This is a genomic window from Pseudomonas sp. Bc-h (assembly GCF_002080045.1).
In the GTDB taxonomy this organism is placed as follows: domain Bacteria; phylum Pseudomonadota; class Gammaproteobacteria; order Pseudomonadales; family Pseudomonadaceae; genus Aquipseudomonas.
The window spans coordinates 1-57,671 of the sequence record NZ_MUIN01000015.1 but is presented as its reverse complement, the minus strand read 5'-3'; the positions used below and the strand labels follow the sequence as shown (position 1 = coordinate 57,671).

Sequence of the window (57,671 nt, the reverse complement as noted above, 5' to 3'; positions counted from 1 at the left end):
CGCCGTCATGGTCGTTTGCCCTCGATGGATGCAGGCATGTCGGGGATCCGTCTATTGAGCATCGGTCAGCAAGCGTCGCAGCTGATCGACCACAAAGTCCTGTTGTTCATCGGTCATGGCCGGGAACAGCGGCAGGCTGATGGCCTGTGCGTAATAGGCTTCGGCCTGGGGGAAGTCACCCGCCGCAAAGCCAAGGTCACGATAGTACGGCTGCAGATGCACCGGAATGTAATGCACGTTGACCCCGATACCGGCCGCGCGCAAGCCCTCGAAAATCTGGCGATGACTGTGCTGCAAACGTTCGGTCTGCAAGCGCACGACATACAGATGCCAGGCCGACTCGGCCTCGGGCTGCGGGGTCGGCAAAGTCAGCGGTAGATCAGCGAGCAACGCCTGATAACGCGCCACCAGTTGCCGACGTCGCGCCAGGAAACCGTCGAGCTTGTTCAGCTGTGACAAGCCCAGCGCAGCCTGCATGTCGGTGATGCGGTAATTGAAGCCCAGTTCGACCTGCTGGTAGTACCAGGGGCCGTGGCTCGGCGCGTCCATCTGCACCGGGTCGCGGGTCATGCCGTGGCTGCGCAGACGACGCAGATGCTCGGCCCGCTCAGGGGAGTTGGTCAACACCAGGCCGCCCTCCCCGGTGGTGACGATTTTCACCGGATGAAAGCTGAACACGGTCATGTCGGCATACTCGCCGCAACCCACCGGGCGACCGGCATAGCTCGCGCCGACCGCGTGAGAAGCGTCTTCGATCACCACAAAGCCATAGCGCCGCGACAGTTCGGCAATGGCGCGCATGTCGCAGCTCTGCCCGGAGAACGCAACCGCCACCAACACCTTCGGCAGCCTGCCCTCACGCTCGGCGCTTTCCAGCTTGTGTTTGAGGGCGTTGACGTCGAGGTTCCAGGTCAGTGGATCGATGTCGACGAAGTCCACATCGGCGCCGCAATAACGCCCGCAGTTGGCCGACGCGAGAAAGGTATTGGGGCTGGTCCACAGCCAGTCGCCCTCGCCCAGCCCTGCTGCCAGACAGGCAATGTGCAGCGCCGCCGTGGCGTTGCACACCGCGACGCCAAAGCCCGCCTCGCAGCGCTCGGCCATCGCCGCTTCGAAGCGCTCGATGGTCGGGCCCTGTGTCAGCCAATCGGACTCGAGCACCTCGACCACAGCGTCGATATCGGCCTGATCGAGGCTCTGCCGGCCGTAGGGAATCATGGCGTGATATCGGCGTGCAGTTCGCCGATCTGCGGGATCGTCAAAAAGTCCGGGTTGGTGTCCGAGCGATATTCGAAGTCATCGCTCACAGCCTTGCCCTTCTCGCCCGTCGCGTCGATGGCGAAATCGGTGTCGACGTTGTTGAAACGAATCGACGGCACGATGGTGTAGTGATCTTCGAACTCCAGGGTCATGCGCGCATCGTCCTGCGGCACCATCAACTCGTGAAGCTTCTCGCCCGGCCGAATCCCGACCAGCTTGTGCGGCAGATCGGCGGCCATGGCCTGGGCCAGATCGACTATGCGCACTGAAGAGATCTTGGGCACGAACACTTCGCCGCCGTGCATGCGCTCGAAACTCTGCATCACGAAATCGACACCGTGGTCCAGCGTGATCCAGAAACGGGTCATGCGCGGATCGGTGATCGGCAGCTCCTTCGCGCCGCCCGCGATCAGCTTGTTGAAGAACGGCACGATGGAGCCACGCGAGCCCGCCACGTTGCCGTAGCGCACCACGGCAAAACGGGTCTGCTCTTCGCCGCCGATGTTGTTGGCGGCCACGAACAATTTGTCCGACAGCAGCTTGGTGGCGCCGTACAGATTGATCGGGCTGGCGGCCTTGTCGGTGGACAGCGCGATGACCTTCTTCACACCGTTGGCGATGGCCGCGGCGATGATGTTTTCCGCACCATTGACGTTGGTGCGGATGAATTCGGTCGGGTTGTACTCGGCCGCCGGCACGTGCTTCAGCGCAGCCGCATGCACCACATAATCAATGCCGCGCATGGCCTGCTGCAGACGCTCGGCATCACGCACATCGCCGAGAAAATAGCGCATGCAGGGCGCATTGAATTCCTGCTGCATTTCGTACTGCTTGAGCTCATCGCGGGAGAACACCACCACGCGCCGGGGCTGGTAGCGCGCAAGCAGCGTGCGGATGAACATGCGACCGAACGAGCCGGTCGCCCCAGAGATGAATACCGATTTACCGTTGAACATGACAGGGTCCCTTGACTAAGCGATCAGCTGTGCCCAGCTTTCGCTGGACGCCACACCGAGGCTGAAACCCTTGCCGGTCAGGGCCAGGTTCTTGTTGTAAGCCAGATCGTGGGAGAACGCATCGGCCCATTTGTGCATCAGCGCGGCCAAGGCCGCCGGTGCCTGTGGTAGAGCACCCGGATGAACGATCTGAGCCTGAGGCGTCCAGACCACCAGATAACCGGCCTGGCCGATTTTCAGGCACAGGTCGACATCGCTGAAAGCATCGGTAAAGTCTTGTTCGTCCAGCCCACCGACCGCATCGAACAGCTCGCTGCGCACCATCAGGCAGGCGTCGGACACCGCCGAATAATTCTGTTCGAGCACCAGCCGCTGCAGATAACCCTCGGCCTCGCGCGCTTCGCCGACGAATGCCGAGCCAACGCCTTCGTTGAGCCCGAGAATCAAACCGGCCTGGCTCACCTTGCCGTTGCGGTCCAGCAGCTTGGCGCCGACGACCCCTACTTCCGGACGCATGGCCTGATTGAGCAGCGAGTCGACCCAGTTCGGATTGACGACTTCACCTTGGGCGGACAGCAAAATCAGGTATTCGCCCTTGGCCTGTTGGCGCATGGCGTTGTGTACGGCGGCCTTGCTCAGACGCTCGGGCATGCGAACCACGCGCACCCGACCTTTCTCTTGACGGGCCAGCCACTCAGCCAGCTCCGGTGCCGGGCTGTGGTTGTCGGCAATCAGCACTTCGTAGTGGGTGTAGCGGGTGCGCAGCACGACACTGGCCAGGCAACGCTGGACCTCGCCGAGGTTGTCTTCTGCGTCGATGATGATCGACACCAGAGGCCGTGGCCCATGGCGGTAATCGATTCGCCACGCCTGACCGGCCACCGGACTGATGCTGGCCTTGTAGCCGCGGTTGGTCAGGTGCCGGATCAGCGCAAGACGCTGCTGCGCGTTTTCTTCCACCGGTACGGCGTCGCAGACCAACAGCGGCTCATCCAGATGGGCAAGCCACCCCATGCCGCCCTGTTCGATAACCCGCAGCAGCAGTTCGAATTCCAGTGCCTGTGCATAGTCGGCCGAGTAGCCGCCAGCCCCGATGAGCACGTCACGACGGATGAGCCAGTGACGGGACATCATGGTCGGGTGGCTTTGCAACAGGTCGAGATTGAACCCAGGCCGCATCACATGCGTGAGTGCGCCACCGGGCAGGCGCTGGATCTCGTCGGCAAACACTGCACGGCACTCAGGCGCGGCCTGAAGCTCGAGCGATGCACGCAACAGCCCGCCTGGGGTGAACTCATCGCCGGCATTGGCGAGCATCAGCCAGTCGCAGCTGGACTGCTGCACCGCTTGATTGAGCTTCTCGATCCAGTTGTTCCTGCTGACCTTGACGAAGTGCAACGTATTTTGCGCAGAGGTTTTAGCCAGAGGCTCGCCCGTGGTGAGCACCACGATCCTGAAGGTTTTGCAGTGGCCCGCAACCAGGCTGTCGAGCGTGGTCTGGAGTTTGTCCAGATCGTCATCCAGATCCAGCAGCAGAATACCGAACTGCGGCACGCCGCCTTGCTCGGTGATATACCGGGTAATGGCGTTGACATCATCGGGGGTCGGTTGGCGCGCATCCAGCCATTGCAACACCTGCCCGGACGGCATACGGGCAAAACGCTCCCGTGGATTTTCGCTGACCACCCCCTGCAGGCGCTCCAGCCATGAAGCGAGATGTCCGGACTCATCGATCTCGGTTTTGTTGACCCACAATCTGGCCAACCGCTCGACCACGGCGGGGTTGAAAATGTTCAGTTCCATCGCCTGCCAGAGGCGATTGGTGATGGTTTCGGTGGTGTCGTTGTCGTAGGTGCGCAACAACCGCTCATGCTGTGCCCATACACCTTCCAGATGCTGCATTTGCAGCTGTCCTGCGGGCATGGCGTGAATCAGGAATTCGATGTCACTCAGAACGTCGAAAAATGCCTGATTGTAGAATGGCATTTCCACGAATTGCCGAGGCCCGAAGCATCGGTCTGCGGGGTGCAGAACATCGGTCCACTGCGAGACCACGATGCTGCTGAGCCCCAGCGAGCGACGCTCGTTCAGGCAGTCGCGCAATTGCTCATAAGCGGCCAGCACGCCTTGGGTGCGCTGCTCAGCTGTCGTCGAGTCGGCCGATATCTGTAAAGACGCCAGAAAGCTGGCGAACTGTTGACGCTCGATGACCGATCTGGCGTCGCTAGCGCCGAGTTTTTTGAGCAGGTCGGTATCGTCTTCCGAGACTCTGTGACTGATTTCACGAACGACATATGCAATCGGCAGGATGCGTGCCTTGGCGCGGGACAGCAGATACCAGGCATGACCGAACTCCTGCAGCTCGCCAGCCGTACCCTGAGGCAGGACCGCGTACCAGTCCTTCAGCAACCGGGTGCGGATCACGGCGTAGAACGGCGGAATGTACTGATCGAGAAAGCTCATGACGCGTTCAGCCGGATCGTCGCTGGCGTAATCCTCGAGGACTTTCTTGTCGCGGCGGAAGTATTCGACCTTGTCGCCCTGAGCCTGGTACATCAGGCAATAACCGTGGCACAAGCCGTAATCGGCGTGCGCGCCGAGAAAATCCACCGACTCGCGAAGCGCGTCATGAACGACGAAGTCTTCATCGGTGACGAACGCCATGAATGGCGTCGCGACCTGATTGACACCGAACGCGGCCTTTTGCTGCGCGCCTTCGCCGGCCAACTGCGGCAGGTGCCGATAGTCGACATCCGGAAACAACTCGCTGATCTGCGTCGCCGACTGGACGGATGAGTCGAGCACCATCAGGCGGACAGGCAAGGTGCTGTAGTACTGCAAGGTACGACGCAGAAACGCGGGCCGATTATGGGTGAGAACCACGAGGGTCAATTGCTCGTCGAGCGGCATGTTGTTTCCCGTTAGATGTTGACTGTGCATGACGTTTTTTCCTGCAGTGCGGCCAATCGTCAAAAAATGTCATGGAGTTGGCCCTGTCCGGGTCAACTAGCAGGAAGCACGCCAACTGTGGCGCCTGGGCAATTCAAGCGGGAAATGAAGCGGCAGGCCGCCCCGGCACAGCCGTCGGGGCGGGAGTTATTGCGTGTCAGTCGGCAAGCCAGCCGTTGACCCAGTGTTGAAGGTTGTCACCGCGCAACATGTAATCGCGCATGACCACCTCAAACAAGTCATCGCCCATGGCGTAGCTGGCCTTGGGGTCCGCCAGGTGCATGCGGATCGCATCCAGCCACTCGGCGGTGCTGTTGCTGACGACCCGCGTGCACGGCAGGTAGCCTTGATAGGCCCGCGTGTCGCTGCAGATGACCGGGTAACCACAGGCGCCATATTCCAGCAGACGCAGATTGCTTTTGCAGTCGTTGAAGATGTGATGCTCCAGCGGCGCCAGAGCAAGGTCCAGGTTCAGGCTGGCAAGCTTTGCAGGGTACGCCGCAAGGCCGACGGCCGGATGAAACTCATGCACGTAGGGCCTTAACGCCTCAGGGTACATGCCGAAGAATACCCACTCGACCTCATTGGCCAGCTCGCGCACCACCTCGGCGATGATCTCCAGATCCCCTGCATGGCTTGTCCCTCCCCCCCATCCGACCCTGGGTTTGGTGGATGTGCCGCGCTCGCTGCGCAAGCCGTTCCACATGTGCGGCGCGAGCATGTTGGGGACCACCCGGATATCGTGGTGCATACCCGAAAGGGCATCGGCCAGAGCGGGCGTGGACACCACAACACGATCACACAGACTCGTGCCTAATCGCACCATGCCGGCCATATCGGACGGCATATTGCGCATGTGACCATTTTTTGTCGGCACACTGATGACGTAGTCATCCAGCTCATAGATGCGCCGGGCGTTGGAGTAGGTTTTGAGGGTGGACACCTGGGCAATGGAGGCTTCGCTGTAGCGACATTGCACCACGATCACGTCAGGCGACTGGCGCTCAAGCTCGATGAGCGACGGCAAATCGTAGCTCAGACATCCCTGGATCCGGCCATCAGCCTGCAGCTCCGTGAACGGCTGCGCCACCCGATAATGCCCGACCGCCGTGCTATTGACGGGGATCGCCAGCACGCTGGGTAGAAAACGTGAGGAATACGGGCTCCAGCCTTTTTTCAGCCCAGGTTCCAGGCCGTGGAACGAGCCGCTCAGCCGCAGATTCGGGTTGTACGCCGGATCATGGGCGAGCGTAGGCAGCCAGCGCTGGAGAAACTCCGGCGACTCTTCGGTCTGCAGCTGCACTTGCCGCTGCTGCTCGGCCGCTGGCTGAGACCCGAGCGCCAACTGCGCCCACGGTGTCCACACCACCAGATACCCTGCCTGACGCACACGCAGACACAGATCGGTTTCGTTCAGTGTGCTGCGCATTCCGGAACTCTGCAGGCCGCCGAGCTGATCGACCACGTGACGACGAATCAGCAGACAGTCTGTACCCATGGCGCTCAGGTCCTGGGCGGTCTGCAGACGCAGCAGTTGACCGGGCGCATTCACCCGCTCCCCCAGAAACGCACGCCCCACAGGCCCCTGGTAACCCAGGATCATGCCAGCGTGCAGCACGTAACCATCCGGGCTGAACAGCTTGCCGCCGACAACGCCGACTTCTTCACGGCGCCCATGATTGAGCAACTCGTCCAGCCACGCGCCATCGGTGATGACCGCATAGGTGCTGAGCAGCAGCAGGTATTCACCACGGGCACAGGAGCCGGCAAGCTCGCGGGCACTGGCGGCATCGCCCTGATCGCCGCATCGCAGCACGCGCAGTTTGTCGCCGCCGATCTGCTGCATGCTGGCGAGCCACTCATGCGCGTCGGCGCCGACGCTGCCGTGATCGGTGATCAAAACCTCGTAGTGGCCATAGGCAGTGTGCGTGAGTAATGTCTCAGTACAACGTTGCAACGCCGCCAACTGATCCTTGTGCGTAATGATGATCGAGACCATCGGCTGTTCAGCGCTCAAGTAGTCGATCCGGTTGATCAGCGGCCGATCGCCAATACGTACCTGGTGCGCGATACCCAGACGCTGCAAATGAGCGCTCAGCACGTGGGTGTTCTGCTCGATCACTTCGGGCAATTCCAGCCAGGCGGAGAACGTCAGTTGCGACTCGACCAAGACCTCGGCAATGTGTTCGACACAGTCCCCCCCGGCCTCGACCAGTTGCCACAGCGCATCCACGGGTGCCAACTCGCCATAGGCCGGATTGAACCCACCCAGCTGCACCACGGCTTCACGCTCGAACGCCAGCACCCGCCCGACATAGGGGTAACTGCGCAGCAGGTCGAGGTTGAAGTCAGGCTTGAACACGGGCTCCGCCGATTCACCTTTGAGCAATCCACCTTCATCGCTGTACAGGCACAGCACGCCGGCGCGCGTAACGATGCGCTCGGCCAGGATCAGCAATGCGCAGTCGGTCAGACGGTCTGCGGCACGCAAGAGGTAAATCCAGTCACTGCCATCGAGCTGGGGCAGCAGCTCATTGAGTTGCGCAATCCACCGTGATTGCAGCGGCAAGGTGAACACGCGCCCTTGCAATATCGGCTCGTCGCAGGCACTGGACAACACCAGCGTCAGGTCCGCCGAATAGAGCTGCGCTTCCAGGCTGTCCAGCGTCAGACTCAGCCCTGCCCTGCTCGCGAACTCATCCACCACCACGGCAACAATTTTCGGCTTCCAGGCCCAAGTGGCGACTCTGTCATCCACACGCGCGCGCTCGGCGCCGAACAGCGTGCGGCAGCTCAGCCACTGCTGGTACAGCTCGGCAAAGCTCTCACTGGTATGACCCACTCGCCACGGTAACGCCGACTGTCGGTTGCCGAGCATCCGGCTCATCGGCAACTCGACCCAGGCATGGGGCAGGCCTGCGACATCGGCCAGCGGCAGATGCCGGACCCAGCCAAGCTCAGGAGCATTTTCGGTATTGCGCGCCTTGAGCATCTGCCCCAACCAGTCGCGTTCGCTGTGCAGCAGATCCTGCACCGCCTGACGGCGACTGAAGCGCTCCGGGTGCAAGCGCTCGGCGCTCAGCACATCGTTGAGCATGACCATGTTGCCGCGCTTGAGCAGGCAGATGTACAGCGCCAGATCCACCAGTGCCACGAACCCTTGACCGACCTGCCCAAGCGCCGGCAATAGCGCCTGCACGTCCGCGCGACGCATCAACGACGCGGTCAGGCCGCCAAGAAAATTGGTCAGCGACAGATCGAAAACCGCCAGGACATCGGTACCGTGAAACAGGGCGCTGGTTTCGGCCAGCGGACAGTTCTCTATGCGCGCGGGCAATTGCACTTCGTCGGCATCGCAGAAGTAACGCTGCGACAACACAAGACTCACGTCCTGATGGGCGCTCAACACTGCCGCCTGACGCTCGATACAGGCGGGGAACATGCGATCGTCGTCGCACAGGAACTTGACGAACTCACCCTTGGCCTCGGCCAGACAGGCGAGCAAGTTGCCGACAAACCCCAGGCGCTGCGGATTGCGGATGTAGCGCACGGGCAACGGACTGAGCGCTGACAGCTCGTGCACCACGCGCTCGATCTCGTCGGTCTGGCTGTCATCGCAGATCACAATTTCCAGCGCGGCATGAGTCTGCGTCAGCGCATCGCGCAGGGCTTGCGGGAAAAACCGCGGGTTGTAGGCAGGAATGAGGATGCTGACAAGCGGGGGTACATTCACGGGCGGGCTCACGAGCGGCAAGCACACCTTCACTGGAAGGGCTGGCTTAACCGCTGAAAAAACGGTTGGCGCCTTTCGGCGGCGCTCCCCCGTCAGACGTGGGAACTGCCGCCATTGTGGCGATTACAACTTGCTGAACAGGTTCAGCGAAGACAGTTGGGTGAATACCATCTGCGAGGCCTGCAGCATGGTTTTCTGCAAGGTCAGACGCGCGATGGCATCGACCGGATCGGAAGCGGTGATGGTACTGGCTTCAGTGGTTCCGCTGTCGAGCATGCTCTGGTTGGTCACGCCCTGATCGGTCGCTGTTCGGGAGCGCGCGCCGCCGTCACTGACCGCGTCGGAGATCTGATTCGACGCGCTTTGCAGGTTGCCGATGGTCGAGGTCAGCGTGGCCCGCAGTTTCTGCGCGGCGACAGGATCGCCATCGACCTTGCCATTGAGTGCGGTGATCACGTTCGACAGGGTGTTGAGGATGTTCTGGGTTTGCTGGGTCGACGACTGCGCGGTGAACTGGTCCCCCGCTACTGGCGCCGGCGGCGTGCCGCTGACGGTGAAGGTCACGCCTGCCGCGACTGCCTGGTTGGCCACCGGTGTGCCGCTCAGCGTGCCGGTGGAAACCGGTTTGCTGGTCGCCGCATCGTATGGCGACGCATACAGGGCAAAGTCGGTCGCACTGGTGAAACGCAGGACCGCGCCGCCGTTGGGGAACGTTTTGTCGAATGCCGCCTGATCGGTCACCGTGGAGCTGGTAATGACCGTGGTCGACGGATTGTTCGGCAGGCGCGCAGTGCTCACGCTGCTTGGCGTCACGCCCAGAGTGAAGGTGTGATCCTTCACCGCCGCGTCGGCGGTTGTGGTGGTGGCTTTCTGAGCATCGGTCAGGTTGATGTTCAGGTTCAGTTCCAGGCCACGGAACGTCACCGCCTGGCCGGCCGCAGAAGACGACGAGAACTGGCCCGTCGAGCTCGCTTCGCCGGTCACGTCAGCCCCGTTCTTGTCGAGAATCTGGTACTGAGTGCTGCTCAGGAACGAGATCTTGTACGGCTCGCCAGTGGTGAACTTGCTGTCGTAAGTGGCGGTGTTGCTGACGCTGCCACCCGACAGGGAAATCACGCCGTCATCAGCGCCCGAGGTCAGGGTGCTCGTAGTGCGGGTGGTGTTCACCGCTTGCTCGAAGGCATCCCAGCCAGTGGTGTTGCTGGCCATGGAAATGCCGCCGCCGACGTCCAGCATGTTGCGGGTCTGGTCGCCCTGATAGCTGTAGGTGCCGTCGGCATTCAGGACGTACGGCGGAGTCGACGCCTTGGAACCGGAAAACAGGTAAGAGCCGTTTGCATCCTGGCTGTTCATCAGGCCCAGAATCTGACCCTGCAACTGCTTGAGTTCGGCAGCGTTGGCCTGGCGGTCCTTGTCGGTGAACGTGGCATTGCCAGCGGCCAGGGTCAGCTCTTGCGCCCGCTGAATCGCATCGGTGATTGCCGTCATCGCGGTTTCGGTGTTCACCACACCGGTATTGATGGTGCTGATGTTGGCGTTGTACTGGTTGAGCATCGTGCCCATCTGCTGCAACTGCAGCACGCGGGCCGCGCCGACCGGGTCGTCGCCTGCGGTGTTGAGCTTGACCTGGCTCGCCACTTCGTCGCCGGTCTTGACGACGTTGGAGTAGGTACGCGAATAGTTCGTGGCGCTGGTTTCGTAAAACTGGCTCGTTGAGATACGCATGGATTACGACTCCTTAAAGACTGTTGAGCAGCGTGCTGAAAATGGCCTGGGCGGCCTTGATGATCTGCGACGATGCGGTGTAGTACTGCTGATACTTCACCAGGTTGGCGGCTTCTTCGTCGAGCGATACGCCCGAAACGCTGTCGCGTGAGCTTTTTGCCTGGGTCAGTACGGCGGTGGTCGCAGTGGCATCGTCCTTCGCCTGGGCGGCCTTGCTGCCCACCGTGGTGATCATGCTGGTGTTGGCGCCGCTGATGCTCATGCCCGTGCCGTTGCCGGTGGTGTCCACGGTCTGCCTGGTCTGCAGATCCAGCGTACTCTGGGCATTGCGGTTGTCCGCAGAGCCCGCGCCGGTCATGTCGATGCTGTAGGTGTCGCCGGACGTCGGACTGCCGGAAATCGACAGACCGATGCTGAACGACTGCTTGACGCCAGCAGAGTCGGTGTAGCCAACGTCCATGGCGATGTCGTTGTTCTGGCCTTGAACGATGTTGCCGGTAATCGGGTTGCCGTTCTTGTCCTTGACTGCCGCGCCATTGGCGTCGACCAGCGAATACGCCTGAGAGCCGTTGGTGACGTCACCCATCAGCAAACGCATCGGCGTCGCACCCTTGATGGCGTTGCGCAGATCGGCCGTGCCGGTGGCGTCGTAGATGTTGGCCTGGGTATTGAGCGTCGGCTGAGTGAACGTACCAGTGCCCTTGTTGCTGGCGCCGTTGGTGCCGGTCAGTGGCGCGGCGACAGCGATGGTCTTCGCATCGGTCATCACCGTCTTGATACCGCTGGCGGCATTGCCGGTAGGGCTGACCTTGAAGCTGTCACCCACTGCAACCGACCCACTCAGCTTCAGGGTGAAACCATCGATGACCGGCGGTGGTGTGGTGTTCAGATCGTAAGCGCCCACGCTCTCACCGTTCGGCAGACGAGTCACGCTATACCCGGTGGCGCTGGTGAACGTCACCTGATAGTCGCTGGTGGTCAGCGCGCCGGTGTTGGAAATGGTCACGTCCAGGTTGCCGGAGCCGGTGCTGTTGCCCTTGTTGGCCGTACTGCGCTGACTGACCAGACTCGGGTCGTTGATGCTGTTGAACAGGTTCGAGCCGAAGTCGCCATTGGCGTCGACGCCCTGATTCATCTGCTGGTTGACCTGATCGGAAACCACCAGCGCCAGGCGGCCCAGTTCGTTGGCCGCAGGTTGCAACACGTCGCTGCGATAACGCAACAGACCGCCGATGGTACCGCCCGTCACGACCGAGGACACGTCGACGCTGCTGTTCTGATAATTCAGTTTGAGCGAATAGACATTCGGATCGGTGTCGCTGGGGCCGGCACTCAAGGTATTGGCCTTGTTGCCGGTGACCAGCGGCTGACCGGTACCGATGTAAATGTCATAGCTGCCATTGTTGTCGACGACCTTGGCGCTTACCAGATCGTTGAGCTGGCGCACTGCTTCGTCACGTGAGTCGAGCAACGAGTTGGGCTCGGCACCGGTGGCCTTGGCCTGAGTGATCTGCGAGTTCAGGTTGGCGATCGAGGACGCCAGCGAGTTGACCTGGCCCGAGAGCGAGGTCAGCTGAGTGTTGACGCCTGCGTTCTGATCCTTCATCTGCGCGGAGATGGTGTTGAACTGGCCCGCCAGGGTACTGGCGCTGGTCAGGAAGTTCTTGCGCGCGGAAGAGTCGGTCGGCGAGGTGGACAGCGTCTGCAGGTTGGTGAAGAACTTGCCCAGCACCGTGCTGATGCCGGTCGAGCTGTCGGACAGAATCGCGTCCAGCTTGCTCGCCTGGCCCAAATACGCCTGAGCGTCGGAGTCGAGCGATGTACTGGTTTGCACTTGGGTGTTCAGGAAACCGTTGTAGATCCGACGCACGTCGGACAGCGTAGTACCGGTGCCGAGGAAACCGACGCCGATATTCTGCTGCGCACCCGAGGTGGTCATCACTTGCTGACGCGAGTAACCCAGGGTGTCAACGTTGGCAGTGTTGTTGCCGATGGTGGTCATCGCTGCACTGCTGGCGTTCAGTCCCGAAAGCCCAATTGAAATCAGTGACATGGTTCAAACCTTATAAAGTCGTGGAAGAGCCCGATGCGGCTGCGTAGTTCTGGTAACTCTTCATCTGTTTCGCTATTTGAGAAATCTTGCTGGCATAGCCCGGGTCTGTTGCGTAACCGGCCTTCTGCAGCTCTTTCACAAACTGTTCCGGGTTATCGGCCGACTTGAGCGTGGCTTGATAGCGATTGTTGTTCTGCAGGAAGCTCACCAGGTCATGGAAGCTGCTGGCGTACGAGTCGTAGGAACGGAAGTCCGCCGTCTCCTTGACCATCTTGCCGTCACGGAACTCGCTGGTGATCGCGCGGGCCTCCGGCCCCTGCCAGTTACCCTGTGCCTTGATGCCGAACAGGTTGTGGCTGCTGCTGCCATCGGACTGACGCATGATCGATTTGCCCCAGCCGGTTTCCAGCGCAGCCTGCGCCACCAGCACGGTGGGATCGACGCCGATTCGGGCGGCGGCATCCTTGGCCAGCGGCAGCATGGTCGCCACGAATTCGTCGGCGTTGGCGAACGCGGCCTTGCCCGGTGCCAGCGGGGTCTGGACCCGGCTGCGTACGTAGCTGTTGGCCTGGGCGCTGTATTCCGGGCCGATGGTCCAGTCGCCATTGCCTTGGCTGCCTGCCCTCTTTGCGGCGTCGACGGCATTGGAAACCGCAATGCGGTTCTTGAGCGTGGTCGCGCTGGCGGCGGCATCCTGGGTGCCGGATGTGTTCGGCACGATGCCCGCCAGGATCCGGTCGCTGAGTTTGCTTGGCAGCGACAGCCGACGGGAGTTGAGCGCGGCCACGTCGTTGTGCTGCGTGCCATCGGCCGAGGCGGCAGGCGCGGCAACCGAACGCGTGGCCCACAACGGACGCTGCGCAATACGGGTGGCAAGGCCTGTCTGGGCCGTGGTGGCATCTGGTTTTGCAGCGGCATTGAGCTGATTGGTAGCGGGCGCGACGTCAGCGGTCTTGTTTTTCGACAGTTGACGCATCAACACGTCCTGCAGACCGATACCGCCGCCCTCGCGGGACATGCTCACCGAGAGCTGCTGGTCGTACATGTCCTGATACTGCCGCGTGGCCGCGGTGTTCATCGGGTTGTCCTTGGCCAGCACTTCGTTGGCCGAACGCATGGCCTTGAGCATCTGGCTGACGAACAGCGACTCGAATTCCTGCGCTACCTTTTTCAGGTTCGCATCGCTGTCGCGGTCGCCGGTCTTCAGGGCGGTCAGGCGATTGAGGTCGGTATACGCCCCCGAATCGCTGACAGTGCTTGAAGGGCCGCCACTTGGAATACTCATGCCTTAAACCCTTAAATCACGATCAGGTCGGCTTGCAATGCGCCGGCCTGCTTCAGTGCTTCGAGAATCGCCATCAGGTCGCCCGGTGCGGCGCCCACCTGGTTAACTGCACGTACAATTTCGTCCAGCGTGGTGCCCGGACCGAACTTGAACATCGGGTGCAGCTCTTGTTGTGCGTTGATCTTGGAGCGCGGCACCACGGCGGTCTGGCCGTTGGAGAACGCACCCGGCTGGCTGACCACAGGGTCTTCGGTAATGGTCACGGTCAGGCTGCCGTGGGTCACGGCCGCAGGCGACACCTTGACGTTCTGGCCGATGACGATGGTGCCGGTACGCGAGTTGATGATGACTTTGGCGGAGGTCTGGCCCGGATCGATCTCCAGGTTTTCCAGCACCGACAGATAGTCGACGCGCTGGTTGGGGTCCAGCGGCGCAGTCACGCGCACGGAGCCGCCGTCCAGCGCTTGAGCGACGCCAGGGCCGAGCATGTCGTTGATCTTGTCGACGATGCGCTTGGCGGTGGTGAAGTCATTGCGGTTCAGGTTCAGGGTCAGCGAGTTGCCCTGATTGAAACCACTCGGCACGGCACGTTCTACCGACGCACCGCCCGGGATACGACCCGAAGACGGAACGTTGACGGTGATCTTCGAACCGTCACGGCCTTCAGCGTCAAAACCGCCCACCACCAGGTTGCCCTGTGCAACGGCATAAACGTTGCCGTCGATACCTTTCATGGGGGTCATCAACAGGCTGCCGCCGCGCAGGCTTTTCGAGTTACCGATAGACGAGACAGTGATGTCGATCTGCTGACCGGGTTTGGCGAACGGCGGCAGATCGGCGTACACGGCAACCGCCGCAACGTTTTTCAGCTGCACGGTGCCCGAACCCGCCGGCACCTTGATGCCGAACTGCGAGAGCATGTTGTTGAAGGTCTGCAGGGTGAACGGGGTCTGGGTGGTCTGGTCACCCGTACCGTTGAGGCCCACCACCAGACCGTAACCGATCAACTGGTTGGTCCGCACGCCAGAAATGCTGGCGATGTCCTTCAGGCGCTCGGCGTGAGCGCCGAGGGCCGTGGTGAACAACAGCGCTGCCGCTATCAGTTGCTTGAACGTGATCATGGCTATCCCGGTATCAGAAAGGGAACAACGGGCTCAGGAAGAATCGGTCGAACCAGCCTGGCTGACTGGAATCGGCAAACGCCCCTGTACCGGAATATGTGATGCGCGCGTCGGCCACGCGAGTGGACGAAACGGTGTTGTCGGTAGCGATGTCATCGGCACGGATGAGGCCCGCGATACGCACCAGCTCGTCACCGGTGTTGAGGGTCATCCACTTCTCGCCGCGAACCGACAGAATGCCGTTAGGCAACACATCGGCCACGGTCACCGTGATCGAGCCGGTCAGGCTGTTGCTCTGCGCGGCCTTGCCGTCGCCCTTGGTTGCGCGGTCGCCGCTGTACCCGGCGTCCAGGCTCAGGTCGCCACTGCCGACCGGGTTGTTGGTGTTGACGCCAACACCGAACAGCGACGTCAGGCCGACGCTGGTCTTGCTGGTCTTGCTGATCCCGGAACTGGCCGCCTTGCTGGCCGCCATTTTCTCGGACAGGGTGATGGTGATGATGTCACCGACCCGGTAAGCCTTGCGGTCGCCGTACAGGTTCTGCTCGAACCCGGCCTGATAAATAGAGCCGTTGTTGGCTGCAGCCGGCAGCGGCGTTCGTGGCAACACCGGCGCGTAATAAGGGTCATTGGGTTTGGCCGAAGGCGCAACGCAACCTGTCAGCAGCGCGATACCGCACAGCGGTGCTGCAAACAGGGAAAGCCGCAATACAGAAAGCCGTTTCATGACACTTAAAACCTCGCGGTGTAGCAGGCGTTTTTCAGGCGCCCCATCGGATTGATCAGGTGTTTCGTTGAAGGACATCAGGTGTTTCAGATTCCGTTTGCAGATGGACTTACAAGTTCTGAGTCACGTACTGCAGCATCGAGTCGGCGGTCGAGATCACTTTGGAGTTCATCTCGTAGGCGCGCTGAGTGGTGATCATGTTCACCAGCTCTTCAACGGTGCTGACGTTGGAGTTTTCCAGGGTGTTCTGCTTGACCACGCCCAGACCGTTCAGACCCGGAGTACCCACTTGCGGAGCGCCGCTGGACGCGGTTTCCAGGTACAGGTTGCCGCCTTGCGATTGCAGGCCGGCCGGGTTGATGAAGTCGGCGGTCTGGATGTTGCCGATCACCTGTGGCGTTGCGGTATTGGTCGATGTGGTGATCGACACGGTGCCGTCTTCGCCCACGGTGAAGGTCTGCGAGTCTTGTGGAACGACAATCGCAGGCTCCAGCGCATAACCATTGGAGGTCACGATCTGGCCGTTGCTGTCCAGGTGGAACGTACCGTCACGGGTGTACGCCAGGGTGCCGTCCGGTTGACGGATCTGGAAGAAACCGCGGCCGTTCACCGCCATGTCCAGCGGCTGGTTGGTGGTTTGCAGGCTACCGGCGGTGAAGTTCTTCTGGGTGCCGACGATGCGCACACCGGTACCCAGCTGCAGGCCCGATGGCAGCTCGCTGTCCTGAGTGGACTGAGCACCTGGCTGACGCTTGATCTGATAGAGCAGGTCCTGGAATTCGGCGCGATCACTCTTGAAACCAGTGGTCGAGACGTTGGCCAGGTTGTTCGAAATGGTGGTCAGGTTGGTGTCCTGAGCCGCCAGGCCGGTTTTAGCCACATAAAGTGCCGGAAGCATTCTTCAATCTCCTCGAGCGCCTGATTATCGGCGCAAGCTGTCAGTCATTAGCCCATTTGCAAGACGCGAGCCATCGACTCGTCATCCTGCTCGGCGGTCTTCATCATCTTGATGTGCAGTTCGAATTGGCGGGACAGCGCCAGCACCGACGTCATTTCATCGACGGCGTTAACGTTGCTCGACTGCAGAAACCCGGACTCCACTTGCACGTCGGCATCGGCCTGCGCCGGTTTGCCGTCTTTGGTGTGCATCAGACCGTCGGGGCCTTTTTCCATATTGGCCAGGTCCGGCTTGACCAGCTTGATGCGGTCGATCTCGGCCATCACCTGCGGGCTCTCACCGAGCGAGCGAACGCTGATCGTGCCGTCGGCGCCGATCTCGATCTGCTGCTGAGGCGGCACGGCAATCGGCCCACTGTTGCCCATGACCGGCAAACCATTGCCATCACGCAGCACGCCGAGGGCGTCAATGTTCATGCTGGAGGTGCGGGTGTAGGCTTCGCCACCGTCGGGGGTCTGGACCGCCATCCAGCCGTTGCCCTTGACGGCGACGTCCAGATCGCGACCGGTATCGATCATCGAACCCTGGCTGAAGTCAGTGCCCGGGCGCTCGCTCATGGCATAGGCGCGCGACGGGTTGACCTCGCCAAACACCGGCATCGAGCGGGCCTGTTCCAGGTCACGCTGAAACCCGTTGGTCGAGACGTTCGCCAGGTTGTTGGCATGGGCCTTTTGCGCAATGGCGTTTTCCGACGCACCACTCATGGCGACGTAAAGCAACTTGTCCACAGTCTTCCTCCTCCGACAGACGCTTGCCGCCTGTAGCTGTACTGATCAGGTCATAGCAATAATCGAACCAGTTTTTCAGACGTGATACAAAGTGCTGATTTTCCAGTGGTTACGGGGGCAAATCGGTGCTGGCGGCAGCTCGAATTCTCAGCCGCGACGGCGGACCGCCGCTTTCACCGAAAATCGCCGTCACTGCCGCCAAAAAAATTTCGCGCGAGGAGCGATAATTGCAGCGATTCGCTTACCGGCCTTTTGCCAACAGGAAATTGTCATGCGCTTGCCGCTCGCCCTCGCCCTCCTCCTCCTCGCCTGCTCGACCGTTGCGGTCGCCGCGCAAGCGCCTTATTACCTCTGGCAAGGGAAACACAAGACCGTCTGCGCGCAGACTAGCCCGGGCAAGAGCTGGATCAAGGTGAGTCGCGGGTTCGTGAAGTCGGATTGTTCGATTTAGCGGATGCTTTTTTTTGCCGACCTTCTGCGCTCCGGAGCAGCACGGCTTGCCGGCGGTGGCGATATTCAATTACGCCACCGCCGGCAAACCGGACTGCTACCGGATCAAAAGCAGCAGCCGTTCATTACGTCGCGCGTATGAGCGTCTGCATCATTTCCGCTTCGGTCGACAGGGTTTTCGAGTTGGCCTGATACGCCGTCTGCGCCTGGATCAGATCCACCAGCTCCTGCGACATGTCGACGTTGGAACCTTCCAACGAGCGCCCGACGATACTGCCCAGACTCCCCACCGCTGCGCCGTCATAATTGGCGATCCCGGACTCATGGGTTTCTTTCCAGCGAGTACCGCTGATGGGCTGCAGGCCTTGTTCGTTGGTAAAACCGGCGAGCATCACCTGGCCAATCTTGCGATGCACGCCGTTGCTGAAACCCGCGCTGATGATGCCGTTGCGATCAATCGACAGATCGCGCATTTCGCCCGCAGCGTGCCCGTCGGTGACAGGCGAGATCAGTGCCGTATCCGCTCGGTACTGACTCAACTTGCTCATGTCCAGCACGATGCCGTCGGCATTTGCCGAGGCGCCGTTGCTTCCCCATCGTTTGCCTGCGCCAACGCCATCCAGATCCTTGGCGGGCACCCAGTTGTCGAGCGTCAATTTCTGATTGGCGCCCACCAGCCCTTTCCCGCCCACCAGCGACTGCAAATTGCCCCGCGCGTCGAACAGCATGCTGGCGGTGACCGGATCGGTTCGCTCGGGGTTTTGCGGGTTGCGACCGTCGACCAGCACGTGCATTTTCCAGCTGTTGCTGCCGTCCTTGACGAAGTACTGGGTCATTTGGTGCTGGTTGCCAAGACTGTCGAATACACCGGTGGTGAACATCTTGTTGAAGGTAGTGATGTCACTGGGATCGAACGCTGGAACAGGGCGCAACATCACAGCATCGGCGGGGTCGAGCAGCGCCCCGCTGACATCGTCGAGCGGCAGTTTGATCGGGCCGGCACTGGCTGCGTCGCTGGGCGTCCAGCCACCGTTGACCTTGACGGCTGGCTGCCAGCCATTGAGCGCCAGTTCGACATCGGATGTCTTGCTGACTGCACCTGAGTTGCCGCTCAAGGACAGCTTGCCATTGGCGTCGGTATGCAACCCGACCTCCAGTGGCGACATGCTGGAGGGGTCCAGCGGATTGATGCCATCGATGAGGATGTACGAAGTCCAGGTGGTGTCGTCGGTCTTGACGAAATACTGTTTGAGTTCGTGATCCTGCGGTGGAATTGCTGCTTTGGCGGGCGTGAGGACAATCTCATCACCTTCGGGATTCTTGCCCTTGGTTTCCCTCACCTCGGGTACGCCAGCATCCTGGATGGTATGAGTGACTACCCGGGTGTAAGTGCGCGGATCGTCGGGATTGAAATGCGGCAACGCGGCCAGCGACGCAGAAGCGGAATCCAGATTCAACGTTTGCTCAAGCTTGCTGGTGGGCTTGGGGGCAATGTTGGCGGTGTCGATTTTCAGGTCGCTGCGCAGGCCGTTGATCAACTTGCCCTCGGCGTTTACCCCATAACCCTGCAGGCGCCCACCTTGCGGGTCCACCACGAAGTTTTCCGCGTCGACGTGAAACGCCCCGGACCGGGTATAGCTCAGCGCCCCGCCATCGCTCATGACGAAAAACCCTTTGCCCTCGATGCGCATATCGAGCGGCCGTCCCTGACTGGACATCGCGCCGCCCGCCTTGAAGTTCTGCGAGACATCGGCCAGGCGCACGCCATCGCCTGACGACGAGCCGCTGCCGCCCAGCGCCGAAGATGAATACACCGCGGAGAATTCCGCCCGCGATGATTTGAAACCCGAGGTGCCGACGTTGGCGATGTTGTTGCCCGCCACTTCCATGCGTTTGTGTGCCGCATGCAAACCGGCCACTGCGATGTTGAATGACATGAACCCTCCATGAGTCGTTTTGAACGACACGTGCGTCAATGCATTGGTTTTCGCGGGCAAAGGAATGCAGTCGAAGGTAGGGACTCAAGGGCATTCATTTGTCAGCGAATTCGAGTCTCGCATCAACGGAAGTAGGAAGTTTCTAGTTATCGGGTGGGACGGCTCTTGATGTTTTTTGCGGCGATATTTGAGGGATTGAGCGCATCGTGGCGCCGGGGCATGACGCCTGGATCAGCGTGCAGATCGGTTATCGGTGGTGGCGCTGATCATGGTTCTGCCTGACGGCACAACAAAAACCCGGCATCACCACAACATCCAAACCCGGCACAAAAAAAAAGCCCCTCCGAAGAGGGGCCCAAAATCAAAAACAATCAACCGTTATCAGGCCATCTGAATCGTGGTCTGCATGATGGTGCTTTCAGTCGAAATAGTCTTCGCGTTCGCCTGATAGTTACTCTGTGCCTTGATCAGCTCGACCAGCTCGGTGGTCAGGTCGACGTTGGATTCCTCCAGTGCCGAACCGGTAATGTTACCCAGCGTACCGGACTCCGGCGCACCCGTGACCGGAATACCGGAAGCGTAGGTTTCACGCCACATCGTGCCGCCCGCAGGAGACAGACCCTGAACGTTAGCGAAAGAGGTCAACGCGACCTGGCCGATAGTGCGCGACTCGCCGTTGGTGTAAGTAGCGAACAGGTTGCCGGTAGCGTCGACGTTCATGGCGCTGATCTGGCCGGTGTAGTTACCGTCCTGATTCTTCGCGATGGCACCGCCCGCAGCGTTGGTCTGAGTGGTCGCCAACATGTCCAGCTTCATGCCGCCCGTTGCCGCCGCTGCGCCGTTGGCTGCCCAAGTGGTGGTCGAACCGACAGTCTTGCTCTGGCCTGGAATCCAGTTGGCCACGGTGAAGGTACCGTCAGTGTTTACCACCATGTTCGCGGTGGAAGTCGGCGCTGGCGAAGTCACCATGTTGCCTGCCGAATCGAACGTCAGGTTGGTCACGTCTGGCGTGGTCTTGGTCGGATCGTTGATGCTGCGACCGTCCACCAGGCTGTACATGTCCCAAGTATTGAGTCCCGTCTTCCGGAAATACTGATCCAGTGTGTGCTCGTTGCCCTGGCTGTCGTAGATCTTGGTGCTGTAGGTCAGGTCGTAGGTCTCGACCTTTTCCGGATCGAACGCCGCAGCGGTGTTGATCTCTTTGGTCGAGTCCAGGTTAGAGCTGATGGTAATGCTGCTCGTCGCCTTCGGCGGCATGTTCGAGGTGTCGACCTTGAGATTGGTCAGCACGCCGGTCTTCACGTTACCGTTGGCGTCAACGCCATAACCCTGCAGGTTATTGCCGTTGGTGTCGATGATGTTGCCGGCGCTGTCGGTATGGAAGTTACCGGCGCGGGTATACAGCTTCTCGCCATTGTTGCTGACCATGAAGAAGCCGTTGCCGTTGATCGCCAGGTCCAGGTCACGACCGGTACCGGTGGTCAGGGCACCCTGGGTGAAGCTCTGGGTCACTGCTGCAGTGGTCACGCCGCTGCCGACATTGGTACCGCCAGACGTGCCACGAATGGATTGCGCGTACTGGTCGGCAAATTCCGCACGGGACGACTTGAAGCCTACAGTCGCGACGTTGGCAATGTTGTTGCCGGTGACGTCCAGACTTTTATTTGCTGCGTAGAGCCCACTCAGACCGATATTGAAAGACATGTATCACTCCTGCGCCGTCGAGTCGGCTCTAGATTCCGATTTGTTGAACTTTGGACAAGGCGATGTTTTCGCCGTTGGCCAGGTTGAGAGTCATGGAGGTGCCTGCCGAGCCCATGGTGACGCTCGTTACTGTCGCAGGCAGGTAGGTCGTAAGACCGGTATTCGTACCATCCAGGCTGCCCGTAGCCTTGAAGCTGTAGTTGCCGGTCGCGAGCGTCTGGCCTGCGTCGTCCTTGCCGTCCCAGGTAAAGCTGGCGTTGCCGGCCTTCTGTTCACCCAGATCGATGGTGCGCACGATGGTGCCGGTGCTGTCGTAGACATTGACGCTGGTCGTGGTGCTGGTGGACGGCAAGACCACTTGGCCGGTCATGCCTTTGGTGGTGTCGACGCTGGTCGAACCGCTGTCGACAATGACCGAGCGACCGACCAGCGAAGAGGCCTGCAGCGCTTGCGAAGACTGGTACATGCCCCCGATCGCATCGACCGAAGTACTCAGGTTCTGCATGGTTTCCAGGCTGCTGAACTGCGCCAGCTGAGCCACGAATTCGCTGTTGTCCTGGGGATCGAGGGGGTTCTGGTTCTGCATCTGGGTGACCAACAATTGCAGGAACGAATCCTTGCCCAGGGTGCTGGCGCCAGTGGTGGTATCGCCAGTCTTGCCGGAGGTCACCGTCTGCAACGATTTGAGGTAATCGCTGCTGGTTGTGTCGTTAGTAACGGTCATTGCACACGCCCCTTATCACTGACCCAGGGTCAGGACCTTTTGCATCATTGTTTTCGCGGTGTTCATGATTTCCGCGTTGGTCTGGAACGAGCGACTCGCCGAGATCATGTCCGCCATCTCGTTGACGACGTTGACGTTCGGGTAGTAGACGTAACCGTTCTTGTCGGCTGCCGGATGGTTTGGCTCGTAACGTGCTTCCAGGTTGGAAGCATCTTCAACGATGCCGGAAACCTGCACGCCGGTGCCGGCCTGGCCTTGGTCTTCGAACAGCGAAGCGCTACCGCCGGACTCCTGACCCTGAAACACGGTGGCGAACACCGGGTGACGGGCGCGGTAGGTCTTGTCCAGGCTGGACGACACGGTTTCGGCGTTGGCGATGTTACTGGCGACGGTGTTCAGGCGAGTGTTCTGGGCACTCATGCCACTACCGGCAATATTGAAAACACTGGATAGAGACATGAATTACTCTCCGCGCAGGGCTGCTACCAGCCCTTTGAACTTACTGTTGAGCAAGGTGAAACTGGCCTGAAAGCCAATGGCGTTCTCGGCGTAGTTGGCGTTTTCGACCTGAGAGTCGACGGTGTTCTGGTCCAGCGAAGGCTGCGACGGTGTGCGGTACAGCAGGCTCGCATCGCCACTGCTCATGCCTTCAGCTTCGATGTGTCGGCTGTTGGTCATGTTCAGGGCGAAGGTGCCGTTGTTGGCCTTGTCACTTTCGGCGGCCAGCACCTTGGAGAAGTCCAGGTCGCGCGCCTTGTAATTAGGCGTGTCGGCGTTGGTGATGTTGTTGGCCAGCACTTCGGCACGTTGGGCGCGGAAGTTCAGCGCCTTTTCGTGAATGCCCAGTGCCTTGTCGAAGCTGATGCTCATGTCGGGAAACCTTTACCGGTTGACCAGATGTTCGTGAGCAAGAAATAGCAATCAGCGTGCCAGTTCTTGAAACGCCTGTATTTCGGGGGTTTCAGAGGGATGCGGCAGAGATGATGCCAGAAAAGCGGCAAGTGATTTCCGCTGGTGGGGAGGAAAGCGGCAAGGAGGGTGTCGTTTTTTTGCCGCTATGGCGGGGATTGCTGTTATGGCGTTGAGACCGGGCACCCATCCGATATCTGGGGTGGCGCTGATTTTTGGGTTCGGCCTAACGGCCGAACTGTTTCGCCTCCGGCGAGTTACTTGAAAGCCGGAATGCCGTACCAACCCCAAGTAACCAAGTATCCTTGCTCCTGGTTCGGTTCCTCCTGCGTCGGAATACCCTCACTTAGGCGACGCTCCGTGGGCACGCCGCCATCCGCCATCCATGGCGGGGGGCGGCGTGCCCACGGAGCGTCGCCTGCGCTCGGCCTGCCAAAGTCGCATTTGGTGTCGTTCTCACTATCTCGGCGTGATCGCCACCGCTGGACTGCTACAGGGTTGTGTGTCGAGCCGAAATCTCAAAGCTGGACACCAATCCCTGTGGGAGACGCCGGAGCTGTGCGACGGCAGCGAGGCGGTGGGTCTGGTGGCTCATCTGCTCACTGATCCACCGCCTCGCTGCCGTCGCACAGCTCCGGCGTCTCCCACAGGGATCGCGGAAAACTTCCAGAGCTACGTTCGCTTTTGATTTTGCTTCTAAGTACGCGACAGTCCAGCGCCACCACCGAGACAGGCGATATACGCAGACACCAGCGCCACCAAAAATCTAAAACCCGAAAAAACAAAAACCCCGCCAAAGCGGGGCTCTCAAAAAACAGGACGACCCGACTCACTTGGCCTGATAAATGATCCCCGGGCTGCACTGCACCATCTGATAATGATCCGGCAGCCCGTTCAACGCCTCCGAAGCACCGAGGAACAAATACCCTCCCGGCTTCAACGTCGAATGAATGCGCAGAAGAATGTCCTTCTTCACCTCCGCCGAAAAATAGATCAGCACGTTGCGACAGAACACAATGTCAAATTTGCCCAGCGCCGCGTAACTGTCCAGCAGATTGAACGAACGAAACTCAACACGGCTCTTGATCGGCGCCTTGACCGTCCAGCGTCCCGGCGTCTTCTGATCGAAGTAACGCTGCAGGCGTTCCGGCGATAGACCGCGACCAATCGCCAGACTGTCGTACTCACCGGTCTTGCAGTTATTCAGCATGCTGCCGGACAGATCCGTCGCCACGATCTGCGCGCCCGCCTTCAACTGGCCCGGGTTGCTGCGCTCGAACTCATCGATCGACATCGACAGCGAATAGGGCTCCTGCCCCGACGAACAGGCCGCCGACCAGATACGCGGACGCAAGCCGGGGCTGGCCTTGATCTGCTCCGGCAAGACCTTGTTCTTGAGCACTTCGAACGGATAGGTATCGCGAAACCACAATGTTTCGTTGGTGGTCATGGCGTCCACCACCTGCTCACGCAAACCGCTGCGTGGCTGGGTCTGGATGCGCTGGATCAACTCGCCCAACGACTTGATGCCCTGTTGCTCCATCAGCTTGTTCAAACGGCTGGAGACCAGGTACTGCTTGTTTTCACCCAGCAAAATGCCACAGGCTTTTTCCAGGAAGACCCGGAACTGCTCAAAATCCAAATTACCTGTAGACATGCCGCCTCTCAAATCATGTGAACAGCAAGGAGGGATCACCCCTCCTCAGCTGATATCTGCCGCCTTGATACGATCTACTACTCTAGCTGCCAGATCGTCCGGCCGAAACTTGGCCAGGAAATCATCGGCACCGACCTTCTTCACCATTGCCTGGTTGAACACGCCGGACAGCGACGTGTGCAGGACGATGTGCAACTTCTGCATGCGCGGATCATTGCGGATCTCGGCAGTCAAGGTGTAGCCGTCCATCTCCGGCATTTCAATGTCGGAGATCATCATCAAGAACTCTTCTTCCGGCTTTTTGCCCTCGTCCACCAGTTTGCGCAGGAATTCGAGTGCCTGACGACCGTCATTCAACGCCGTCACTTCCACGCCCACGGTCTGCAGGCAGCGCGTCACCTGCTTGCGTGCCACCGACGAGTCATCGACCGTCAGCACGCGCAGCGACAACGCCATGTGCGCCACTTCTTCAGTCACGACGCCTGCGGAAATGTTTTCCGAGACCGGCGCCACTTCGGCGAGGATTTTCTCCACGTCGATGATTTCCACCAACTGGTTGTCGATGCGCGTCACTGCCGTCAGGTAGTGGTCGCGACCGGTGCCCTTGGGTGGCGGATGAATGTCTTCCCAGTTCATGTTCACGATGCGTTCGACCGAATGCACCAGAAAACCCTGAATCTTGGTGTTGTACTCGGTGATGATCACAAACGCATTGGCAATGTTGCCCAATTGCGCCGAACCCGTCGCCATCGCCAGATCGAGGATGGGAATGGTCCCACCGCGAATATTTGCCACTCCGCGCACAATCGGACTGGATTTGGGCATGTGGGTAAGTTTTGGGCACTGAAGCACCTCTTTTACCTTGAACACGTTAATCCCATACAACTGCTTGCCGTCCAGACGGAACAACAACAGTTCAAGGCGGTTCTGCCCTACCAGTTGAGTGCGCTGGTTCACTGAATCCAAAACACCAGCCATGCCCCACTCCTTCCCAAAACGACCAATTGCGCGCTACCGGATCGGCATGCGGCACGGGCCTTGCTATTTACCTTGCATGAACACACAAACGACAGTATCTCGACGCCTCTACACTGCAACCCGCCACTTTTTTTGCGCGGTGGCCGCAGTGTGTCTGCTTGGCGCCGCCGGGCTGAGCCGGGCGGAGAATGTAACCCTGCCTGAACAACTTATCGGCGTCACCCAGGGCTTTCTTGAATTCACCGTGGAAGACTATCTGGCGACCAGCCAAACCCAGGGGCGCTACCAGATCGAGGTCAAACAGCTCGATCCTCGCCTGCGCATGCCACATTGCGACAAGGATTTGACAGCCTCGCTGGAAAGCCCGGCCCAGCCGATTGGCCGCGTCACCGTGAAGCTGCGCTGCGAAGGCGGCTCCCCATGGACGGTGTTCGTGCCCGCCCAGGTACATCTGTTTCGCAACGTGGTGACCGTGGTGCGCCCGATGAAACGCGATGCCATCGTCTCGGAGGGCGATGTGGCGATGCGCGAGCGTGACGTAGGCTCGCTCGGGCAGGGTTTCCTCGACTCGCTGGATCAGGCGGTCGGGCAGAAAGTTGTCCGACCAACGGTCATCGATCAGGTTCTGACGCCGGTTCATCTGGAACAGCCGCAGATGGTCCACAAGGGCGATCAAGTGGTGATCAGTGCGCGCAGCGGTTCCATGAGCGTGCGCATGCCTGGCGAAGCATTGTCCGACGGCGGTTTCAATGAGCAGATACGGGTAAAAAACCTGAATTCAAAACGCGTGATCAAGGCCAACATCGTGGCGCCCGGCCAGGTGGAGGTAGCCATGTGACGTGAATTGACCTCTGGCGCTGCGCTTGCGCTTTTTCTACACTCGGAACCCATCAGCCCCGTGCGAAGTCAATTCCAGACTGTTTTCGCACTGGCCCTAAAGTTATTCCGGGTTTGGCCGAAACCAAGGCAAGCGTCCAAGAACCCAGAGGTTTTCTATCATGGTCATCGACTTCAGTCGTTTGAATAGCTCCACTACCGTTGGCGGTACGTCGCGTACCGCCAGCACCAAAGAATCCGGCAAAACCGAAGCCCCGGCGACGGTCAGCACTTCCGAAAAGGTGAGCGGTAGCGGTGAGACAGTAAGTTTGAGCAGTGAAGCTCAACAGTTGCAGAAGATCACTGATTCGTTGCGGGATCAGCCAGTCGTCAACAGCAGCCGCGTGGCTGAGTTGAAACAGGCTATCGCCGACGGCAGTTACAAGGTCGACAGCAACCGTGTTGCGAACAAACTGCTTAATTTCGAAGCCCAGCGCTAGCCCCCGGTCCGCGCAGGGGCTTCTGGACGCTTGAATCCCAGGGCATGCGATGCAAGACACTACTTTGCTTCAACTGATCACCGACGATATTGCGCCGGCCCAGCATCTGCTGGAGATCCTGAAGGCCGAGTCATTGGCGCTTCATGGCCGCAATATGGTCGAAATGGAACACATCCTGGCGCAGAAACAGGCGTTGGTGATCGTGCTCGAACAGCACGGACGCAGACGTAGCCAACTGATGACGAGTCTGGGCCTGCCCGCCAACCGCGCGGGTCTTGAAGAAGTGGCCAGACATTCATCGGTCGGTGAACCGTTGTTGAAAGCGGGCGACGAACTGAGTGCGCTGATGGCCGAATGTCAGGCCGCCAATGAACAGAATGGCAGCCTGATCCAGCTTCATCAGCTGACCACGGCACAGCAACTCCGGATTCTCAATGGTGGCGACACCCCCACGCTGTATGACAGCCGGGGTTCGACTGCCGGGAAGATGAGACCACGTCCGCTTAGCCAGGCGTAAGTTCTTGTATCAAGGCGTGCAACATGGTGGCAAAATGCCGCAAGCCGCACGCTGTCGTTTTTTGCCTGGAGATGGATAAACCGTGAATGCCTCAAGCGCGGAAGATGTTCCGCAGCCCCCGAAGGTACTGAACACGCCTTTGGAAATTGCCGCCAACCTGCGGTTGCTGATGGAAAGCCATGATCCGCTGATCATTACCTTTCATGAGCGCAGCCAGCGCTTCCAGAGCTATGTCATTGACGTCGACCGTGACCGCAACGAAGTCGTGCTCGACGAAATGATTCCCCGCGACGGTGAACGCTTCCTGGCCAACGGCGAAGCTTTCCGTGTTGAAGGCTTCCACGATGGCGTTCGTATCGCCTGGGAAGTCAAGGCTCAGATGACCGTCATCGAGGATCCGCGCAGTTACAGCGGCCCTCTGCCTGAAGAAGTCGTCTATCACCAGCGCCGCAATGCGTTCCGCGCAGCCTTGAAGCTGGCCTCTCTGGTCAACATCGAAATCGGTGGCGACAAGCTCGCTTCGCCGCTCAAGGGCAAGTTGCTGGACATTTCCGCGACGGGTTGCAAGCTGCGCTTCGAGGGTGATGTTTCCGAGCGCATGCAATTGGGCCAGGTGTATGAACGCTTTATCGCCCACCTGCCCTTCGGCGCCATGAACACCTCGGTCGAGCTGCGCTACCTGCACTTCGAAGAGCGCATCAACACCACCTTCGCTGGCGTGCGCTTCCACAACATCAGTGGACTGGTGCAGCGTCAGGTCGAGCGTTTCGTCTACCAGCTGCAACGCGAAGCCCGCCGCTTCGACAAAGACGACGATTTCTGATTGGTCGAGATCCTGTTGCAGCACGGCTTGCCGGCGGTCGCGATCCTGAGGGCGCCACCGCCGGCAAACGGAACCCCGCCCGGCCGGACGGCTACAGGTTATACAACGCGCTAAACTCCCACGCTAAAACGCATCCACCACCGGCCCGAAGCTGCGTCGCAACGACTGCGGCGACTGCCCGTAGACCCGCAGAAACGCCCGTCGCATCCTCTCCCGATCACCAAATCCGGTTTCGCTGGCCACAGCTTCCAGTGAATGACGCCCCTGCTCCATCATCAGCCGTGCCGCTTCCAGCCGCAGGTTTTCCACGGCCTTGGCGGGCGAGATGCCGGTCTCTGCGCGAAATGAGCGACTGAATTGTCGCGGGCTCAGACACGCGGCGTCCGCCAGCTCCTCCACTGACAGCTCGCGACGCAGGTTCTTGCGCGCGAACTCCAGCGATATCTGGATCCGGTCCGAACTGGGGCTCATTTCCAGCATCGCCGAATGCTGCGACTGGCCGCCCGCGCGACGGTGGTAGAGCACCAGGTGCTGGGAAACCTTTCGCGCAAGCTCTGCGCCGTGATCCTTTTCCACCATGCCGATGGTCAGGTCGAGCGCCGCCGACATGCCCGCCGAGGTCCAGATCTTGCCATCGATGATGTAGATCCGGTCTTCCTCGACCTTGATCGCCGGGAAGTTCTCACGCATCTCCCGCGCCCGCGCCCAATGCACCGTCGCCCTGCGCCCGTCGAGCAGGCCCGCCTCGGCCAGTGCAAACGCACCTACGCATAAGGCGCCCACACGCCGGCAGTTGGCGTAGGCCTCGATCAGAAAAGCGTTGATGGTGGGTGACGCGGACGATCTGTCCATCGCGCCGCTGATCAGCACCGTGTCGAACTGGGCGTTGTCCAGCGGCTGGGTAGACACCGAGGTGAACAGTGAACTGGCAGCCACCAACCCGCCATGCTCGGACAGCAGATGAATATCGTAGAGCTTTTTCTCGGCGGCAACGTTGGCAAATTCGAACGCTGAAAGCGCCGCCAGGCTCATGACCTGAAAGTCGGGCCTGACGATAAGAGCAACTGTTTGCATGAGGGCTCAGTCCGCCGCAAAGACATCGATTCTAGACTCAAGGGCCTTGCGTGCAAGGGGTGTCGTCAAAACGATGACGACACCCCTTGCCGCTGGCGATCATCCCGCCAGGAAGCTGCTGTTGAACTCGGTCACGAACGCCATTTCGTTCGGTCCTGGCACTGCACGCAAAGGCAGCGCGCGCTCCACGAGGATTTCGTCGGCGTCGGTGGCCAGCACGGTCATCGTTTCCTCGATGAACTCGGCCAATGGCATGGCGCGCGGCTCATCGTTGCTGCCCAGCAGGTCGGTCTGGACCCAAGGCGGCGCGATTTCCAGTACCCGGACCGAGGTGTTGCGCAGCATGAAGCGCTGGGACATCGAGTACGAGTGCATTGCGGCCTTGGTGGCGCTGTAGACCGCGGTCACCGCCAGTGGCACGAACGCCAGCACGGAGGACACGTTCATCACGACCGCGTCCGGTTTGGTCTTCAGGTGCTCGATCAGGCCGGACGTGACGCGGATCGGGCCGGACACATTGGTGGTGAGGGTGTCGATCAACAGCTGTTCATCGATAGCGCCACTGGCGTCGTCGATCTGCATGATGCCAGCGTTGTTGATCAGCACGTTCAGGTCCGGAAAACGCCTCACCAGATCAGCAGTGACGTGGGCGATATCTGCGGCATCGCCGACATCCAGGGTCACGGCCTCCATTCCGGGGTTGGCCGCAGTGACTTGCTCCAGCAGCGCCTGCCGACGACCGGCGATGATGACTTTGTTGCCCTTCTTGTGCAGGGCCTCGGCCAATGCCCGACCGATGCCGGAGGTGCCGCCAGTGATGAAGATGGTGTTGTTGGTCAGGTTCATGTCGATTCTCCAGGGGTAGGGTTTGCTGCGCGACCTTTGGCTCGCTTGAGCCTTGTCGTGCATCTCGAGAACCGATGTTAGAGAGATCAACCACCCTGCATCTGTCGTAAAACCACCCTTTTCGGCCATTCGCAGGGTGGCCGGAAAAGACGACTGGATTTGTCGGTTTTATGACCGATGCACAACTGAAGTTGCCCCTACTGTGGCTCCTGAAGACACACCAAAGAAGATGCACATGTTCAGGCATAGAGGGACGGCAGTGATCGTCGGAATATCGTCGCGTGAAAGCGTGGCCTATGCCCGGCGCATGGCGGATCGGGGATACGACCTGATCCTGATCGGCCCGGACCGCGAGCGACTGCAAACGGCGGCCCGGCGCATTACCGATAGCTGTGGCTGTTCGGTGGAGGCACTTGCCGAGGACGGAGAAACGGTCACGTCGATAGTGGCAGGAGATGCCAGCATCACGCTGTTGGTGAATTACGCGCCGGGCGCACTTCGGCCCTGGCGCTTCTCTGAGGCCTTGATGCCGGGATTTCTGGCGCGCGGCGTAGGCGCTGTGGTCGAGGTGACGGGCAAAGCGCAGTGCCCGCGGGACGATGCGCTGTGGACGTCATTTCTGGTTCAGTGGGAGGCGGATCAAGTGTCCGCTCACTGAATTGACCTACAAGCGAGGTTTTCTGTGGGAGGGAGCTTGCTCGCGATTGGGATGGGTCAGAGACGGATAAGACATCTGACACTCTGCATTCGCGACCAAGCTCCCTCCCACACATACGTGTGCCGATGGCCCGGATTTCAGACCCTGGCTTACAAAGGCCGATCGACGCCTACGTCACGCGAGGCATCGAGTGCGGCATCTGGCCGCGCTTCCTGAGGTTCTGCGCTGACGTCGGTATCGACCACCGCCACCGGCCGCACGACACCCTCCCCTGACGGCACGACGCGCTCTGGCTCGGCATCAGGTTGTGGCTCGCCTTCGGTCGGTGTCTCAGGCTCAGGCTCTGTCGCGGTCTGCATCTGGTCCTGCACCACTTGCTCATCGACACGAGGGTCGAGGGCCACCACCAGTGGCGAGCTGGACATGCTGTCGGGCATAGCGATGTGATGCAGCGGCGCGTCTTCGACCTGGTGCAGGTTGGTGACGGCTTTCGGACGAATGCGCAGCACCAGGATCAGCGCCGTGAAACAGACGAAGGCGTAGAGCATGTTGCTGCCGAACTGCTTCATCAGCACGCCCGAGACCAACGGCCCGATACTGGCGCCGACGCCGTAGGTCATCAGCAACATCGCGGTCAGCGAGACACGCCGTTCGCCCTCTACGTGGTCGTTGGAGAAGGCGACCGCCAGCGGGTACAGCGAAAACTGCAGCAGCGAGGCGACGAAGCCCACGGCAAACAGTACTTCCATCGGCACGTTGGGGAAGATCGCCAGGGGCAACGCCGCCAGTACCAGCAGCCCCGCGACCCCGCGAATCAACCAGGCACGGTCGTAACGGTCGGACAGTTTGCCCAAAGGCCCCTGCACCAGAAGACCGGCACCAATGCAGCACGCCATGAACAGACCGACATGCTCGGTCGACATTCCCTGCTGCGCGGCATACAGCGGCGCAAGGCCGTAGAACGAGCCGATGATCAGGCCCGCGCTGAGTACCGTGGTCAGCGATTGCGGCACGCGGCGCATGAAGAACAGCGGCTCAAGCGGCGCCGGACGCATCGGCGCCGGGTGAATGCTGCGGGTCATCGCCACTGGCACCAGACACAGGGTGAAGCACATCGCGACCAGCATCAGCAGCTCAGGGCCCAACTGCGGATGGATCACCAGAATCAATTGGCCGAGCACCAGCCCCATGTACGAAGCGATCATGTAGCCGCTGAACACCAGCCCGCGCTGTTTGGGCGAGGCCTGTTCGTTAAGCCAGCTCTCGATCACCATGTACTGACACATCATCCCCAGGCCGACGATCATCCGCAGGATGATCCACGCCGGCAGGTAGTTGATCAGGCCATGCCCGAGCACCGCCGCGCCGACGATCCCGGCACAGGTGGCATAGGCGCGAATGTGCCCGACCCGGCCGATCAGCCGGTGGCCGATCTTGCCGCCCAGCGCCAGGCCCACATAGTTGGCGGCCATCAGCGCACCGACCCACAGGCCGTCGACCTGATCGGCAGCGAGACGCAAGGCAAGGTAAGTACTCAGAAGGCCCGAGCCGATCAACATCATCAGCGAGGCAAAATACAGCGCTCGAAAGGATTTCCAGATTTGGCGCATCGGCTTTCCAAAAACGAAAACCCTCCTCCACGGAGGGTTTCCGAACCACGGTTCTTAAGCCTGGGCGGCCAGTACGCGGCGCTCCCAGGGAGTAATTTCATTGAAGAAGCTGGTTAATTCCAGCTCCTTCGATGCGATGTAGCCTTCGATGAATTCGGCACCAAACAGTTCCTTGGCCAACGGGCTGCGTTTCAGACGTTCCAGCGCCGCATGCAAGGTACATGGCAGCGACAGATTGTCCGGTACGACGAACTCCCCCTGGATGGGAGCCGATGGTTCAAGTTGCTGCTCGATTCCATACAACCCGGCTGCAAGACTAGCTGCAATGGCCAGATACGGGTTGGCATCCGCGCCCGGCAAACGGTTTTCCACACGCCGGGCAACCGGGGCGCTGGCGGGAATCCGCAGGCCGGCCGCGCGGTTATCGTGGGACCAGCATGCGTTATTCGGCGAGGCGAAAGGATGACACAAACGCTGGTAGGAATTGACGTTAGGCGCGAACAACGCGGTGAAATCCGCCATCGCCGCCTGCTGGCCACCGATGAAATGGTGAAACTCGGCGGTCGCTTCGCCCTGTGCGTCGCTGAAGATATTCTTGCCGGTGACGCTGTCGACCACGCTCTGATGAATGTGCATCGAGCTGCCTGGCGTGTGCGCCAGCGGTTTGGCCATGCAAACGACGGTCAGACCGTGCTTGAGGGCGACTTCCTTGAGCATGTGCTTGAACAGGAACGTCTGATCGGCCAGCACCAGCGGATCGCCGTGCAGCAGATTGATCTCGAACTGGCTGACGCCCATCTCATGCATGAAGGTGTCGCGGGGCAAACCCAACGCGGCCATGCATGTGTAGACCTCGCTGAAGAACGGGCGCAGGCCGTTGTTCGAGCTGACGCTGAACGCCGACTGGCCATCTTCGCGGCGACCGTCCAGACCGACCGGCGGCTTGAACGGCTGATTGGGGTCGCTGTTCGGTGCGAAGATAAAGAACTCGAGTTCGGTGGCCACCACCGGCGACCAGCCATGGCGGGCGTAACGGGCGATAACCGATTTGAGCTGGCCGCGGGTCGACAGGTTGGAGGGCTCGCCATCCAGTTCATCGGCGTCGCAGATCGCCAGCGCGCGCGGCTCTTCGCTCCAGGGAAGCGGATGTATCTGCTGCGCATCGGCGATCAGCGCCAAGTCACCGTCGTCGCTGCCGTAGAACTTCGCCGCCGGGTAACCGCCCATGATGCATTGCAGCAGCACACCCCGCGCCAGCTGCAAGCGACGACCTTCGAGGAACCCCTCGGCCGTCATGACCTTTCCTCGCGGCACACCGTTCAGATCGGGCGTGACGCATTCAATTTCATCAATGCCCATCAATCGCTGCGCGAGTGAATTGTGGCCATCGCTACTCATGACTCAGTCCTTTAATTGTTATGCACGCCGCCTCGCGGCAAGGCGTACAAAATAAGCATCAGGCGTTCGGAATATCAAGCGCATCTTTTTCATCCGCCAACCAGGTTGGCCGATTTCTTGCTATTTCCCGTTAACGGCACTCTGAACGCCATTTAGATGACAGCGAGTACTTCGACCTCTGCCAGCTCGCAAGCGTTGTGTACCTGCCGCAGTACGCACGTAGAGCACAGGAAACCCATGAGCAAATTGATTCCCGTCACACAGCCCCTGCTGCCTCCGCTGGAGGAGTTCGTTCCTTACCTGGAACAGATCTGGGAGAGCCGGTGGCTGACCAACGCCGGGCCTTTTCACGAGAAGCTGGAAAAGGACCTCGCTGAGTATCTGGGCGTCGAGTACTTGTCGTTGTTTTCCAACGGCACGCTGGCACTGCTGACTGCGCTGCAGGCATTGCGCATCACCGGCGAGGTGATCACCACCCCCTACTCCTTCGTTGCCACTGCGCACTCTTTGCTGTGGAACGGCCTCAAGCCGGTCTTCGTGGACATCGCACCGGGGACCTTCAACCTGGACCCGGACCGGATCGAAGAGGCCATCACGCCTGCGACCACGGCGATCATGCCCGTGCATTGCTACGGTACGCCCTGCGATGTGGACCGGATCCAGCAGATTGCCGATCGTTATGGGCTGAAAGTGATCTACGACGCCGCCCATGCCTTCGGTGTGCGTCATCAAGGTCAAAGCCTGTTGCGCCATGGCGATTTGTCGGTGCTGAGCTTTCACGCGACCAAGGTATTCAACACGTTCGAAGGCGGCGCGATCATCTGCCCGGACGCCAAGACCAAAAAACGCATCGACTATCTGAAAAACTTCGGTTTCGCCGATGAAGTGACAGTTGTCGCTCCCGGCATCAACGGCAAGATGAGTGAGATCAACGCCGCGTTCGGCCTGTTGCAGCTCAACTACATCGATGGCGCTCTGGCGCGCAGAAAGCAGATCGATTCGATGTACCGCGAAGCGCTCTCGGCCATCCCGGGCATCGAGTTGCTGTGGACACCGGGCGAGGGGCACAACTTTTCGTACTTCCCGGTGCTGGTCGGTGAAGACTTCCCGATCAGCCGTGACGCCCTGTACGAACGCTTCAGGGAGCGTGACATTCTGGTCCGGCGCTACTTCTACCCATTGATCTCGACGTTCCCGATGTACCGGAACCTGAGCTCGGCCAATCCGGAGGGCTTGAAGGTGGCGACCGATATTTCCAGTCGCATCCTGTGCCTGCCGATCTTCGATGCCCTGACCCCGGAGCAATTCGACAGCATCATCAATGTCCTGCAGACGGTGAGCACCGGGCGTTCCTGAGGCCTCGGTGACACCTGCACAAAACCATCGACAGCGCCCGGGCGAGCCGGGCGCTGCTCAAGCCTCTCGTCCCCCAATGGCCGGACCTGCGCAGACACGCCAGGAACCGCTCAAGCAGATGTCAAGGATTCAGATGAACGCTTCACGCCTGGTCAGCATCGTCATTCCTGCCTACAAACCCACCTACTTCGAAGTCGCCCTGCGCAGCGCCTTCGCCCAGGACTACGACCAGATCGAGATCGTGATCTGTGACGACTGCCGGGATGACGGCATCATCAGCCTTGTGGAAAAACTAACGCCTGAGAGTCCTTTCCCGATCCGTTATTTTCGTAATGAGCAGTCTCTTGGTGAAGCGTTGAACGTAGCGCGCGGGATCAGAGAGGCGCACGGCGAGTACATCAAGTTTCTGTACGACGACGACATGCTCGAGCCTGATTGTGTGAGCACGCTTTTCGCGTTGTTGCATGGCCATCCGGATATCACGCTCGCAGCGGCGACCCGTCGACTGTTCGACGAAAACGGCGAAATTCTGCCGGACAATCTGGCAACGTTGTTTCCATTCGAAGGAGACGTGATTATCCACGGCCCTGAACTGGTTGCCGTGCTGTCGGAACTGCCTCTGACGTTCATGGGCGAACCGAGTTCGGTGATGTGTCGGCGGGATGATGTCCTGGCCTACGGGCAGGATCTGATGTCGCTCAAAGGTCAGCCGATCCACTGGCTGGGCGATATCAGCCTTTACGTGAAACTGCTCCGGCAGGGCAATCTGGCGCTGCTGAAACGCCCGCTGTCGCGCTTTCGCATGACCGACACCCAGAGCAGCAGCATCGCCCGCGCCACGCCTGAAATCGCCAAGCAAGGCCACGCGAACTTCTACCGCATCACCAAAGAGCTGGAGTGGCTGCGCGAGCCCGGCAGCAACAGTGATGTGAAGATCGCACCGTTGCATGACCGTGAGCGCTTCACCGCCTTCAACCTGCGCGCCTGGTTCCTGCAGAAAAAGCCGAACGAAATCAGCCATGACCAGATTCAGGACTGGACCCGCAAGCGACGCCCGACAGGACCACAAAAACCGCACATCGCTCGCTACTTTCAGCAGAACGGCGGAGCACCTGCCTTCGCGATCATCGTCTCGGACCTTCAGGGCAAAGCCTCGCAACTGGACAAGACACTGGCGAGCATCGACGCGACCATGAGCAGCTGGATGCCGCCGAAAGTATTTGTACTCTACGACCCGGACAACGCCTCGCCACAGCCGGGCGCCATGGACAGCGTCGCTTATCTGGCGGTATCCGGCCAAAACCGTGCGGCGCAGCTCAACCGGCTCCTGGAGGAAACGGTATTCGACTGGTTCATGATGATCGACGCGGGATCGACGCTGAACGTCGCAGGCCTGCTCAAAGCCGCCATCAAAATCACTGAATTGCCGAGCACCCGAGCGCTGTTCGCGGACGACATCGCGCAAACCCAGGAGCGCTCCTCGGCGGTGATGCTGCGGCCGGATTTCAGCCTGGACTATTTGCTGAGCTTCCCCGAAGCCATGAGCCGACACTGGATTTTCAACCGCTACTCAGTGACCGACGCCGGTCGCTTCGATGCACGCTACCCTCAGGCCCTCGAACTGGACCTGATTTTGCGGCTGGTCGAACACGACGGTCTGGGTGGTCTGGAGCACATTTCAGAGCCGATGGTCAGCTATCGGCCTGACCCCTTCGAAACCAATGAGGACGAAGCACGCACGTTGCAACGCCACCTCCTCGCTCGCGGTTATGAAAACAGCCAGGTGATCGAGTCGCGGCCAAGGCACTACCAGCTTGACTACGGCCACGCCTCTCGCCCCAAAGTCACGATCATCGTCGCGACCCGGGACCAGATCCTGATGCTGCAACGTTGTATCGAAAGCATTCTGGAAAAAACCACTTACCCGTTCTACGAAATCATCATTGCCGACAACGACAGCCAGGATCCTCAAGCCCTTGAGTGGCTTGATGGCGTGGAAGCGATGCAACTGGAACAGGTCCGGGTGCTGCGCTGTCCTGGCGAATCAAGTCGTTCGGCCATCCACAACCTGGCGGCCCGTCACGCGACAGGTGAATTTCTGGTGTTGCTGAGCAACGCTGCGGCGGTGCTTCACGGCGACTGGCTGGACAACCTGCTCAACCACGCTCAGCGGCCCGAAGTCGGGCTGGTCGGCGCGAAGTTGCTGGCGGCCGACAACACGATTCAGCATGCCGGACTCATCCTCGGGCAGCAGGAGCCGGTCACCCACGTGTTCCATGGCCAGAACGCCAGCAGCGATGGCTACATGCATCGCTTGGTGGTCGACCAGAACTACAGCGCTGTCAGCGATGCCTGCCTGATGATTGGCAGCGCTCTGTACGAGGCGCTGGACGGGATGGATGAAGGGGATTTCAGTGATTGCTATGGCGACGTCGATCTGTGCCTGCGGGTGAAAGAATCCGGGCGTCTGATTGTCTGGACGCCCCACGTTGTCCTGCTGCATGAGCCCACTGCAGACCCGCAAGATGCGCCTGACCAGCGTGCAAAGGATGCGCTGTGCGGACGATGGTTGAATTACATCGCCCACGATCCTGCGTACAACGACAACTTTTCGACAAAAAGTGAGGGCTTGCAGCTCGAGACGTTCACGCAGGTGACGTGGCGCCCCCTGACCTGGCGTCCGGTGCCCGTGGTGCTGTCACACCCCTTCGACCTGTCCATTTCGGGCACACGCCTGCAAGCGCCCCTCGACGCACTGGCCGAAGGGCTGCAGGTCGAACATGTTCGTTCGCCCGAATGGCTGACGATCGGCGAGTTTGCTCGGCTGAATCCAGAAACCGTCGTGGTTCAGCGGCCCTGGACCGAGCAGGCAATCGGCGATCTGAAAAGTGTAAAGGCTTTGAGCAAGGCATTGCGCGTCTACGACGTCAGTGAGTACCCACACTCGGCCGAACACAGACGTGACCTGCTCAAAACCGGGTTCGGCCTGATGGACAAAGTGATCGTTGCAAGCCCGGGACTTGCCGACGTGCTCAGCGAGTTTCACGCGCACATCCTCATCATCGAGGAGCGCCTGGCACCGCGCTGGAGAAACGTCCAATGCTATTCCCTCCTCCACCGAAAAACTCGGGTGGGCTGGGTCGGCACGCACGCACAGCTCAACGAACTCGCGCTGATCGAGGACGTCATCAAGGGCCTCGCCCAAGAGGTGGAGTGGGTCATCATGGGGCCCTGCCCTGAAGCCCTTCGGCCCTATGTCCACGAGTGGCGAAGCTCGGTCGAGGGCGAGCTTTACCCTGGGGTGCTCGGTTGTCTTGATCTGGATGTCGCGCTGATACCGGCAGGTAACAGTTTGATCGGCGAGCACAAGAGCACGCGTCTCGCGCTCGAGTTCGGCGCCTGCGGCTATCCGGTCATCGCCAGCGATGTGCAGGGTTTGCGTAATGGTCTACCGCTGACCCGAGTGCAGAACACCACTGCGGCATGGCGCGAGGCGATTGCCATGCACATCAACGATCTGGACGAATCGAAACGGCTGGGCCAAGTGTTGAAAGACAAGGTGCTGAGCGACTGGATGCTCGACGAAGCACAGCTGCAGCACTGGTACGCCGCGCTTCTCGACCGTTGACCCCAAACGCAAGGGCCCTTGTCAGGGCCCTTCGCGGTCAGCAGATACAAACCTTGCCCCTACCAGCGGATGACGCATCCACCCCAGGAATAGCCGACGCCGAACCCCACCGCGGCGATCACTTTACCCCGCTGAATCTGGCCCTTGACCAGCGCTTCTTTCAACGCAATCGGAATGCTGGACGACACCGTATTGCCGCAATGCCCGAACTCGGTGATGAATGTCTCAGGCGCGATTTTCAGCCGGCGACGCAAAGCTTCGAGCATGAACTGGTTGGCCTGGTGAAAGACGAACAGATCGCAATCCTCGACAGCGAATTGCTCGTCAAACAACGACGCGAACAAAGCCGGTACGCGCGTCATCGAAAATTCGAAGATCGCCGAGCCGTTCATGTAGAGGTTGGCATCGGTGCGGATGTTGCCGCTTTCGTCTTCATACTCGGCGGGCTTCTGCCCGGCGAGCAAGGGTCGGCGTGCAGCCCCCATCGGCACGATCAGATTTTCTGCCCCAGCGCCATCGCTGCCGTAGCGGAAACGGTCCAGGCATGGCGTTGCTTCCTCCGACGCCTTGATCAGCGTGGCAGCGGCAGCGTCGCCGAACAGCGTGCGAACGCTCTTGTCCTGCGGGTTGATGTAGCGGCTGTAGGTCTCGGCGGTAATCAGCAGCACATTCTTGCACTGGCCCGACTCGATGAAACCCTTGGCCAACCCCAGCCCATAGATAAAACCCGAACACCCCTGATTGAAGTCGAAGGCGGCGCAGTTCTGCGGCAACTGCAGACGATGCTGCAGGATGCACGCGGTCGCCGGCAGCATGTAGTCCGGGCTTTGGGTGCAGTAGATCAGACAATCGATTTCTTCACGGGTCGTAGTGCTGTTGGCGAACAGCTTCTCGCAGGCACGAAAGGCAAGATCGGACGCCGTTTCATCGTCGGCGACAATGCGCCGCTCGTTGATGCCCGTCTTCTGAAATATCTTGTCGACGTCCCATTCTGGAAAGTCCCGCGCCAGCATCTGGTTGTCGAGCACTCGCTCGGGAAGTTCGTATTCTATTTCGCAGATTCGAGCGTAACTCGCCATGTCGTCTTTATCCTGAGATCCGCTTGGCCGGCACGCCGAACACCACGTCGCCGGGCTTTACCGCGCGCAGCACGACGCTGCCTGCGCCGACCACCGCGCCCTTGCCCACCCGAACCTTGGGCAGTACCGAGGAACGCGAGCCCATGAACACTTCGTCTTCGAGCACAGCGCCCCCGGTCAGATCGCAATGGCCGCTGAGCGTTGAAAAATGGCCGATATAGGTGTCGTGGCCGACCGTGCACAAGGAGTTGACCGTGACGAAATCACCGATCTCAAGGTCCACCGATAAGACTGAAAAGGGGCAGACCAGCACGCCGCGTCCAATCTTGACGTTCTCACCGACGATCGCGGTGGGATGGATCAGGGTGAAGAACTGCGCGCCCTTGGCAAGCAGCTTCTCGACCACGTGTTTTTTATCGGACGGCTTGCCGATGGCGATGAGCAGCAGTTCGTCGTCGGCCGGTACGTAGGCGTCGATGGTCGACAGAATGTCGGCGTAGTGATGAAACCGGTTGAGCGAAAGACTTCCGTCGTCCAGAAAGCCGCCGATGACATAGTTCTCATTGTGTTCGACCCAGTCCTTCAGCCAGGAGTGAACCTCTCGGCCGAGACCACCTGCGCCCACGATAATCAGTTTTTTGACGTTCATTCGGCCAGATAACCTCCATCGACGACGAGTGATGTCCCTGTTACCCAGCGCGCGGCCGGTGACAGCAGATAGTTGACGGCGTAAGCGACGTCCAGCGGCTCGCCCAGGCCCAGGGGGTGTTTGCGCTCGATGGCGGCCATCGAGTCCTCGCCCACCAAGCCTTCGAGCTTCTGTGCCATCTCGGTTTTGACCACGCCCGGCGCGACCGCGTTGACACGGATGCCTTCACGCGCCAGCTCCAGCGAAGCAGCCCGTACCATCGACTCGACCGCACCTTTGCTTGCGCAGTATCCGATGAGGGCTGGCTGGGCGACCTGCGCCATGACCGACGAGAGCATCACGATACTGGCTGGCGTGCGGCAAACGCCCTTCTGCCTGAACGCCTTGATCAGGGAAAAACCCGAGGTGACGTTGGTCGCGAATATCTTTTCCCAGTGCTCAAGGCCCATGGCGCGGATCGGCAGTGGCAATTGCACGCCTGCCGCATGAACCAGGCCGTCGAGAGGCGATGTCGCCTGAACCAGTTTTTTCATCCAGGCCGACGTATCGTCAGTGCTCAGAAAGTCGAAGATTTCGGCGCAATGCCCGTCGCCCTGCAACTGGCTCAACGTTTCATCAAGGCGCTGCGTATCCCGTCCAACGGCGATGATCCTGGCGCCCTGCTTGCTCAGCCAGATCGCGACTTGGCGCCCGATCCCGGAGGAAGCGCCGGTCACCAGGATAGTTTTTTCATGCAGCGAAAAAGGATTAGTGTTCACTCACGCCTCGTTACTGTCGGTGCCGACCAGTGTCAACGGGCTGATCCAGGTACTGTCCAGATCGACGATACAACCGGCCCACGAATAACCCACGCCAAAACCGGCGAGCATGTATTGGCCCTGCAGCGTAGAACCGCCGTCGCTTGCGTCCAGGCTCAGCGCCAGCGGAATCGAAGCGCTGCTGGTGTTGCCGACATTCTGCAGATTCAGCACAACCTTCTCGGGCGCCAGCTTGGCCTTCTTCGAAAGGTGTTCGAGCATGAACCTGTTGGCCTGATGGAAGACGTATTTGTCGATGGGTTTGCGCTGCTCGTCCGCACACTTCTCCAGCGCACGGATCAACGCTGGCACTCGGGCCAAGGTGAAGGCAAAAATTTCCGCACCGTTCATGTAAAGGTCCAAAGGCCCGCGTACATCGGTTTCAGAGGTTGAGACGTCGGCACCTGCACGGTCGCGAAAGGCGCCGCCGGGCACGATCAGATTTTTCTCGCCACGGCCGTCGGTGCCCAGCACAAAGGGAGCGGCCGCGGCCGTCGCGTCGTACTCGACAAGCGTTGCCGAACCCGCATCACCGAACAGGGCAGCAACGGATCGGTCTGCAGGCGCCACCAGCTTGCTGATGGTATCGCCCACCAGCAGCAACACGCGTCTGCTGCCGCCGCCAGCGATCAACGCCGAGGCCATCCACAGCCCGTATACGTAGCCGGAGCAGCCCATGCCAACATCCAGCGCGGCGGTGGTGGTCGGCAATCCCAGACGGCGCTGCAAGGTGCATGCTGTGGCTGGAAGCGTGTAGTCCGGCGTTTGCGAGACGAAAATGAGCGTATCGATCGACGCCCTGTCGACGTCAAGGTCGTCCAGAAGCCGCTGTGCAGCCGCTACGCACAGATCGGAGGTGCACTCATCCTGCACGATGTGGCGGCGCTCAATGCCAGTGCTGGACATGATCTTCGCGACATTTTCTTCGCCAAACCCCTCGTTCAGGTCGGCCACTTCGGCGACCGTCCTCGGCAGTGCGCAGGCAATACCCCTGACTCTGGCGTTTGAGATGCTGCGCACCGCGTCATCGAAACTGCCTGTGACGCTATTCATACGGGGTCCTCGTCAGACGTTGTGATCGCACCGGCCTGTTGTGCCCACTCGGCGCAAGATGCCCGGAAATGCAAAAGCTTGGCTTCAAGCGAACTGTGAAAACGGGGGGCATCCCAGGACCAGGTATCACCAGGAATTCTCTTGCAGATGGAATGATCTTCATCGAACACGGCGCGGTTATTCTGCGCCGTCGATGCCATGAATGTGGAAACGATTTCCTGGTAACGGTCCGAGGCCGCGCTCAAGGGATACAGCTGGCTGGTAAACCAGGTGCGATCGGCGTGCGTCGACGGAAAGAAGTTCTGCATCGACCAGGAATAACCGTAAGTCGACGACAGCATCGAAAACGGGTAGAGAAAAATGCTCATGTACCCCGAAAATGCCTCATGAGGTACGAAAAACTTCGACAGGCTTTCCAGCCTGCGGGCAACCTTTTCATTCTCGACAGGTGAATACCAGATCGAGTTTTCCCCAAAAAACACGTTCTCTCCCTTGCCCAGTTTCAGCGTGGCCAAGGTGTCACGATGCACCAGCGGAATATGATAAGGCTCAAGCGCGTTTTCCAGAGAAATCGGCCAGTCGGACTCGAACGCGTAGCGGTTGAAATCCACCGCCCGTTGCAGATGGGTGGTCGTCTGCTCGATCAGCGCGTAGATATCCTTGCCAAGTTGGTCGATCAAGGTCGCGCGCGGCTCGATGCCGAAAAATACCAGGTCGCCGCAGAAGGCAAGCTTGAAGAAATTCAGGTTCGCCTTGCCGATGTCGCAGCCGACGAAGCTCTTGGCATCCGGAATTCGCAGTTGGCCGGCCGAGTAATTCCAGCCATGGTAGGGGCACAAGATCCGCTGCCGACCGCTATCTTCGGTAAAGAATCGGGTGCCACGGTGCGGACAACGATTGTCGAAGGCAATCAGGTTGCCCGCGTCGTTGAACACCACGACTTCGAAATCCAGCACGTTGAAACGCACAAAATCCTTATCGTCAGCCACCTGGGATTTCAGACACAGCGGATGCCAGTAGGCTTTCACCAACTGCGGCGCGATATGCCTTGATTTTGTGTACGTCATGATTCTGTCCAGAAACGGGGCCATGCCTTCAATGTTCGATACGCATGGCCGCCATCATCAAACCCACGGTCTGGATGCGCAGTCGCCCGTGCAGTCAACGGTTACTCGGACACCAGCGTGATGACGTCGCGCACCGTGACGCACTTGTTCAGACGAGAGGCAGACAGCGTCTTGTTCAGATGCTCATCCGCCATCGCCATGAAAGTCACCAGGGCAATCGAATCCCAGTCCAGTGCCTGGTCAACCGTTAGCGTCCCTTCATCCGCTTCCATCGCCTCTTCAATCAACCCAACTACTTTCGCTTCCATCACTCGCCACTCCACAGAACATGATCGGACGCTATCGCCGATGCGCAGACACACTGAAGCAAAATACGAACCAAACACCTGAAACCAGGCTGAAAGCCTCTAAACACAAGGGCTTCGTGAAATCAGGGAAGGTTAATGAGACAAGGGTAGAGACAAAAAAACGGCGCCTGTGTCGGCGCCGTTTCGAGTTCGTTTCAATCACCCGCGCAGGCGTTCATCCCCGATTTTCATGCCGCGCATGTGGAACACCAGCATTGTGCCCTCAATGTGGTACAGCTCCATCGTGTTCGCCAGGTCTTCAAGATAGCGTGTGAGCTCAGGGAACTGCGGATTGCCGTAGTCATGCCAGACTATGCAATTGCGCTCCCCGCCCAGCATCTGAAGCGAATTCTCAGTGTCTTTCTTGACGTATTCGTACTCGTGGTTGGCATCGACAAAGATGAAATCGAACTTGCCTTTGTACGGCGTCGGGTCAAAGGTCATGGAGTCCTGCAGAATCTGCTTCACCCTGTGCTTCTTCGGCGACTGGTTGTACTTGCGGGTCGACAGCACAGCCTTTTCTGCCAGCAACTTGTCATCTCCCTGGAAAACGATGCCATCGGTATCAGGAAGATCCAGCGTGTAGATTCGCGGATTCGAATCTCCGTTATCCGGCAGGTCTTCAAGGACCAGACGAGTGGTGCGACCATCGAACGTGCCGAACTCGAAGATGAAGTCGGGGTTGATCGCCCGAACAAGTTTGAGAAGCATCACAGACTCGAACGCGGTGAGGCTGCCCGCGCCGTCGGCTGGCGGCATGAAGAACTTCACCTCCTCTTCGCGACCGTCATCGATGCTCAGCACGCGATAGGGGCGGATGTGCATGAGTTCTGATGGCGCATAAGTACTCGTCGCAAGACACGTATCCATTTTCTCTCCTCGAATGAACTACCCGGAAACAATCAGCATGCGTTGTCACATGCGGTTTCTGCTCATGATTTCCAGACCGACTTGAACTCAGCCATCAACGGGTGCTTATACGCCCGTGCGCTGAATCATTCATCATTTTGACTAATGACCTGTAACGCTTCTGCCCTCAACTGCGCCAACTCCTTCTCGTATCTGACGATCTTGAGAATTCGCGAGTTGACGAAATGGCGAGTGAGGTTTTTCGGTGAATAGAAGATATCGGTCTGCCATTCCCCACTGATCAGTTCCTGCCCGGTGGGGTCGTCGGCAGGTTGAATAATCATGTCGGCCATGACTCGGTCGATACCGGAAGTATTCGGCCCGGACTCATGCCACAAACGGCTGTCCATGATGATGAAGTCGCCTGGCGACAGTTCGGGTGTCACCGTTGGCCACTGCACATCGAAACTCGCTGGATTGATTTCCCCCGCATCGCCCAGTACGCCGAGTTTGTGCGAACCGAGGTGAAACGTAAGGCTTCCGTTGTCTTTGTTGGCAATGCTGAGCGGAACAAAGACACTGCATTTGTTCACGTTGCCTGCGTGATAACAACTGTCCTGATGCAGAAATACCTTGTTCGAGCTCAATGCATCCTTGATGACAAAACGATGGTTATACAGCGCAATGTGATCGCCCATCAGCGGCTTCAAGGTGTTCGCGAAAACAGGCTCGCGGTACATATGCGCAAGCCCCTCAGGAAGTTGCTCGTTCAGTGAGACCGGGTTTGCCCGATTCACGTCCCTGCCCTTTTGCAACACTTGGGCATAGAACACTTTCCACTCACTTTGCCAGGCGTCCACCACGTCAAGGGGGACGGCATTGCGCACGACGAACACGCCGGTCTTGCGAAACACCTCGGGGCAAAAGGTTTCAGACGAAATATCGCTGACAAGATCGTTGAGCGACTCAAGTGTGCTGCGCATGGCGGGTTTCATATCCAGCGGAATGTCAGTTCGCTGTCCTGGGTCTGCTTGGACTTGTTGCAGCGCGCAAGAACGTTGTATCTGATCGGGAACAACTCACGGTCCGGCGATTCCAGAATGTCGATTTCAACGATATCGAAATCGCGCAATAGCGCACTCCAGCCATGCTCAGTAATCCGCCAGCAATCTGGCGACGGGCCGTGAATGCGCCAGTTCAAGGGCGCCGAGATGAGCAAGTAGCCTTCATCCTTGAGGATGCGGCGGATTTCCTTGACGGTATCGAACGGATTCAACGTGTGTTCGATAACTTCCATGCAGACCACACAATCGTAGGAACTCTCTTTGATGAAATCATTCACCTTGGTGATATCACCTACGAATTTCGGCGCGTAATCATCGACGATATCGAAGGTGTCGACGGCGAAGTTGGTAAAACTCTCCCTGACCAGGGAATGCTTCTGAGGACCGACTTCCAGTAACTTCCCCGACTCTTCGCGCAAGCGCTCGGCAGTCCTTGTGACGAACTCCGCCAGATGATCGCGGGCCAGCTGGTAGGTGTCGTTATCGAATTTCGAAGGTGTCGCCATTATGGATCCTGCTGTCTGCCCCAAGGGCAGAGATTGGTGTGTGATCGGCGTGAAATGCTCGGCCTGTGTTTCGCGTATCGGCCTCGCGTCGGCGATCATTAATCTAATCAACCACGCTTTTCGTCGCGCCTCAAGGCGTAACTCGCCCGACGGTCATTCGTCGTCCATTCACAGTGCGCTCCATAAACGGCTTTTCCCGGTTCTCATTCCGCTTGGCCGATTTATTGCTTTAGAGCCCCTTAATGAGTCCTGCGTCATTTTCATGGCAGCCCGTTTCCCGCGTGGGCATGGCTGCGCAGCAATTGAAAATAGCGGCGCTGAAGCACGTTTTTTACCTACCGGATACCAAGATGGATTCTCAACGACTGGTCAGTGTCGTCATCGCTGTCTGCCGCACCGAGTTCTTCGAAACAGCATTGCGCAGCGTGATCGAGCAAACCCACGACGCGATTGAAATCGTGGTGTGCGATGACGCCACCGACGGTCTGGCGCAAACCGTGATCGATCTGTACGGAGCGTCCTGCCCGTGGCCGATTCGCTATTTGCGCAATGAACATCCCCAAGGCGCCGAGGCCTGCTTCGCCCGTGCTATTGGCGAAGCTGGCGGCCAGTACATCAAGTTCCTGTCTGGCGATGCCGTCATGGGTCCCGATTGTATCGAGCAGATGGTCAAGGCATTGGAAGTCACGCCCGAGGCGCGATTGGTCTCTTCGCATCGCCAGTGGTTCGACGCCACCGATATGCCTCTGGCGGAAAATCTGGCGACTCGATTTCGCGTCAGCACGCCCTCTGTGTTGCGCGGACCGGACGTCGTTGCGTTGCTGGGCGAGTTCACCTGTAACTTCATTGGCGAACTGAGCAGCGTGCTGTGTCGCCGTGAGGATCTCGCTTCGCTGGGCGACGGCCTGTTCTCGCTCAACGGCCAATCGCTGGGCCCGCTGAGTGATCTGGCGCTGTACGCAAACTTGCTCCACGACGGTGACCTGATTCTGCTGCCGGCAACGCTGACCGGTACTCGCATCGCGCCGCGCCATCTCGCCGAACAAGGCATCGAGATCGCCGGGTCGAGCAGCGATTGGCTGCCCGCCTATCATCGACTGATCCGCGAGGCGGGTTGGGCCAGCACATCGCTGGACAACGGCTGGGTTGGCATGCGCGGTCTCTCAGACCAAGGCGTTTTCTCGGATTTCAACCTGCTGGCGCAATTGTCCGCGCCTTTGCCGCAGCGGCTGAACCCACAGCAGGTCGCGGCCTGGCTTGACTTTCGTGTGCCTCGGCCCGATGAGCAAAACCGGATTAACCAGCACCTCGCCGATGCCGGTGTGCCGTCGCTGTTGCTGGTGGTGAAAACCACCGGCCAGGAATCCGAGGCCCTGCAGCGCACCCTTGACAGTATTCAACCCGCAGGGCCGTTGTTCGACGCGTTGCAGGTTGTGGTGCTGTCGGACAAGATCGACCTGCCCGCCAGTGCTCTAGGCGCGCGGCTGAGTCGTGTCACCATCCGCGGAGCGTGCATCGCAACACTGCTGAACCAAGTGGTTGCGACCCACCGTTTCGACTGGCTGTTGGTCATTGAGGCCGGTACGCAATTTACCCCTTTCGGCATAACGGCCAGCGCGCTTAAGTTGCTCGACGCACCTGACGCCCACGCTGCGTTCGCCGATGAAATGTATCGACACCCCCGGGGCGGTCTGATTTCGGCCATGCGCCCGGATTTCAACCTCGACTACCTGCTGAGCTTGCCCCTTGTCACGGCGGGGCACTGGCTATTCCGACGCGAGACGCTAGTGAACGTCGGCGGTTTCGACCCGCAGTTCGCAGACGCCACCGAATTCGACTTTATCCTGCGGCTGATCGAGCGCGAAGGCGGCGCTGCGATCAGCCATATCAGCGAGCCTTTGCTGATCTGTGATCAGCCCGTCGCCCGCGATAACCAGCACGAAATCGACACGCTGCTACGTCATCTGAAAGTACGCGGCTATGGGCAAGCGTCGGTCGAGCACACTCTGCCGCGCCGCTATCACGTACGCTACGGTCATACCGAGCGGCCGCTGGTGTCGATCATCGTGCCGACCAAGGATCAACTGCCGTTCCTGCAACGCTGCGTGGAAACGCTGCTGCACACGACTCGCTACCCCAATTACGAGGTATTGATCGTCGATAACAACAGCGAGACTCCCGAAGCTCTGGAGTGGCTGGCAGGTATCGAGGCCATGGGCTCGGCGCAGGTGCGGGTATTGCGTTACCCCCATCCGTTCAACTACTCGCGGATCAACAACGTCGCCGCCGCGCAGGCCAAGGGCGAGTATCTGGTCCTGCTGAACAACGACACCGCGATCGTCCATGCAAACTGGCTGGATGAACTGCTCAATCACGCCCTGCGTCCTGAAGTGGGTGTCGTCGGCGCCAAACTGCTGTATCCCAACGGCCGCATGCAACATGCCGGAGTGCGCCTGGGCATGGACGGCCCCGCCGGGCATCAGCACATTGGCGAGCCGCAACACATTCAGGGCTACATGCAGCGCGTGCAGGTCGACCAGGATCTCAGCGCGGTGACTGCCGCGTGCCTGATGGTTCGCCGCTCGATCTATGAGGAAGTCGGCGGTCTTGATGAAGAGGCATTTGTCGTTTCCTATAACGACGTCGATCTGTGCCTGAAGGTCGGTGCGCAGGGCTATCTCAATGTCTGGACCCCGCACGCGGTTCTGATCCATGAAGGCAGCGTCAGTCAAACCAACGTCGACACCGCGAGCCATCAAGCCAAGCGCAAGCGCTTTGTCGGCGAGCAAATGGCGATGTACCGAAAATGGTTGCCGACGCTGGTCAGTGACAAGGCATTCAACCGCAATCTGTCGTTCGACCTGCAATCGGTTGAACTTGAACTGAACACGCAACAGGTCTGGCGCCCGATGGCTTGGCGCCGTGTCCCGGTCGTACTGGGCTATCCCGGTGGTCTGTGGACATCGCCCCATGAGCGCGTGATCGCGCCATTCGAGCGACTTAAGCATGACGCCATCGTCGACGGCATGCTCAGCAGCACTGCGCTCTCGATCCCGCAGGAGGCGCGATTCAAACCTGACGTCATCGTTTTTCAGGCGCGGCTGGACGCTGATCATCTGCAAACGGTGACGCGCGCCAAGGTGCTGCCCGACGTATTTGTGGTGCTGGACCTCAACCATTTGCACTTGGGTGCCGATGCCCCCGGCGAAGATGCGTTCGCCTTCAGCCCGGAACGCCTGGACCTGCTGCAACAATGCTTGAGCCAGGTGGATCGGGTGATTGCTTCAACCCAGGTACTGGCGGATATCGCCAAGGAATTTCACGCTGACGTGCGTCTGCTGCCGTCTCGCTTGCAGCCGGAAATCTGGGGCAACCTGTCGTCGCGCAGAGCACGCGGTGCCAGACCTCGGGTGGGCCTTGTCAGCCATGACTGGCAAAATCGGGATCTGCACATGATCTCGACGGTGGTCCAGGCGTTGACCGACGAAGTCGAATGGGTGGTCATGGGGGATCATCACGGCGTATTACGCGCTCATAGCCATGAATCCCATGACCTACCCGGCGCCGATCAATTTCCGGCAGCGCTCGCCGGGCTCGACCTTGATCTGGCATTACTGCCCGCCGTCGATAATCTGTTCAGCACCTGCAAAGGCAACGTCGATCTGCTGCAGCTCGGCGCCTGTGGCGTGCCGCTCATCTGCAGCGATGTCCGAGCTTACGACGGCGACTTTCCCATCACCCTGGTGCCCAACACCTTGCAGGCGTGGGTGGATGTCATCCGCGCCCACACATCGGATCTGGCCAGTGCCGCGCTGCTGGGCGATCAACTGCGTGAGCACATACGGCGCGACTGGATGCTGGACCCAGCTGCGATTCAAGCGTGGCAAGCGGCCTGGTTGCCATAGGCTGACGCGCGGGAGATGCCAGGCTCTGTTCAGGCATCGTTCTGCGCGTGCCGGGTGCGATAACCACCCGGGCTTTCTCCCGTCCATTTCTTGAACGCCCGGTGAAATGCGCTGGGCTCCTGGAAGCCCACCAGCGCGGCGATATCGACCACGCTCATGTCAGTCTCGTGCAGTTTCTGCTGGGCGATGCCGCGCCGCACATCATCCTTGATGCCCTGAAAGGCACACCCTTCGCGCTCCAGGCGGCGTCGAAAGGTGGTCGGGCTGAGCTTTAGTTCATCGGCCATTTCCAGCAGCGTCGGCCAATGACCGTAATGACTGTTGCGCAGCCGCTGATACACCTGCGCCGCCAGCCCGCGCTGATTGCGGAAGCGGATCACCAGCCATTGCGGGGCCGTGCGCAGGAAAGATTTGAGTGAGGGAAGTGACTGCACCACGGGCAGGCGCAGGTAATGGCTGGAAAATTCGATCTCGGTTTTCTGCGCACCGAAGCCCAGGTTGAACCCCCATAACAGCGAATCGTCGCTCAGTCGCTCGCGACTGTGGCGAAATTGCGCACGGTCGATGGTGATGCGTCGCCCGCCCAGCCAGCACAGCAGGCTGATCATCAACAACAGGAAGGTCTCTTCACCAAAGCGCCGCTTGACCGGATCTTCGGCGTGGTTTTCCACTGCGATGATCGCCCGCTGACCGCGCACGATCAGGCTGCCGCGAAAGTCCCGCAGGAAGAGTCCGAAGTTGGCCAGGCATTGGCGCAAGGCTTTTTCCAGATTCGGCTCCTGAATCAATCCTCGACAGATCAGCGCGAAACTGCCCGGCGGCATGCCATGAGAGTCCAGATCGAAGAACTCGTCGTTGAGCTCCTTGATCTGGATCAGCCACAGCGCCGCGAACGCGCTTGCGGGCACGCGCGCGCTCGGATTGTCCAGCAACGCCATGTCGATGCCCGCTGCTTCAAGTACCGATTGCAGGCGCAACGGCTGGTCGCGCAACGCGTGGACCACCAACTGCACGAAGTAGATCGACACTGAATCCTTTTCCCGCATGTGCTGCGTTTCCTTATTTCAGTTTGCACTACGGCGCTGATGGTAAAGAACGCCAGCCGATGTGGACAGTTTTGGCATAGGCCCGTCTCAACCGTCGATCTAGACTTGCCCGCAACACGCACCTGGCCGAAATGCCGTTTGTCGGTGCAGCCCACAATAAATTCAACAGGTTTCAGGAGTCGACATGAGCAATACCGAAGTTTTCGTCGTCAGCGCACTGCGTACCGCCATCGGCGGATTCGGCGGTTCCCTCAAGGACGTCTCGCCCATCGAACTGGGCACTCAGGTCAGCCGCGCTGCGCTGGGCCAATCCGGTCTGGCGCCCGAGCATATCGGCCATGTGGTCATGGGTCATGTGATTCCGACCGAAGTCCGCGATGCCTACCTGTCGCGCGTCATCGCGCTGGAAGCCGGCCTGACCAAGGAAACCCCGGCCATGAACGTCAACCGTCTATGCGGTTCGGGCCTGCAGGCCATTGTCTCCGCCGCGCAATCGCTGATGCTCGGCGACGCCAAAGCGGTGCTGGCCGGCGGCGCCGAGTCCATGAGCCGTGGCGCCTACATCATGCCGCAGGCCCGTTGGGGCGCGCGCATGGGCAACGTGCAGGCCTACGACTACATGCTGGGCGCATTGCATGATCCGTTCGCCAACATCCACATGGGCATCACTGCCGAAAACATCGCCGAAAACTATGGCATCACCCGCGCCGATCAGGACGCCCTGGCCCTGGCCAGCCAGCAACGCGCCGCCCACGCCATCGCTGAAGGCCGCTTTGAAAGCCAGATCGTGCCGATCGAAATTGCTACCCGTAAAGGCACCGTGACCTTCGCTCAGGATGAACACGTGCGCGGGGACGTCACGGCCGAGCAACTGGAAAAAATGAAAACCGCGTTCAAGAAGGAAGGCACCGTCACCGCCGGCAACGCTTCCGGCCTGAACGATGGCGCCGCAGCGCTGGTGATGGCCAATGGCGACATGGTGCGCGAACATGGCTTGAAGCCTATGGCGCGTCTGGTGGCATACGCTCACGCGGGTGTCGAACCGTCGATGATGGGTCTGGGGCCTATTCCGGCCAGCCGCAAGGTGCTGGAACGCGCCGGCCTGACCGTCGCCGATCTGGACGTCATCGAATCCAACGAGGCCTTTGCCGCACAGGCCTGCGCGGTGGCCCGCGAACTGGGCTTCGATCCTCAGAAGGTCAACCCCAACGGCTCGGGTATTTCCCTCGGTCACCCAGTCGGCGCCACTGGCGCGATCATCGCCACCAAGGCCATTCATGAGCTGCACCGCATCGGCGGTCGTTATGCGCTGGTGACCATGTGCATCGGCGGCGGTCAGGGCATCGCTGTCATCTTCGAACGCGTGTAAGCGAGGAGCCTTCAATGAGCATGCAACACATCGCCGTGATCGGCGCGGGCACCATGGGCAACGGCATCGCGCAGGTGTGCGCCATTGCCGGGTTCGACGTGACCCTGCTGGACATAAACGACGCGGCACTGGAACGAGGGCTTGCCACCGTGCGCAAGAACCTCGAACGCCAGGTCAATAAGCAGACGCTGACGGTGGATCTTGCAGAGGAAGCGCTTGGTCGCATCCGCTGCATCACCGACTACGCGCAACTCAATGAACCGCAAGTTGTGATTGAAGCGGCGACCGAGAACCTTGACCTGAAACTGCGCCTGCTCAAGCAGATCGCGGCGAACGTCGGCACCGATTGCGTGATCGCCTCCAACACTTCGTCGCTGTCGATCACGCAACTGGCGGCCAGTGTCGACAGTCCCGAGCGTTTCATCGGGCTGCACTTCTTCAACCCGGTGCCCATGATGGGTCTGATCGAAGTCATTCGCGGCCTGCAAACCGCGGATGAAACCCATGTGGTGGCGATCAAGCTGGCCGAGCGTCTGAACAAGACTGCCATCACTGCTGGCAACCGTCCGGGCTTCGTGGTCAATCGGATTCTCGTGCCGATGATCAACGAAGCCATTCTCGTGCTGCAGGAAGGCCTGGCGACAGCACAGGATATCGACGACGGCATGCGCCTGGGCTGCAACCAACCTATCGGGCCTTTGGCGCTCGCCGATCTGATTGGCCTGGACACCTTGCTGGCCATCGTCGAAGCCTTCCATGAGGGCTTCAACGACAGTAAATACCGCCCTGCTCCACTGCTCAAGGAAATGGTTGCAGCGGGGTATCTGGGTCGCAAGAGCGGGCGTGGGTTCTTCGTTTACAACTGAGTCGTCGTTACGGGCACGCATAGGGGGTGCAGCAGTCCGGCTTGCCGGCTGCCACAGAGTCTCAGCGTCGCCCCCGATGCACAAAAAAAACCGCAATCCTTCACAGGTTGCGGTTTTTTTGCATCAGGCGCTTATCAGTGGGAGAACAGCGAATTCCCCACCTTGCCGGCCATCTTCTCCGGTTTGATCAGGAAACGAGCCAGCGCTGGCAGCAGCCACAGGGCACCGAACATGTTCCACAGCAGCATGAAGGTCAGCATCAGCCCCATGTCGGCCTGGAATTTGATGGCCGAGAAGATCCAGGTGCAGACACCGATTGCCAGGCACAGCCCGGTAAACAGCACTGCCTTGCCAGTGGACTTCAGCGTTTCGTAATACGCCTCCTGCAATGGCAGCCCGGCACGCAGGAAGCTTTCCAGACGGCTGTAGATGTAGATGCCGTAATCGACACCGATACCCACGCCCAAGGCCACCACTGGCAACGTCGCGACCTTCACGCCGATCCCCATGAATGCCATCAGCGCGTTGCCCAGCACAGAGGTCAGAACCAACGGAAGGACGATGCACAAGGTCGCCGCCCAGGAGCGGAAGGTGATCATGCACATCACGGCCACGCAGATGTACACCAGAATCAGGATGGTCAACTCCGCCTGCTTGATGACTTCGTTGGTTGCCGCTTCGATCCCGGCATTACCCGCCGCCAAGAGGAATTCCAACCCTTCCTTGTTGTTGGTGCTGGCGAACTCCTGCACGGCGTGCACCGCACGATCCAGCGTCTCGGCCTTGTGGTCGTTGAGGAAAATCAGCAGCGGTGCCAGCGAACAGGTGTTGTTGTACAGCCCGTCCGCTCGCGAAATCGAGCTGTTGAGCACGTCCTTGTTGCGCGACAGCGACTCCCATTTCAGGTTGCCCTCGTTCATGCCCTTGATCACTTGCTTGGACACCGTGACCAACGATATGGCGGATTGGACGCCGGGGGTGTTCTCCATCTTCCACGACAATTCGTTGATCGCCGACAACGTCTGATACGCCGAACAACCTTCGGCCGGCGTCTTGACCATCACCACCAGCACATCGGAACTGGTGGAGTAATTGTTAATGATGAAACCGTTGTCCTGGTTGTAGCGCGAGTCCGGCCGCAACTCGGGAGCGCCTTGATCGAGGTCGCCAATTTTCAGGTTATGGCCGTACCAAAGCCCACCCACCAAGGCGAGCAGCGCCAGTACCACAGAAACCCGCGCGACTTTTGGCGCGGCAAAGTTCGAAAGCAGACGCCAGAATGGATGCTCGCGGACTGCATCCTGCTTGCTGCGGACAATCGCTCTCTTACTGATGCCGGCATAAGAGATCGCAACGGGCAGCAGGATGAGGTTGGTGAACACGATGACCGCGACACCGATTGAAGCACCGATCGCCAATTCGCGAATCACGCCGATGTCGATGATCAACAAGGTGATGAAGCCTACGGCATCGGCCAGGATCGCGATCATTCCCGGCAGAAACAGCTGTCGGAATGTGCGACGGGCCGCCATCAGGGCGTTCTCTGCATCGCTGGACTGCAGGGCAATGCCGTTGATCTTTTGCACACCGTGGGAAATGCCGATGGCGAAGATCAGAAACGGTACGAGCATCGAGTAGGGATCGAGACCGAAACCTACGACATGCATCAGGCCCAGCTGCCAGATCACCGCGATCAATGTCGTACACAGTACCGCCACGGTACTGCGCAGGCAGCGGGTGAACCACATCAGCAACACCAGCGTGATCACGAACGCTACACCGAAGAACATGACCACCATGATCAGGCCGTCGATCAGATCACCGACCTTCTTGGCGAAACCGACGATGTGGATGTCGACGTTGGGATTCTGCGCTTCGTATTTGTCGCGAATCTTCTCTTCCAGTTGGTGAGAGAACTGGCGGTAATCCAGAGGCAGCAATTTGCCTTGGTCCGCGGGGTCGGGATAGAACTCCTGCAACGGCACATCGATGATGCTGGACTTGAAGTTGTTGGAGACCAGACGCCCGACTTGGCCGGATTTGAGTACGTTGTTGCGCAGCCTGTCGAGGCTCTCCTGGGAGCCGTCATAACTTTGCGGAATCACTTCACCACCGGCAAAGCCCTCCTCGGTAACCTCGGTCCAGCGAACGCTCGGACTCCACAGCGACTTGAGGCCAGAACGATCGACGCCCGAGATGTAAAACACTTCGTCGTTTATCTGGCGCAAGGTCTCCATGTACTCCTTGGAGAAAATATCGCCTTGTTTGGCCTCAACCGAGATACGTACGGTATTGCCCAGATTCGCCAAGTCGTTGCGATGTTCCATCATGTTCTGGATGAAGGGGTGACTCAGTGGAATCATCTTCTCGAAACTGGTGGAGGGGCGTACCAGGGTCGCTTGCCAGAACAGGAAAATGCTGACCAACAGGCAAATACCGATCACTGTCGGACGATTGTTGAAGATCAGTCGTTCAAGCAGGGTCGGTTTGTCGTGATGGTGTTGAAGATTTGTCATGCGAAAGCATCCTCGCCGGGTCAGTTCTTATTGTTGAGCGCAATCAGCTCTTACTGCTGAGCAACATCGGCGCCCGTCGGCGAGGTGACGTGAACGCCGCCTTGTCCTACCAAAATCAGATTGCCCTTGTCGTCCTCCGCCACACCAGACAGAGAGAGGCGGTCGGAGCGGTTGGAGACAGTGAAAGTTTCGCCGTCATCGGTGCTGCGCATGACGCTGCCACCATTGCCTACAAGCACGATGGAGTTATCTGGCATCAGCGAGGCATTGGCGATGCTGAACTCCAACGGCCCACGCTCCCCTTTCAGGGCGATTGGCTCCCAGTTGCTGCCAAAGTCGGTGGAGCGGAACAGATTCCCGCGCAGGCCGTAGGCCAGCAGCGTATTGGGTTGAGAGGTGCTGACGGCGCCGAAAAGCGAACCCTGGTATGGTCCCTCGATTTTTTCCCAAGTCTGGCCCTCGTCGGAGGACCGGAACATGCTGCCCATCTCCCCTACGATGAACAGGCCAGCGTCTTTTACGTAGGCGATGCCGTTAAGGTGGTATTGGTCTTCATTGTCCAGACGGTTACTGACGTCTTGCCAGTGCTGCCCGCCATCCGTGGTTTCGAGAAGCGCACCGTAGGCCCCCACGGCGATGCCGGTGGACAAGTCTTTGAACCAGACGTCCAGAAGCGGGGCTTCACGCTTGAGGTCTTCGAACTGCTTAATCCAGGTGATGCCGCCGTCGTTGCTGGCAAGGATCTGCGCATCGTGGCCGACAGCCCATCCATGCTGATCGTCGACAAAATAAACGGCGGTGAGCAACTGACGAGTCGGCACCTTGGCCTGAGCCCAGGTTTTTCCTTGATCGTCGGAATAGAGAATGTGGCCGCGATCACCTACCACAACCATGCGTTTGCCAGCATGCGTCACGTCCAACAACAGGCTGCGAGAGGCCTTGGCTGACTCAAGAGCGAATACGGCCGAATCACCGGCATTGGCAGGCGTATCGACAGGCGAGGTTTCGGCTGCCATCACCGTACCGCACAAGCTCATGGATACGAGCAATGACAACAGGATGTCCAGAGGCTTGCTCGTGTATAGAGTCCGTAAACCGTCATCGCCTTGCATGACCGCGGACCGAGTGCGCCGAATGACTGGCTCACGCATGGAGCTTCCCCTTCCTTTATTTTTATTAGGTGCTCGCGGAGGGCCCGTTCATGCTGCAGGCGCTCTAGCCTGCGTGCGACGTGCCTTACCAAAGCGATCCCATCCTATCCAGCTTTGGAAACGTATGACAATCGACATGACGTTATCTTTTGTTAAGCAGCGGCCCGGTGATTAGAGCGTTATCACTGGGATCAATTGGTAGGAGGGAGAACGCCGGCGAACTTTTCTGCGCGCAAAAACAAAACCCCATCTGCTTTCGCAGATGGGGTTTCGGAATTTAATCTTGACGATGACCTACTCTCACATGGGGAAACCCCACACTACCAT

General features: G+C 59.6%; 46 protein-coding genes (1 of these 46 running past the window's edge). 11 read left to right on the top strand and 35 right to left on the bottom strand.

All coding sequences use genetic code 11. From position 1 onward, the window contains the following. The 12 genes from pseF to BWR59_RS27335 form a co-directional block, all read right to left on the bottom strand. Positions 1-9, bottom strand: the start of a protein-coding gene (gene pseF / locus BWR59_RS27390; RefSeq protein WP_081568826.1) for a pseudaminic acid cytidylyltransferase. It extends 693 nt beyond the left edge of the window; the window shows 9 of its 702 coding nt (coding positions 1-9); the start codon lies at positions 7-9; the stop codon falls past the left edge of the window. 42 nt (positions 10-51) lie between these two features. Then, positions 52-1,218, bottom strand: coding sequence for a UDP-4-amino-4,6-dideoxy-N-acetyl-beta-L-altrosamine transaminase (gene pseC, locus BWR59_RS27385; RefSeq protein ID WP_081568825.1), 1,167 nt, complete (start codon positions 1,216-1,218; stop codon positions 52-54). Continuing rightward, a complete protein-coding gene (gene pseB / locus BWR59_RS27380) occupies positions 1,215-2,216 on the bottom strand; it encodes a UDP-N-acetylglucosamine 4,6-dehydratase (inverting) (protein WP_081568824.1) in 1,002 nt (333 codons plus the stop codon). Before pseB ends, pseC begins: the two co-directional genes overlap by 4 nt. Before the next feature lie 15 nt (positions 2,217-2,231). Then, entirely contained in the window at positions 2,232-5,156 is a 2,925-nt protein-coding gene (locus BWR59_RS27375) for a TIGR00180 family glycosyltransferase (RefSeq protein ID WP_081568823.1), read from the bottom strand. 166 nt (positions 5,157-5,322) lie between these two features. Continuing rightward, positions 5,323-8,898, bottom strand: coding sequence for a glycosyltransferase (locus BWR59_RS27370; protein WP_081568822.1), 3,576 nt, complete (start codon positions 8,896-8,898; stop codon positions 5,323-5,325). A gap of 123 nt (positions 8,899-9,021) precedes the next feature. Further along, the gene (locus BWR59_RS27365; protein WP_081568821.1) at positions 9,022-10,623 is read right to left on the bottom strand and encodes a flagellar hook-associated protein 3; all 1,602 of its coding nucleotides are present in this window, start codon (positions 10,621-10,623) and stop codon (positions 9,022-9,024) included. 13 nt (positions 10,624-10,636) lie between these two features. Next, the gene (gene flgK / locus BWR59_RS27360) at positions 10,637-12,676 is read right to left on the bottom strand and encodes a flagellar hook-associated protein FlgK (protein WP_081568820.1); all 2,040 of its coding nucleotides are present in this window, start codon (positions 12,674-12,676) and stop codon (positions 10,637-10,639) included. Positions 12,677-12,686: 10 nt separating this feature from the next. Continuing rightward, entirely contained in the window at positions 12,687-13,961 is a 1,275-nt protein-coding gene (gene flgJ, locus BWR59_RS27355) for a flagellar assembly peptidoglycan hydrolase FlgJ (protein WP_081568819.1), read from the bottom strand. Between the two features lie 11 nt (positions 13,962-13,972). Beyond that, positions 13,973-15,082 (bottom strand): flagellar basal body P-ring protein FlgI, encoded by a 1,110-nt coding sequence (locus BWR59_RS27350; RefSeq protein ID WP_081568818.1) that lies wholly within the window; start codon positions 15,080-15,082, stop codon positions 13,973-13,975. 13 nt (positions 15,083-15,095) lie between these two features. After that, positions 15,096-15,809 carry a flagellar basal body L-ring protein FlgH gene (gene flgH / locus BWR59_RS27345; protein ID WP_081569085.1) on the bottom strand — a complete coding sequence of 238 codons (714 nt, stop codon included), beginning with the start codon at positions 15,807-15,809 and terminating at the stop codon, positions 15,096-15,098. A gap of 109 nt (positions 15,810-15,918) precedes the next feature. Continuing rightward, complete coding sequence (gene flgG, locus BWR59_RS27340; RefSeq protein ID WP_081568817.1) at positions 15,919-16,707, bottom strand: flagellar basal-body rod protein FlgG; 789 nt, start codon at positions 16,705-16,707, stop codon at positions 15,919-15,921. Positions 16,708-16,754: 47 nt separating this feature from the next. After that, positions 16,755-17,495, bottom strand: coding sequence for a flagellar basal body rod protein FlgF (locus BWR59_RS27335; protein WP_081568816.1), 741 nt, complete (start codon positions 17,493-17,495; stop codon positions 16,755-16,757). 271 nt (positions 17,496-17,766) lie between these two features. On the opposite strand from BWR59_RS27335, the gene BWR59_RS27330 reads away from it, so the two are divergent. Continuing rightward, a complete protein-coding gene (locus BWR59_RS27330) occupies positions 17,767-17,946 on the top strand; it encodes a hypothetical protein (protein ID WP_081568815.1) in 180 nt (59 codons plus the stop codon). 124 nt (positions 17,947-18,070) lie between these two features. On the opposite strand, the gene BWR59_RS27325 is transcribed toward BWR59_RS27330, so the two are convergent. From BWR59_RS27325 to BWR59_RS27295, 7 genes are all read right to left on the bottom strand, one after another. After that, positions 18,071-19,882 carry a flagellar hook protein FlgE gene (locus BWR59_RS27325; RefSeq protein ID WP_081568814.1) on the bottom strand — a complete coding sequence of 604 codons (1,812 nt, stop codon included), beginning with the start codon at positions 19,880-19,882 and terminating at the stop codon, positions 18,071-18,073. A 381-nt stretch (positions 19,883-20,263) separates the two neighbouring features. Further along, a complete protein-coding gene (gene flgE, locus BWR59_RS27320; RefSeq protein ID WP_081568813.1) occupies positions 20,264-21,586 on the bottom strand; it encodes a flagellar hook protein FlgE in 1,323 nt (440 codons plus the stop codon). 28 nt (positions 21,587-21,614) lie between these two features. Next, a complete protein-coding gene (gene flgD, locus BWR59_RS27315) occupies positions 21,615-22,310 on the bottom strand; it encodes a flagellar hook assembly protein FlgD (RefSeq protein WP_081568812.1) in 696 nt (231 codons plus the stop codon). Positions 22,311-22,325: 15 nt separating this feature from the next. Continuing rightward, positions 22,326-22,769, bottom strand: a complete 444-nt coding sequence (gene flgC, locus BWR59_RS27310) for a flagellar basal body rod protein FlgC (protein ID WP_081568811.1) — start codon at positions 22,767-22,769, stop codon at positions 22,326-22,328. A gap of 3 nt (positions 22,770-22,772) precedes the next feature. Further along, a complete protein-coding gene (gene flgB / locus BWR59_RS27305) occupies positions 22,773-23,180 on the bottom strand; it encodes a flagellar basal body rod protein FlgB (protein ID WP_081568810.1) in 408 nt (135 codons plus the stop codon). 868 nt (positions 23,181-24,048) lie between these two features. After that, positions 24,049-24,876, bottom strand: coding sequence for a protein-glutamate O-methyltransferase CheR (gene cheR, locus BWR59_RS27300; RefSeq protein WP_081568809.1), 828 nt, complete (start codon positions 24,874-24,876; stop codon positions 24,049-24,051). A gap of 45 nt (positions 24,877-24,921) precedes the next feature. Further along, positions 24,922-25,854: a chemotaxis protein CheV gene (locus tag BWR59_RS27295; RefSeq protein WP_081568808.1), complete on the bottom strand. Its 933-nt coding sequence runs from the start codon at positions 25,852-25,854 to the stop codon at positions 24,922-24,924. Positions 25,855-25,930: 76 nt separating this feature from the next. Here BWR59_RS27295 and flgA point away from each other — a divergent pair, with 76 nt between their 5' ends. From flgA to BWR59_RS27275, 4 genes are all read left to right on the top strand, one after another. Next, complete coding sequence (flgA, locus tag BWR59_RS27290; RefSeq protein ID WP_081568807.1) at positions 25,931-26,692, top strand: flagellar basal body P-ring formation chaperone FlgA; 762 nt, start codon at positions 25,931-25,933, stop codon at positions 26,690-26,692. 160 nt (positions 26,693-26,852) lie between these two features. Continuing rightward, the gene (gene flgM, locus BWR59_RS27285) at positions 26,853-27,170 is read left to right on the top strand and encodes a flagellar biosynthesis anti-sigma factor FlgM (protein ID WP_081568806.1); all 318 of its coding nucleotides are present in this window, start codon (positions 26,853-26,855) and stop codon (positions 27,168-27,170) included. A gap of 49 nt (positions 27,171-27,219) precedes the next feature. After that, a complete protein-coding gene (locus BWR59_RS27280) occupies positions 27,220-27,687 on the top strand; it encodes a flagellar protein FlgN (RefSeq protein ID WP_081568805.1) in 468 nt (155 codons plus the stop codon). Between the two features lie 82 nt (positions 27,688-27,769). Continuing rightward, a complete protein-coding gene (locus BWR59_RS27275) occupies positions 27,770-28,510 on the top strand; it encodes a flagellar brake protein (RefSeq protein WP_081568804.1) in 741 nt (246 codons plus the stop codon). Between the two features lie 123 nt (positions 28,511-28,633). On the opposite strand, the gene BWR59_RS27270 is transcribed toward BWR59_RS27275, so the two are convergent. Further along, positions 28,634-29,584, bottom strand: coding sequence for a GlxA family transcriptional regulator (locus BWR59_RS27270; RefSeq protein ID WP_081568803.1), 951 nt, complete (start codon positions 29,582-29,584; stop codon positions 28,634-28,636). A 99-nt stretch (positions 29,585-29,683) separates the two neighbouring features. Continuing rightward, positions 29,684-30,430, bottom strand: a complete 747-nt coding sequence (locus BWR59_RS27265; protein ID WP_081568802.1) for an SDR family NAD(P)-dependent oxidoreductase — start codon at positions 30,428-30,430, stop codon at positions 29,684-29,686. Positions 30,431-30,665: 235 nt separating this feature from the next. On the opposite strand from BWR59_RS27265, the gene BWR59_RS27260 reads away from it, so the two are divergent. Beyond that, positions 30,666-31,088: a hypothetical protein gene (locus tag BWR59_RS27260; protein ID WP_081568801.1), complete on the top strand. Its 423-nt coding sequence runs from the start codon at positions 30,666-30,668 to the stop codon at positions 31,086-31,088. Between the two features lie 149 nt (positions 31,089-31,237). Here the strand turns inward: BWR59_RS27260 and BWR59_RS27255 are convergent, their stop codons facing one another. Together BWR59_RS27255 and BWR59_RS27250 are read right to left on the bottom strand one after the other, a co-directional pair. Continuing rightward, entirely contained in the window at positions 31,238-32,698 is a 1,461-nt protein-coding gene (locus BWR59_RS27255; RefSeq protein ID WP_081568800.1) for an MFS transporter, read from the bottom strand. Positions 32,699-32,752: 54 nt separating this feature from the next. Next, a complete protein-coding gene (locus BWR59_RS27250) occupies positions 32,753-33,994 on the bottom strand; it encodes a glutamine synthetase family protein (protein WP_178111253.1) in 1,242 nt (413 codons plus the stop codon). 339 nt (positions 33,995-34,333) lie between these two features. Here BWR59_RS27250 and vioA point away from each other — a divergent pair, with 339 nt between their 5' ends. Together vioA and BWR59_RS27240 are read left to right on the top strand one after the other, a co-directional pair. Next, entirely contained in the window at positions 34,334-35,452 is a 1,119-nt protein-coding gene (gene vioA, locus BWR59_RS27245; RefSeq protein ID WP_081568798.1) for a dTDP-4-amino-4,6-dideoxy-D-glucose aminotransferase VioA, read from the top strand. A gap of 133 nt (positions 35,453-35,585) precedes the next feature. Continuing rightward, positions 35,586-39,080: a glycosyltransferase gene (locus tag BWR59_RS27240; RefSeq protein ID WP_168184542.1), complete on the top strand. Its 3,495-nt coding sequence runs from the start codon at positions 35,586-35,588 to the stop codon at positions 39,078-39,080. Between the two features lie 59 nt (positions 39,081-39,139). Here the strand turns inward: BWR59_RS27240 and BWR59_RS27235 are convergent, their stop codons facing one another. The 9 genes from BWR59_RS27235 to BWR59_RS27195 all read right to left on the bottom strand — a co-directional run bounded on the left by BWR59_RS27235 (position 39,140) and on the right by BWR59_RS27195 (position 46,491). Next, the gene (locus BWR59_RS27235) at positions 39,140-40,159 is read right to left on the bottom strand and encodes a ketoacyl-ACP synthase III (RefSeq protein ID WP_081568796.1); all 1,020 of its coding nucleotides are present in this window, start codon (positions 40,157-40,159) and stop codon (positions 39,140-39,142) included. A 7-nt stretch (positions 40,160-40,166) separates the two neighbouring features. Next, a complete protein-coding gene (locus BWR59_RS27230; protein WP_081568795.1) occupies positions 40,167-40,808 on the bottom strand; it encodes an acetyltransferase in 642 nt (213 codons plus the stop codon). Next, on the bottom strand, positions 40,805-41,566 hold the full coding sequence (locus BWR59_RS27225) for an SDR family oxidoreductase (protein ID WP_081568794.1): 762 nt from the start codon (positions 41,564-41,566) through the stop codon (positions 40,805-40,807). Before BWR59_RS27225 ends, BWR59_RS27230 begins: the two co-directional genes overlap by 4 nt. Next, the gene (locus BWR59_RS27220; protein ID WP_081568793.1) at positions 41,567-42,658 is read right to left on the bottom strand and encodes a ketoacyl-ACP synthase III; all 1,092 of its coding nucleotides are present in this window, start codon (positions 42,656-42,658) and stop codon (positions 41,567-41,569) included. Further along, positions 42,655-43,725, bottom strand: coding sequence for a Rieske 2Fe-2S domain-containing protein (locus BWR59_RS27215; protein ID WP_081569084.1), 1,071 nt, complete (start codon positions 43,723-43,725; stop codon positions 42,655-42,657). Before BWR59_RS27215 ends, BWR59_RS27220 begins: the two co-directional genes overlap by 4 nt. A gap of 101 nt (positions 43,726-43,826) precedes the next feature. Further along, positions 43,827-44,033: an acyl carrier protein gene (locus BWR59_RS27210; protein ID WP_081568792.1), complete on the bottom strand. Its 207-nt coding sequence runs from the start codon at positions 44,031-44,033 to the stop codon at positions 43,827-43,829. Between the two features lie 198 nt (positions 44,034-44,231). Further along, positions 44,232-44,942 (bottom strand): class I SAM-dependent methyltransferase, encoded by a 711-nt coding sequence (locus tag BWR59_RS27205; protein ID WP_081568791.1) that lies wholly within the window; start codon positions 44,940-44,942, stop codon positions 44,232-44,234. Between the two features lie 125 nt (positions 44,943-45,067). Beyond that, on the bottom strand, positions 45,068-45,904 hold the full coding sequence (locus BWR59_RS27200) for a phytanoyl-CoA dioxygenase family protein (RefSeq protein WP_081569083.1): 837 nt from the start codon (positions 45,902-45,904) through the stop codon (positions 45,068-45,070). A gap of 8 nt (positions 45,905-45,912) precedes the next feature. Further along, entirely contained in the window at positions 45,913-46,491 is a 579-nt protein-coding gene (locus BWR59_RS27195; RefSeq protein ID WP_081568790.1) for a methyltransferase domain-containing protein, read from the bottom strand. A 350-nt stretch (positions 46,492-46,841) separates the two neighbouring features. On the opposite strand from BWR59_RS27195, the gene BWR59_RS27190 reads away from it, so the two are divergent. Beyond that, the gene (locus tag BWR59_RS27190; RefSeq protein ID WP_168184541.1) at positions 46,842-50,396 is read left to right on the top strand and encodes a glycosyltransferase; all 3,555 of its coding nucleotides are present in this window, start codon (positions 46,842-46,844) and stop codon (positions 50,394-50,396) included. 29 nt (positions 50,397-50,425) lie between these two features. Here the strand turns inward: BWR59_RS27190 and BWR59_RS27185 are convergent, their stop codons facing one another. Next, positions 50,426-51,442 (bottom strand): AraC family transcriptional regulator, encoded by a 1,017-nt coding sequence (locus BWR59_RS27185; protein ID WP_081568788.1) that lies wholly within the window; start codon positions 51,440-51,442, stop codon positions 50,426-50,428. A gap of 184 nt (positions 51,443-51,626) precedes the next feature. On the opposite strand from BWR59_RS27185, the gene BWR59_RS27180 reads away from it, so the two are divergent. Continuing rightward, a complete protein-coding gene (locus tag BWR59_RS27180; RefSeq protein WP_081568787.1) occupies positions 51,627-52,811 on the top strand; it encodes an acetyl-CoA C-acyltransferase family protein in 1,185 nt (394 codons plus the stop codon). A gap of 14 nt (positions 52,812-52,825) precedes the next feature. Further along, on the top strand, positions 52,826-53,677 hold the full coding sequence (locus BWR59_RS27175) for a 3-hydroxybutyryl-CoA dehydrogenase (protein ID WP_081568786.1): 852 nt from the start codon (positions 52,826-52,828) through the stop codon (positions 53,675-53,677). 134 nt (positions 53,678-53,811) lie between these two features. On the opposite strand, the gene BWR59_RS27170 is transcribed toward BWR59_RS27175, so the two are convergent. After that, positions 53,812-56,193: an RND family transporter gene (locus BWR59_RS27170; RefSeq protein ID WP_081568785.1), complete on the bottom strand. Its 2,382-nt coding sequence runs from the start codon at positions 56,191-56,193 to the stop codon at positions 53,812-53,814. A 50-nt stretch (positions 56,194-56,243) separates the two neighbouring features. Then, on the bottom strand, positions 56,244-57,209 hold the full coding sequence (locus tag BWR59_RS27165) for a YCF48-related protein (RefSeq protein ID WP_230982108.1): 966 nt from the start codon (positions 57,207-57,209) through the stop codon (positions 56,244-56,246). Between the last annotated feature and the right edge of the window lie 462 nt (positions 57,210-57,671).

Coding starts and splice junctions, on each gene's coding strand:
- pseC (WP_081568825.1), bottom strand. CDS start 1,218: ATGATTCCCTACGGCCGGCAGAGCCTCGATCAGGCCGATATCGACGCT.
- pseB (WP_081568824.1), bottom strand. CDS start 2,216: ATGTTCAACGGTAAATCGGTATTCATCTCTGGGGCGACCGGCTCGTTC.
- BWR59_RS27375 (WP_081568823.1), bottom strand. CDS start 5,156: ATGCACAGTCAACATCTAACGGGAAACAACATGCCGCTCGACGAGCAA.
- BWR59_RS27365 (WP_081568821.1), bottom strand. CDS start 10,623: ATGCGTATCTCAACGAGCCAGTTTTACGAAACCAGCGCCACGAACTAT.
- flgK (WP_081568820.1), bottom strand. CDS start 12,676: ATGTCACTGATTTCAATTGGGCTTTCGGGACTGAACGCCAGCAGTGCA.
- flgJ (WP_081568819.1), bottom strand. CDS start 13,961: ATGAGTATTCCAAGTGGCGGCCCTTCAAGCACTGTCAGCGATTCGGGG.
- BWR59_RS27350 (WP_081568818.1), bottom strand. CDS start 15,082: ATGATCACGTTCAAGCAACTGATAGCGGCAGCGCTGTTGTTCACCACG.
- flgH (WP_081569085.1), bottom strand. CDS start 15,809: ATGAAACGGCTTTCTGTATTGCGGCTTTCCCTGTTTGCAGCACCGCTG.
- flgG (WP_081568817.1), bottom strand. CDS start 16,707: ATGCTTCCGGCACTTTATGTGGCTAAAACCGGCCTGGCGGCTCAGGAC.
- BWR59_RS27330 (WP_081568815.1), top strand. CDS start 17,767: ATGCGCTTGCCGCTCGCCCTCGCCCTCCTCCTCCTCGCCTGCTCGACC.
- BWR59_RS27325 (WP_081568814.1), bottom strand. CDS start 19,882: ATGTCATTCAACATCGCAGTGGCCGGTTTGCATGCGGCACACAAACGC.
- flgE (WP_081568813.1), bottom strand. CDS start 21,586: ATGTCTTTCAATATCGGTCTGAGTGGGCTCTACGCAGCAAATAAAAGT.
- flgD (WP_081568812.1), bottom strand. CDS start 22,310: ATGACCGTTACTAACGACACAACCAGCAGCGATTACCTCAAATCGTTG.
- flgC (WP_081568811.1), bottom strand. CDS start 22,769: ATGTCTCTATCCAGTGTTTTCAATATTGCCGGTAGTGGCATGAGTGCC.
- flgB (WP_081568810.1), bottom strand. CDS start 23,180: ATGAGCATCAGCTTCGACAAGGCACTGGGCATTCACGAAAAGGCGCTG.
- cheR (WP_081568809.1), bottom strand. CDS start 24,876: ATGTCTACAGGTAATTTGGATTTTGAGCAGTTCCGGGTCTTCCTGGAA.
- BWR59_RS27295 (WP_081568808.1), bottom strand. CDS start 25,854: ATGGCTGGTGTTTTGGATTCAGTGAACCAGCGCACTCAACTGGTAGGG.
- flgA (WP_081568807.1), top strand. CDS start 25,931: ATGAACACACAAACGACAGTATCTCGACGCCTCTACACTGCAACCCGC.
- flgM (WP_081568806.1), top strand. CDS start 26,853: ATGGTCATCGACTTCAGTCGTTTGAATAGCTCCACTACCGTTGGCGGT.
- BWR59_RS27280 (WP_081568805.1), top strand. CDS start 27,220: ATGCAAGACACTACTTTGCTTCAACTGATCACCGACGATATTGCGCCG.
- BWR59_RS27270 (WP_081568803.1), bottom strand. CDS start 29,584: ATGCAAACAGTTGCTCTTATCGTCAGGCCCGACTTTCAGGTCATGAGC.
- BWR59_RS27265 (WP_081568802.1), bottom strand. CDS start 30,430: ATGAACCTGACCAACAACACCATCTTCATCACTGGCGGCACCTCCGGC.
- BWR59_RS27260 (WP_081568801.1), top strand. CDS start 30,666: ATGTTCAGGCATAGAGGGACGGCAGTGATCGTCGGAATATCGTCGCGT.
- BWR59_RS27255 (WP_081568800.1), bottom strand. CDS start 32,698: ATGCGCCAAATCTGGAAATCCTTTCGAGCGCTGTATTTTGCCTCGCTG.
- BWR59_RS27250 (WP_178111253.1), bottom strand. CDS start 33,994: ATGACGGCCGAGGGGTTCCTCGAAGGTCGTCGCTTGCAGCTGGCGCGG.
- vioA (WP_081568798.1), top strand. CDS start 34,334: ATGAGCAAATTGATTCCCGTCACACAGCCCCTGCTGCCTCCGCTGGAG.
- BWR59_RS27240 (WP_168184542.1), top strand. CDS start 35,586: ATGAACGCTTCACGCCTGGTCAGCATCGTCATTCCTGCCTACAAACCC.
- BWR59_RS27235 (WP_081568796.1), bottom strand. CDS start 40,159: ATGGCGAGTTACGCTCGAATCTGCGAAATAGAATACGAACTTCCCGAG.
- BWR59_RS27230 (WP_081568795.1), bottom strand. CDS start 40,808: ATGAACGTCAAAAAACTGATTATCGTGGGCGCAGGTGGTCTCGGCCGA.
- BWR59_RS27220 (WP_081568793.1), bottom strand. CDS start 42,658: ATGAATAGCGTCACAGGCAGTTTCGATGACGCGGTGCGCAGCATCTCA.
- BWR59_RS27215 (WP_081569084.1), bottom strand. CDS start 43,725: ATGACGTACACAAAATCAAGGCATATCGCGCCGCAGTTGGTGAAAGCC.
- BWR59_RS27210 (WP_081568792.1), bottom strand. CDS start 44,033: ATGGAAGCGAAAGTAGTTGGGTTGATTGAAGAGGCGATGGAAGCGGAT.
- BWR59_RS27205 (WP_081568791.1), bottom strand. CDS start 44,942: ATGGATACGTGTCTTGCGACGAGTACTTATGCGCCATCAGAACTCATG.
- BWR59_RS27200 (WP_081569083.1), bottom strand. CDS start 45,904: ATGCGCAGCACACTTGAGTCGCTCAACGATCTTGTCAGCGATATTTCG.
- BWR59_RS27195 (WP_081568790.1), bottom strand. CDS start 46,491: ATGGCGACACCTTCGAAATTCGATAACGACACCTACCAGCTGGCCCGC.
- BWR59_RS27190 (WP_168184541.1), top strand. CDS start 46,842: ATGGATTCTCAACGACTGGTCAGTGTCGTCATCGCTGTCTGCCGCACC.
- BWR59_RS27185 (WP_081568788.1), bottom strand. CDS start 51,442: ATGCGGGAAAAGGATTCAGTGTCGATCTACTTCGTGCAGTTGGTGGTC.
- BWR59_RS27180 (WP_081568787.1), top strand. CDS start 51,627: ATGAGCAATACCGAAGTTTTCGTCGTCAGCGCACTGCGTACCGCCATC.
- BWR59_RS27175 (WP_081568786.1), top strand. CDS start 52,826: ATGAGCATGCAACACATCGCCGTGATCGGCGCGGGCACCATGGGCAAC.
- BWR59_RS27170 (WP_081568785.1), bottom strand. CDS start 56,193: ATGACAAATCTTCAACACCATCACGACAAACCGACCCTGCTTGAACGA.
- BWR59_RS27165 (WP_230982108.1), bottom strand. CDS start 57,209: ATGGCAGCCGAAACCTCGCCTGTCGATACGCCTGCCAATGCCGGTGAT.